At 55.2% G+C, this 45,888-nt stretch carries 41 protein-coding genes (1 of these 41 only partly in view); 20 read left to right on the top strand and 21 right to left on the bottom strand.

Going from position 1 to position 45,888, the window contains the following annotated elements:
• The first annotated feature begins 186 nt into the window (after window positions 1-186).
• The 3 genes from BUA44_RS09025 to BUA44_RS09015 are packed head-to-tail and all read left to right on the top strand — an operon-like array spanning window position 187 to window position 2,599.
• A complete protein-coding gene (locus BUA44_RS09025) occupies window positions 187-894 on the top strand; it encodes a fibrobacter succinogenes major paralogous domain-containing protein (RefSeq protein WP_083579552.1) in 708 nt (235 codons plus the stop codon).
• Window positions 895-927: 33 nt separating this feature from the next.
• Entirely contained in the window at window positions 928-1,626 is a 699-nt protein-coding gene (locus tag BUA44_RS09020; RefSeq protein ID WP_072811026.1) for a hypothetical protein, read from the top strand.
• 16 nt (window positions 1,627-1,642) lie between these two features.
• Window positions 1,643-2,599, top strand: coding sequence for an ABC transporter ATP-binding protein (locus tag BUA44_RS09015; RefSeq protein WP_255370505.1), 957 nt, complete (start codon window positions 1,643-1,645; stop codon window positions 2,597-2,599).
• 72 nt (window positions 2,600-2,671) lie between these two features.
• Here the strand turns inward: BUA44_RS09015 and BUA44_RS09010 are convergent, their stop codons facing one another.
• Together BUA44_RS09010 and BUA44_RS09005 are read right to left on the bottom strand one after the other, a co-directional pair.
• Entirely contained in the window at window positions 2,672-4,573 is a 1,902-nt protein-coding gene (locus BUA44_RS09010; protein ID WP_072811023.1) for a BamA/TamA family outer membrane protein, read from the bottom strand.
• Window positions 4,570-8,484, bottom strand: coding sequence for a hypothetical protein (locus tag BUA44_RS09005; protein WP_143151929.1), 3,915 nt, complete (start codon window positions 8,482-8,484; stop codon window positions 4,570-4,572). The genes BUA44_RS09010 and BUA44_RS09005 overlap by 4 nt, the downstream gene beginning before the upstream one ends.
• A gap of 322 nt (window positions 8,485-8,806) precedes the next feature.
• Between BUA44_RS09005 and BUA44_RS09000 the strand changes: the two genes are divergently transcribed.
• From BUA44_RS09000 to BUA44_RS08975, 6 genes are all read left to right on the top strand, one after another.
• Entirely contained in the window at window positions 8,807-10,228 is a 1,422-nt protein-coding gene (locus BUA44_RS09000; protein ID WP_072811018.1) for a hypothetical protein, read from the top strand.
• Between the two features lie 121 nt (window positions 10,229-10,349).
• Window positions 10,350-12,377 (top strand): peptidyl-prolyl cis-trans isomerase, encoded by a 2,028-nt coding sequence (locus BUA44_RS08995; protein WP_072811017.1) that lies wholly within the window; start codon window positions 10,350-10,352, stop codon window positions 12,375-12,377.
• 144 nt (window positions 12,378-12,521) lie between these two features.
• Window positions 12,522-12,974 carry a nucleoside-diphosphate kinase gene (ndk, locus tag BUA44_RS08990; RefSeq protein ID WP_072811014.1) on the top strand — a complete coding sequence of 151 codons (453 nt, stop codon included), beginning with the start codon at window positions 12,522-12,524 and terminating at the stop codon, window positions 12,972-12,974.
• A gap of 36 nt (window positions 12,975-13,010) precedes the next feature.
• On the top strand, window positions 13,011-13,853 hold the full coding sequence (locus BUA44_RS08985) for a succinate dehydrogenase cytochrome b subunit (protein WP_072811011.1): 843 nt from the start codon (window positions 13,011-13,013) through the stop codon (window positions 13,851-13,853).
• Window positions 13,854-13,870: 17 nt separating this feature from the next.
• Window positions 13,871-15,784: a fumarate reductase/succinate dehydrogenase flavoprotein subunit gene (locus BUA44_RS08980; RefSeq protein WP_072811009.1), complete on the top strand. Its 1,914-nt coding sequence runs from the start codon at window positions 13,871-13,873 to the stop codon at window positions 15,782-15,784.
• On the top strand, window positions 15,784-16,560 hold the full coding sequence (locus tag BUA44_RS08975; RefSeq protein WP_072811006.1) for a succinate dehydrogenase/fumarate reductase iron-sulfur subunit: 777 nt from the start codon (window positions 15,784-15,786) through the stop codon (window positions 16,558-16,560). Before BUA44_RS08980 ends, BUA44_RS08975 begins: the two co-directional genes overlap by 1 nt.
• A gap of 195 nt (window positions 16,561-16,755) precedes the next feature.
• Here the strand turns inward: BUA44_RS08975 and BUA44_RS08970 are convergent, their stop codons facing one another.
• On the bottom strand, window positions 16,756-16,974 hold the full coding sequence (locus BUA44_RS08970; RefSeq protein ID WP_072811069.1) for a hypothetical protein: 219 nt from the start codon (window positions 16,972-16,974) through the stop codon (window positions 16,756-16,758).
• Between the two features lie 196 nt (window positions 16,975-17,170).
• Here BUA44_RS08970 and BUA44_RS08965 point away from each other — a divergent pair, with 196 nt between their 5' ends.
• From BUA44_RS08965 to BUA44_RS08955, 3 genes are read left to right on the top strand one after another with little or no spacing between them, the layout of a single operon-like run.
• Window positions 17,171-17,962 (top strand): amino acid ABC transporter substrate-binding protein, encoded by a 792-nt coding sequence (locus BUA44_RS08965; RefSeq protein WP_072811067.1) that lies wholly within the window; start codon window positions 17,171-17,173, stop codon window positions 17,960-17,962.
• Window positions 17,963-17,980: 18 nt separating this feature from the next.
• Window positions 17,981-18,640, top strand: coding sequence for an amino acid ABC transporter permease (locus tag BUA44_RS08960; protein ID WP_072811003.1), 660 nt, complete (start codon window positions 17,981-17,983; stop codon window positions 18,638-18,640).
• Between the two features lie 8 nt (window positions 18,641-18,648).
• The gene (locus tag BUA44_RS08955) at window positions 18,649-19,443 is read left to right on the top strand and encodes an amino acid ABC transporter ATP-binding protein (protein ID WP_072811000.1); all 795 of its coding nucleotides are present in this window, start codon (window positions 18,649-18,651) and stop codon (window positions 19,441-19,443) included.
• Between the two features lie 31 nt (window positions 19,444-19,474).
• Here BUA44_RS08955 and BUA44_RS08950 read toward each other — a convergent pair whose 3' ends face one another.
• Complete coding sequence (locus BUA44_RS08950; RefSeq protein WP_072810998.1) at window positions 19,475-19,921, bottom strand: hypothetical protein; 447 nt, start codon at window positions 19,919-19,921, stop codon at window positions 19,475-19,477.
• Between the two features lie 95 nt (window positions 19,922-20,016).
• Here BUA44_RS08950 and BUA44_RS08945 point away from each other — a divergent pair, with 95 nt between their 5' ends.
• On the top strand, window positions 20,017-20,730 hold the full coding sequence (locus BUA44_RS08945; protein ID WP_072810995.1) for a porin family protein: 714 nt from the start codon (window positions 20,017-20,019) through the stop codon (window positions 20,728-20,730).
• 23 nt (window positions 20,731-20,753) lie between these two features.
• Here BUA44_RS08945 and BUA44_RS08940 read toward each other — a convergent pair whose 3' ends face one another.
• Genes BUA44_RS08940 through BUA44_RS08915 form a run of 6 tightly spaced genes read right to left on the bottom strand, consistent with a single transcriptional unit; the run spans window position 20,754 to window position 27,498 of the window.
• A complete protein-coding gene (locus BUA44_RS08940; RefSeq protein ID WP_072810993.1) occupies window positions 20,754-21,584 on the bottom strand; it encodes a hypothetical protein in 831 nt (276 codons plus the stop codon).
• Window positions 21,585-21,600: 16 nt separating this feature from the next.
• Entirely contained in the window at window positions 21,601-22,572 is a 972-nt protein-coding gene (gene floA, locus BUA44_RS08935; protein WP_072810990.1) for a flotillin-like protein FloA, read from the bottom strand.
• Window positions 22,573-22,615: 43 nt separating this feature from the next.
• Window positions 22,616-24,274, bottom strand: coding sequence for an NfeD family protein (locus tag BUA44_RS08930; protein WP_255370503.1), 1,659 nt, complete (start codon window positions 24,272-24,274; stop codon window positions 22,616-22,618).
• Between the two features lie 43 nt (window positions 24,275-24,317).
• On the bottom strand, window positions 24,318-25,358 hold the full coding sequence (mqnE, locus tag BUA44_RS08925) for an aminofutalosine synthase MqnE (protein WP_072810987.1): 1,041 nt from the start codon (window positions 25,356-25,358) through the stop codon (window positions 24,318-24,320).
• Window positions 25,359-25,395: 37 nt separating this feature from the next.
• Window positions 25,396-26,085 carry an SIR2 family NAD-dependent protein deacylase gene (locus BUA44_RS08920; protein ID WP_072810985.1) on the bottom strand — a complete coding sequence of 230 codons (690 nt, stop codon included), beginning with the start codon at window positions 26,083-26,085 and terminating at the stop codon, window positions 25,396-25,398.
• A gap of 39 nt (window positions 26,086-26,124) precedes the next feature.
• Window positions 26,125-27,498 carry a M20/M25/M40 family metallo-hydrolase gene (locus BUA44_RS08915; protein ID WP_072810983.1) on the bottom strand — a complete coding sequence of 458 codons (1,374 nt, stop codon included), beginning with the start codon at window positions 27,496-27,498 and terminating at the stop codon, window positions 26,125-26,127.
• Window positions 27,499-27,532: 34 nt separating this feature from the next.
• On the opposite strand from BUA44_RS08915, the gene BUA44_RS08910 reads away from it, so the two are divergent.
• Genes BUA44_RS08910 through BUA44_RS08900 form a run of 3 tightly spaced genes read left to right on the top strand, consistent with a single transcriptional unit; the run spans window position 27,533 to window position 30,089 of the window.
• A complete protein-coding gene (locus tag BUA44_RS08910) occupies window positions 27,533-28,726 on the top strand; it encodes a beta/alpha barrel domain-containing protein (protein WP_072810982.1) in 1,194 nt (397 codons plus the stop codon).
• Window positions 28,727-28,735: 9 nt separating this feature from the next.
• A complete protein-coding gene (locus BUA44_RS08905; protein ID WP_072810980.1) occupies window positions 28,736-29,308 on the top strand; it encodes a hypothetical protein in 573 nt (190 codons plus the stop codon).
• Between the two features lie 34 nt (window positions 29,309-29,342).
• A complete protein-coding gene (locus tag BUA44_RS08900) occupies window positions 29,343-30,089 on the top strand; it encodes a redoxin domain-containing protein (RefSeq protein ID WP_255370502.1) in 747 nt (248 codons plus the stop codon).
• A 118-nt stretch (window positions 30,090-30,207) separates the two neighbouring features.
• On the opposite strand, the gene BUA44_RS08895 is transcribed toward BUA44_RS08900, so the two are convergent.
• On the bottom strand, window positions 30,208-30,570 hold the full coding sequence (locus BUA44_RS08895; RefSeq protein ID WP_072810972.1) for a lipoprotein: 363 nt from the start codon (window positions 30,568-30,570) through the stop codon (window positions 30,208-30,210).
• 110 nt (window positions 30,571-30,680) lie between these two features.
• Between BUA44_RS08895 and BUA44_RS08890 the strand changes: the two genes are divergently transcribed.
• Window positions 30,681-31,142, top strand: a complete 462-nt coding sequence (locus BUA44_RS08890) for a hypothetical protein (RefSeq protein WP_143151928.1) — start codon at window positions 30,681-30,683, stop codon at window positions 31,140-31,142.
• 129 nt (window positions 31,143-31,271) lie between these two features.
• On the opposite strand, the gene BUA44_RS08885 is transcribed toward BUA44_RS08890, so the two are convergent.
• The 10 genes from BUA44_RS08885 to BUA44_RS08835 form a co-directional block, all read right to left on the bottom strand.
• Entirely contained in the window at window positions 31,272-32,537 is a 1,266-nt protein-coding gene (locus BUA44_RS08885; protein ID WP_072810964.1) for a formylglycine-generating enzyme family protein, read from the bottom strand.
• Between the two features lie 28 nt (window positions 32,538-32,565).
• Window positions 32,566-33,399: a diadenylate cyclase CdaA gene (gene cdaA, locus BUA44_RS08880; protein WP_072810962.1), complete on the bottom strand. Its 834-nt coding sequence runs from the start codon at window positions 33,397-33,399 to the stop codon at window positions 32,566-32,568.
• Window positions 33,386-34,297, bottom strand: coding sequence for a dihydropteroate synthase (gene folP / locus BUA44_RS08875; RefSeq protein WP_072810959.1), 912 nt, complete (start codon window positions 34,295-34,297; stop codon window positions 33,386-33,388). Before folP ends, cdaA begins: the two co-directional genes overlap by 14 nt.
• Entirely contained in the window at window positions 34,298-36,466 is a 2,169-nt protein-coding gene (gene ftsH / locus BUA44_RS08870) for an ATP-dependent zinc metalloprotease FtsH (RefSeq protein ID WP_083579549.1), read from the bottom strand.
• A gap of 17 nt (window positions 36,467-36,483) precedes the next feature.
• Complete coding sequence (gene tilS, locus BUA44_RS08865; protein ID WP_072810957.1) at window positions 36,484-37,629, bottom strand: tRNA lysidine(34) synthetase TilS; 1,146 nt, start codon at window positions 37,627-37,629, stop codon at window positions 36,484-36,486.
• A complete protein-coding gene (locus tag BUA44_RS08860; protein ID WP_143151927.1) occupies window positions 37,626-38,870 on the bottom strand; it encodes a hypothetical protein in 1,245 nt (414 codons plus the stop codon). The genes tilS and BUA44_RS08860 overlap by 4 nt, the downstream gene beginning before the upstream one ends.
• Before the next feature lie 142 nt (window positions 38,871-39,012).
• Window positions 39,013-40,326 (bottom strand): hypothetical protein, encoded by a 1,314-nt coding sequence (locus BUA44_RS08850; RefSeq protein WP_143151926.1) that lies wholly within the window; start codon window positions 40,324-40,326, stop codon window positions 39,013-39,015.
• The gene (locus BUA44_RS08845) at window positions 40,323-41,183 is read right to left on the bottom strand and encodes a hypothetical protein (RefSeq protein WP_143151925.1); all 861 of its coding nucleotides are present in this window, start codon (window positions 41,181-41,183) and stop codon (window positions 40,323-40,325) included. Before BUA44_RS08845 ends, BUA44_RS08850 begins: the two co-directional genes overlap by 4 nt.
• Before the next feature lie 21 nt (window positions 41,184-41,204).
• On the bottom strand, window positions 41,205-42,458 hold the full coding sequence (locus BUA44_RS08840; RefSeq protein WP_072810946.1) for a hypothetical protein: 1,254 nt from the start codon (window positions 42,456-42,458) through the stop codon (window positions 41,205-41,207).
• On the bottom strand, window positions 42,458-43,744 hold the full coding sequence (locus BUA44_RS08835; protein WP_143151924.1) for a tetratricopeptide repeat protein: 1,287 nt from the start codon (window positions 43,742-43,744) through the stop codon (window positions 42,458-42,460). The genes BUA44_RS08840 and BUA44_RS08835 overlap by 1 nt, the downstream gene beginning before the upstream one ends.
• 156 nt (window positions 43,745-43,900) lie before the next feature.
• Here BUA44_RS08835 and BUA44_RS08830 point away from each other — a divergent pair, with 156 nt between their 5' ends.
• The 3 genes from BUA44_RS08830 to BUA44_RS08820 all read left to right on the top strand — a co-directional run.
• Window positions 43,901-44,653, top strand: coding sequence for a YkgJ family cysteine cluster protein (locus BUA44_RS08830; RefSeq protein ID WP_072810941.1), 753 nt, complete (start codon window positions 43,901-43,903; stop codon window positions 44,651-44,653).
• Window positions 44,650-45,462 carry a hypothetical protein gene (locus BUA44_RS08825; protein ID WP_255370501.1) on the top strand — a complete coding sequence of 271 codons (813 nt, stop codon included), beginning with the start codon at window positions 44,650-44,652 and terminating at the stop codon, window positions 45,460-45,462. The genes BUA44_RS08830 and BUA44_RS08825 overlap by 4 nt, the downstream gene beginning before the upstream one ends.
• A gap of 291 nt (window positions 45,463-45,753) precedes the next feature.
• A protein-coding gene (locus tag BUA44_RS08820) for a peptide chain release factor 3 (protein WP_072810939.1) crosses the window boundary here: on the top strand, window positions 45,754-45,888 show its 5' portion. Its footprint extends 1,431 nt past the window's final position; 135 of the gene's 1,566 nt are visible here — the first part of the coding sequence; its start codon is at window positions 45,754-45,756; its stop codon lies beyond the right edge, outside the window.

Here is a 45,888-nt window from a genome sequence, read left to right as displayed (position 1 = left end):
AAAAGCAAATTTTTCCCATAAAAGAAAAATTTGCTACAACGCCTTATAAATCAAAGGGTTACGAGAAATTTAGGTACCCAAATGTCATATAGGCCCTTTTTTGACCAAATAGGCTAAAGTAAATCGGCCCTCGGTTCAAAGCCGGGGGCTTTTTCTTATATTATCAAGTAAATCATAGGAGGAAATATGCGTTCCCTTTGGCTTGGAATTCTTGTTGGCACGATGATGCTTGTCGCCTGCGGTGATGATGACAGCGATTTCGCGACCCGGTCTTCGGACGATTCGTCTTCTTCCCGTGCCAAATCCAGCAGTTCTACGAAGTCTTCGGATTCTGTCGTCGGTTGTAAGACCGAAACGGAAGACAATTGCGAATATAGCGAGTTGGCTGACGACCGCGACGGCCAGATTTACAAGACCGTTAAAATTGGCGACCAGACATGGATGGCGGAGAACCTCAACTATGAAACGGACTCTAGTTTCTGCTACAAGGACTCTGACGAGTATTGCGAAAAGTATGGTCGACTATACACATGGGATGCTGTGGTTGATGTTTGCCCCGACGGCTGGCATTTGCCTAGCAAGGCCGAATGGGAAATGTTGTTCGATGCTGTTGGTGGACGAGCGACCGCAGGCAAAATGCTCAAGTCCACATCCGGTGGCAAAGGCACGGATGCATTCGGGTTCTCGGCGCTCCCTGCTGGCTACAGGGTTAAAGGTGGGGGATATCTCTACGCGGGCGCCCACACGTTCTTCCGGAGTTCTACTGTGAGTTCTACTGAAATCAATAACGGTCCGTACAGCGCGTTCTTGGACTTCAACGCCGACTATGCTGCGGGTATGTCCAGCGACGATTACAACAACTACGGGTTCTCGGTCCGTTGCGTTAAGGACTAGTTTACTATCTTTACCGCATAAACAAGAGGTTTTATGCAGTCCTGGACTGAAATCAAGAAGATCGAGAACCCGACCGAAGAACAGCAACTCGAGGCGGTGAAACTCAACTGGTACGCCATCAGCCTTATCGAGAACCCGACTGTTGCCGCGCAGAAGGCGGCGTTTGCACAGAACGTGCAGGCGATTCTCTACATCAAGAACGGCCTTTGCGAAGATTTGAAGGTAGCGCTCAACGCCCTTGACGAGCCCGCTCTCCTTGCCGCGGTGAACGGCGACCCGAACATTCTGAAGTTCGTGACGAACCCCGACCTGCTCAAGGCCGCGGTGCGTAGCGATTGGAAAATCGTGAAGAAGATTGACAACGCGGGCGAAGACCTGTGGGCCGAGGCGGTACGCGCGAGTGCCGATGCCGTAAAGGCCGTGCCGTTCATGGGCGAAAAGATCCAGGCGGCGCTCGTGGAACGCGACTGGCATGCCCTGCAAGATATCGTGCGCCCCTCTGCCGCCATCGTGATTGCCGCGGTGAAGCAGGACTACCATGCTTTTGAGTTCGTGAGCATCAAGGACCGTACAGAGCCGGTGCAGCTTGCCGCCGTGCGTACGGACTGGCGTTGCATCCAGTACCTGCAGCGTGCATCCGAGAAGGTGCAGATGGAGGCGGTGCGCCAGACGAAGGACGCTTTCGCGCTCATCAAGAACCCGGCCGAGGCGGTCAAGGAATTCTGCAAGTAGTTTTGCGGGGCGCGCGATGGAAAACCCGCTGGTAAAAGTCGAGAACGTCTCGTTCCGCTACCCGAAATCGGGCGTGGACGCGCTTTCGGGCGTGTCGCTCGAAATCCCGCGGGGGAGTTTCTTTGCGCTGCTGGGCCCGAACGGGGCGGGGAAGACTACGCTGTTGCGCCTTCTGTGCGGGCGTTTCGCGAAATTCTCCGGAACGATTGAACTTGCTGGCGACGTGCGCGTGTCTAATACGCATTCTGGCGCGAAGGGGGCTGCAGGTTCGGGCTCGCGAGGTTCGTTCCTCGACCCGCTCGCCTGCGGTATACTGCTCGAGAATCCGGGCGTATACCCGAAACTTTCGATAAACGAGTACGTGGACTATTTCGTGGGGTTCTATGCGGCCCGCATTCCCGGGTGGAATGAGCAGGCGGCCCGCGAACGCATTGCCCGCATTGCGAAGAGCCTGGAACTCCCGCCACTCGATACCCGCATGGGCAAGCTTTCGCTCGGGAACCGCCAGAAGGTGCAGTTGCTGCGCGCGATGGCTCCTGCGCCGCGTCTTTTGATTCTGGACGAGCCGGTGGCGAATCTTGACCCGATGTCGCGCGAGACGGTGTGGAAACTCATTGCGGATTGGCGCAGGCAGGAAGGCGGTACGGCCATCGTGTGCTCGCATATTCTAGCCGAGATGGAAGAGGAGGCGACTGACTTCGCGATTATCGACCGCGGGCACGTCTTGAAGAGCGGGCGGGTCGCCGACATCGCGAGCGAAACCGCGACGTTCCGGGTGGAAGTCCGCGGTAATGCACCCGCGGGCAATTTATCCGCTGGCAAAACGCCCGTGGGCAATACTCCTGCGGACAATTCACCCGCCTTTCCGACTCCCGAAAAAATTCGCGATATTCTCGCCGCCGCCGGAATCGAAGCCGACGTGAACCGTGCCGGCACGGGACTTTCTTCTCTTTATAAAAAGACTGTCAGATAATGTGTAATGTGAAATGTGTAATTAGTAATTACTCATCTCACATCCCACATTCCACATTGCGGCTTTGCCGCATTAGAACGTCTGCGACAAGTCGAACGCAAACCTGCCCCAGGCAAAGCCTTCGGGGCTCCAGTCGCTCAGGTTCTTCTTGAATGCGTAATCCAGGCGGAATGTGAGGAACTGCCAGCGGTAACGCAGCCCGAGGCCGAGCGCTTCTTTCGCAGTTTCTTTGTACAAGTCGCGTTCGTTGTCCATCACGCGGGTCCAGTCGTAGAACTGTACAATCTGCCAGTGCCTCCAGCCCTTCCAGGGGAGCGTCCAGCGGATTTCTTCGTTTATGCGCAGGTACATCGGGGTAAGTCCCGTGTTGATGACCGTGTCAATGACCTCGTTGCCATCGTCGTCGGTACTGGTCGTGTAGCTCTCGTAACTCGCGAAGATGCTGCGGAATCGGTACCCGCGCACAGAACGTGAACCGCCCTGGTAAAACACGCGCGCATCGTCTTCAAGTGCCTTCTCGAAGAACTTGCCCACGCTCCCGCTCAGCGCTCCGTAGAATGTCCAGAACAGCGGGTGGTAGAGATTCACGGTTGCCTCGCCGTAGGTGTATGGGTTGCCTATCATGGTGAGTTTTTCGAGGTTTGCGTTCAGGTTTGTGCCCGCGCCTACGGTCGGGGCCACGCGCACGCCCTTCGTGGGGTTGAAGTAGTCGTCGGTGTAGTCGAAGGTGAGCGCTATTTCGCCCTTCACCTTGTACATGTCGGCTCCGTTCTTGCTCACGAAACGCGTATCGAGCGTCCCGCGGAATCGGATGTGGTCGGTAATGCCGAAAGTCAGGTCGCCGCGGTTAATGATTTCGTAACGCTCTTCGACGCTATCGGGGTAGGCCGGCGGGGCGGTCTTTTCGTGGTTGAAACTCAGACGGTCTTCAAGGCGGATTGCCGTGGGGATAAACGTGAAAGATGTTCCGAAGAGTAGCGGGTTTGCGTAGCCGAGTGAAATTTCCTGTTTGTTCTCTGCCAGCTGGAACGAGGTGGAAAATTCGTTGAACTTACCGAAGAAGTTTTTGTGCTTTGCATACGCGATGGCGCCGAACCCGTACATTTCTTCGTAGAACAGGCCGTAGCGCGCTTCGCCGGGTACGCGCTCGGTCACGTTCAGGTGAATGTCCGATAGCCCGTCTGTCCTCAGGGAGTCGGTAAGTTTAATTTGTGTGAATAACTGCGTAGAAAGTAATTTTGACTTGAATGTGTTGAACTGATTACCGTCAATGATTTCGCCTTGCGGGATTTTCCATAGCGACGATAGCCATGCGGTATCGGAAAGCCCCGCCTCTTGTTCTTTCTTGGACTTGTCGAGGTTTTTCTGTGCGGTACTCACCATGTTTCCCATGATGACCATTGCACCCGGGTTCACGATAATCTCGACCATGATGACTTTTTGCGTTGTGTCTATGAGTTCGCCCGGCAACACGTAGGTGTGCAGGTAGCCCGCCTTGCGGTAGGTCTGCTGGATAAACTGGATGTCTTCGGCGATGTCGTCTTGCGAAAAAATCCTTTCCTTGTCGTTCGTGCGGAGCTTGCTCATGTCAATATCGATCTTGGACGAATCGGGCACGATGATGCTTGTCCCGCCGAACCGGTAACGTTCGCCTTCGCGCAGCGAGATGACGTAAACGCGCTTGCGTTTGTTCTCGGAATCAACTTCACGCCTGATTTCCATTTTCATGCTGAGGCTGAAGAACCCTTGCGAATAGTAGAGCGCGCGAATGTTTTCGGTGGCAAGGCCCATCATAAAGTCTTGCTTTGTGGTATCAAGGTTCCCGAATTCGTCGGGAACTTCGAGTTGCTCGTTCAACTGGAAATTCGAAAACACAACGTTTCCGTCGAATTGCACCTTCCAGGGGTTCTTCTCCGTATCTTCGGCAAAGACGAATGCGATTGCAAAAAGCAGGAAGCAGATTAGTTTTTTCATTTTTGTGCCTCCTTCTCCTCGCTATCCTTGAGCGATGCGTTGGAGGATATCGTTTCGCAGTAGCCCAGGCCTAGCAGGCACGCGTTCCAGAATCGGTAACCGTAGTTGAGGCCGACGTTCTTTTCGAGTCGGTTCTCGTTAGAACTTGCTCCCGTGTTGGTGAGATACTGCTTCGAATTGAGCTGCCCGTTCAGGTAGAGCGACGGGTTGAGGTGGTTCTTGTGCGAGAACGACTTGTCCTGGAATACGGGGAGCGTGTAGGTCACGCCGAATTGCAGGGCCTGGTCATATGTCGGGTTTTCGCTCTGGTCCTGCGTGTAACCGAAGATGAACTTCATGTTCTTCACCCAGCGGTCGAGTGAAATCGGTATCTTGAAGTAGCTTGAATCCTTGTCGCTTGTGGTGTTGTTGCTGAACAGCATCACCTTCATGTCGATATCGCCGATATACTCGCCGCCGAGCGTCTTGTTGGCCGTGGTAGAAATCATCTTGCCGATAGCCTTGCCGGCAATCTTGTTCCAGTCGGTCGATTCGTCGTTGTTGTCGGCGATGCACCCGAGGATGATGTTGTAGTAGGTGGCTGCTGCGCTCGATTCAGTACCGCAGTTGCTCGTAGGCGTGGGCTGCGGGTTCGTAATCGTTCCCGTGATGTCGAAGTTGATGGGGCAGGTCTCGTTTTCCTTTTCGCCGGTGTCGTCGCAGTAGGGGAGTTCCTGCGCACTCGATACTTCGAGTACGCCGTGTTGCCACGGAACGTCCATCCACGAGATGCTGAAGGAGTTCAGTTCGAATTCGTAAAGGTCCTGCACGCCGATAAAGCCCGCATTGGAATTCGTTACGTCGCCACGCAGGAGCGGCCTGTTGGTGTTGCCGAGCACCCAGAAGTCAAACGTGAAGGGGAATGTCGCGAACGGAGTCACGATGGCGATGGAATCTCTCTGCGAGTCGTTCACGTGAACCATCAGGTTGATGGGGCTTGCGGTAGAAATCTTTGCTTCCTGCGCTTCGGTGGTACGCAACCTGGTGATGAAGTTGTTGAACATCGTGAGGATGCGGTTGAGCGAATTCGGCGTTATCTGGAACTCGAGCGCCTTGTAGTAGATCATCTTGTCGACGATGAGTTTGCCCGAAATGGATTTGTTCTGGAGTCGGTCGCCGGTGGAACGCGGTATAGTAAAGTCAAGGTTGCTCTGGGCCTGTATCTCGCCTTCGCCGAATGTTTCGTCGAAGAAGTTGTACTGGATGTAGGGGAGGCTCACCGATACCACCAGCTCGTTGTCGTTGTCTTCGAGCGAGCCCGAGACATCCTTCACCATTATGGAATGCTGCCCGGACTTGAGGCTGAACTGGTCGGAACTGATGTTGAAGCGTTCAAGCTTCATGCTGTCGAGGCTGTATGCCGCGGTAACGTTGATGGTTTCGCCTTCGTTGTTGCGGGTCGAAAATTCGGTAATTTCGGCAATCCCGTTTTCGAGGTGCCCCCTCACGCGGAACGGGACAAGCCTGCTCATCTTGGGAGGCTGGTAGAACGTGGAATCCGAGGTAATCTCTGCGGTTATGCCCTTGATACCTTCCTTGAGCTTTGCGGAAACGTCTATCTGCAGGTCGGTGCGCTTGATTTCTGTTGTGGTGCCCGGGATAAACCATGCGCCCGATACATTCGCCTTGCCCGTGAATGTGTACAGCGAGTCTATGATGCCCTCGACGGCGACGTCGCCGCCGTTGTCGGTGCTGTGGCTTACGCTCACGTGGCGCTTGTTGCTGAACACGTTGTCGACGATAACCTGCGAGGAACCCGCCCATCCGCCGTTGCCGATGTTCACGTACGAATTGAGTTCTACCTTGTCGCCCTCGGCGAAAAGGTTCACCTTGTCTACCTTGAGTATGGTGTGTGCAATCTTCTTGAATTCAAGCTGCGTGAAGTCGATGTTGCCGAGCAGGCCCTTGCCTTCTTCGTACGCGATGTCGCCGCTCATGAATCCGTTGGCAAGAGTCGTGTCGTTGAGCGGTTCCAGTAGCACCGGAATACTGAAGTCCTTTGCCGACGCCCACGCGTGAATCACCTGTATGGGCAGGAACGCTGTTGGCTTGAATTCCGGGTTGGAGTCGTTCGGAAGGATAAACGCCGCTTCTGCTTCCACCATGTTCTTGTCTTGCATGGCCTGGAACCTGTCGATGAAGATGGAGTCCCCGCTCTGCCTTGCTTTCACGTGTGCGCGGATTTCGAACGGGTCGTAGTTTCCTTCGGCAAACACGTCAATCGAGCCCACGTTGTCGGTGAAGTTTTGCCGCCAGTGTCCGGATACGGTGCCGTAGATGTCGTTGCTTATCTTTAGCTTTGCGAACGGGATGGTGTTGATGTCCACGCTGTCGGCCTGCACCTCGATGGTGATGGAGTCGGTCCACGCGATGTACGCGTAGGCATGCCCGCCTTCGCGCTGCGTCACGTCCCAGGAGGTGTGCGGGTCTTCGTGATTCCACATCACGTCGCCGAAGAAGTCAAACGTTTCCTTTTCGCCGTAGATGATGCCGTTGCTGAACTGGATGCCGTTCCTGTTGAGGTCGAGCTCCACTTCGAGCGAATCGGCCTTCATCTGGTAGGCGAAGTCCACGTTCGGGATTTTCGCCTTCGCGTGTAGCACCCCGTTCTGGAAGTTGCCGTCGATGGTAAAGCGGTTGCGGAGCGTGAGGTTTCCGAAGTTCCAGTCCAGCGCCCAAGGTTCGTACGGCGAGAAGTCTCCCTCGAACGTGACGAGCAGTTTGTCGCCCAGGTTAACGACCGCGTCGATTGTGGAACCCTGGCGCGTTTCGATGCTCACGTCTATGCGGTCGCCTTCCTTGTGCGCGGAATGGATTTTCATGTCGAGCGGCATCATGTGCGGGCCGAATATGGAACTCATGTACTCGACGTACCCGCTAATATCGCCGTCGAGATTCTTGTCCATGTCGCCCTCGAGCATAATGTGCCCGCCCTCGTCGTTGTACAGGTCTACGTGCACGTGGTAGCGCTCGTCGTCGCCCTTCAGGTTTATCTTCGCGTTGCTTGCCATCAGGGGCCAGAACTCGCCGACCCTCGTCTGCAGGTTCAGGTTGTACTTGGGTTTGCGCGTCTTCGGGTCGAAGCTCACGTCGCCGTTCACCTTGATTGCCCCGATGGTCGGTACCGCGGGCGGAATTTCCACGGGTATCCAGTCCTCGGGCTTCTTCACTTCCATGTCCACGTGGGTCTTGACTGCCGCCATGTTGTTCTTCGGCGCCTTCACGTCGAGCTTTATGGCATCCTTGCCGGCCTTGACCTTGCCCTTCACGGCCACGTTCTCGCCTGCGAAATCCGCGCGGATATCGATGCTCGCCGTTTCTGCAAGGTAGTCGCCCTGGATGCTGTCGAGCTTTATGCTTGCCGCCTGCATACCCTCGCTCTTGATGGAGAGGTCCGTTGCCTGCCAGTGCTTTGCGTCTTCGCTCCCTTCGTTTATATCCACGGAAATCTTCCCGACGCTCGCCTCTACGGGCAGGTAGAACTTGGCCCTTTCCGGGAAGGCGATTTCCCCTATCGGGTCCTTTTTCTTGTCGGTGCCGTTTGTGTCGGGGCTCGTCTTGATGCTTGCGGCAAATTCGCCGAGCGAAACTTTGCCTCCCTTGCCTTCGCCCAGGATGGTAATGTCGAGGTTAAAGTCCTTTACGGTGTAGACGTTGTCGCCCTGCTTTACGGTCACGGAATCCCAGGAATGGGTGAGCGGGCCCCCGAGCGTGTACCCGTGGGGGGTGACTTCCACGTCGCCGTAGGTGTGCGGGTTCGACAAGTAGGTAATTACGGCAATACGCGTAAACCAGGCGCCCAGGGCAAGAACGCCAACAACGACCGTCACAATGGCGGCGGTCAAAGCAAATGTCGAAGTACCTATCTTCAACGTGCATAATTATAGAAAACATATTATATGTCGCGGTCCGGAATATGCCAGAAATGGGTGCATAACTCGTTGATGCTCAAAGAGTTGCGTGTACAAGGAGGATTTTGGGTGCCTCTGGGTGTGTGGTTTTTGGTGCGTTCTTTCACCTATGACATACAAATTATGCGATGGATATCACATATTTTCGTTAACAAATATTACAAAACGGTTGTTTAAAAATTACGGAAAGATTTAAGTAAGTATTTTGTAGTCGGATTTTTTGGCCTGATTGCTAAGTTATGCGCCGTCCAAAACATTTTCTCCTATCCAGGGAAGGAAACTCATGAGGCTCGACAAGGCGAAATCGACCGTATGCCTGTTGGCCATCGCAACGCTGAATACTTTGTCCGTTGCGGGCGGCCTGAACACCAACACCAACCAGTCCGTGCTTTTCCAGCGCAGCGTGGCCCGCGACGCGAGCACCGACGTGGATGCCCCGTACGCGAACCCCTCGGGTACGGCGTTTATGGAAGACGGCCTGTACATTTCGGCAAACAACCAGACGTTCTGGCAGAGCCGCGAGACGACTGTCGAGAAGTCCCCGATATTCAAGGACGGCACGAACTTCAAGGGCAAGGCGTTCGTGCCTTCGCTTCCGAGCGTGCTGGTGACCTGGCACCACGGCAACTTTGCGCTTTCGGGCCACATGGGCGTTATTGGCGGTGGCGGCAGAGTGAACTTCGATGACGGTATCCCGAGCTTCTACGCACTTACTTACGCCCCGCTCAAGCAGATGGAGGCGGCACTCGCCGAGAAGGGGCTTATGACCACGAACAGCTCCATCGATGTTTCGCTCGAGGCGAGCTCGTACATCTTTGGCGCGACTCTCGGTGCCGCCTACGAGTTCAACAAGATGTTCTCGGTGTATGCGGGTGCACGCTTCAACTATGCGATGAACAGCTACGACGGCTCGGTCGCAAACCTCCGGCTGAATTCCGTTATCCCGGGCGTTAATCCCGAGGGCAAGATGGTGGAGGCGTCCACGCTTGCAGAAACATTCGCGACACTTGCGGAAAGCGCCAAGACTCAAGAAGAAAAGGTGCAGTACGCGACGCTCGCGGGCACGTTCGAGACTCTTGACGACAAGATGACGATGGACTTGGAACTGGACCAGACGGGCTTTGGCATTACCCCGATTGTCGGTCTCGGTTTTAAGTACAAACGACTTACTTTGGGTGCAAAGTTCGAGTACAACACCTCCATCGAGATGGAAAACGACACCAAGAAGAACGATACCCCGCTCGAACAGTTTAATGACGGCAAAAAAGACCACAACGACATTCCTTCGTTCCTTGCAATCGGTATAAACTATTCCCTGCTCGATAACCTGCGCCTTGCCTTCGGGTACCACCACTGGTTTGACAGCAAGGCCGATTTCAGCGGCGATCTCGAGGACTACGTGGACGATACGAACGAGTTCCTCTACGGTGTGGAAGTGGACTTCCTTACGCGCTTCACCATAAGCGGTGGTGTGCAGGTGACCCGCTTCGGCATCAAGGATGGCTACATCAGTGACATGAACATCAATATTTCCTCGACGAGTTTCGGGTTCGGGCTTGCCTACCGCATTACGGACTGGATGCGCATGAACCTGAGCTACTTCCACACGCTCTACCAGGATTACGACGAGCAGGTGGAATACGGGATAGACGTGTACAACCGCGACAGCCGTGGTTTTGGCGTGGGTCTCGATTTCAGGATTTAACGTAAAAATTCCTTTGTGAATGCTCTCGGGCCGCCCTTCGGGGTGGCCTTTTCTGTTCGGCGTGGGTCTGATTTTTATGAATTGTTTATATTTACGGGGACAAAATATCCAAGAGGATTTGATGAATAGAAAGATTCTTGTTCTGGGTGCCCTTTGTGGCCTTGCCCTTGTAGGGTGCAACGGTTTCGGTTCTGGTGAGGGCAAGTTTGCCCAGGTAGATAACGAGACCGTCTATAATACAGATATTGATTTTGCGGTAATGACTTCCGCTACCGGGCGTGCCGATTACGACAACATTGTAAAGGGCGTGCTCACGAGGTCTGCCGTTGTTTCTAAGGCCCTGCAGGAATACCCCGAACTCGGGAAAAACTGGGAATCCTATTCCAAGAACATGGATGACCGCCTGCTCACGCTCGTGTACCAGCGCTTCTATTCCATGGAAAAGCTCACGTATTCCGATGCCGACCTGAAGGCGTTCTTCGATGCGCATAAGGCCGATTTTGCCGATTCTACGGGCAAGGTCGAGTTTATCGATGTGCGCGGGAAGGTGGCCGATCGCCTGCTGCTCGAACGCGAGGCCGAAAAGCTCAAGGAATCGGGTGGCGACACCGCGGCGTTTATCGGCGGCTTCAAGCAGGAGATGGTGCGCAATACCATCAAGACGGTGAAGGAGAAGTTCCCGGTTAAGGTCGAGAAGATTGTGCCGCCCGACCCGCAGGGCTACTACGAGAAGCACAAGGAAGAATTCAAGACTGCACCTGCATTTGAAGTCTATCACGTGCAGATGGAAGATTCCGCCGCGCTTGCCAAGCTGTTCAAGAAGCCCGTGGACCTCGAGAAGTTCAAGGCGATTGCCGCAAAGAAGAGCCTAAACAAGGAAACCGCCGCAAATGGCGGCTACGTGGGCGTGGTGAAGGAAGGCTACGCCCTCCCGTACGGGATTGGGATTATCAACGGCCTTGCCGAAGCGTTTACGGGCAAGCCCGAAGGTACGCTGTCGCCGGTGCTGGGTTCGACCCGCACTCCCGGCCGTCATGTGTTCTATCTTGTTCGTGAAATTCCGCCGGAGGTCAAGCCCTACGACCGCGCGAAGGCTGACGTGGAAAACCACATGCTGGGGGCGGGATACCTGGAGCTCCCTCCGGATTACGTGCTTATCTCGAAGAACGGCGCCCCGCTTGTTACCGAGAAGCAAATCCTGCAGATATTCGAAGAAGAACCCGGCATGCCGAAGACGAACAATATGCGCGAACGTATTATCCGTAGCCTTGCGGAATGCGCGTCCTTTGCCGACGAGGCTCGTGCGATTGGCCTGGATTCCTCCTGGGAATACCGCGCGCTGGTGCGCCAGACCCGCGACAACTACATCATTTCGCACTACGACGAGATGGCGCAGGCCAAGAACGCTTTGCCCGAGGATTCCCTCAAGGCGTATTTCGAAAAGAACGGCAACCCGGTGCGCCCGAGGCTATCGTACGAGGAATCGAAGACCGACCTGGTTGACTACATCCGCTTCCCCGAGAACGTGCTGAAGCGCGACTACTACTTCAACTACGTCATCAATGCGAAGCGCACGATGGACGAAACCCGCAAGCAGGTGTTCTCGAACCGCATCGGCGTGCTCCGCAAGGCGCGCAAGGAACGCGTAGAGGCCGAAATCTGGGCCAACGCGAAGGTGAAGGTGTTCAAGGAAGGCGTTTCGGTCGAGCAGCCTGCCGCCGGTGCTGCTGCCATGCAGGCTACGGCCGATTCCCTCTACAAGGCCCGCAGTTACGAAGCCGCCGTCGAGCAGTGGAAGAAGGTCCGCGACTTCTATCCCGATAACGACACGCTGTTTGCGAAGGCTACGCTCCAGATTGCCCAGATTCAGTCCGAGGCGGAACAGTATTCCTTCTCCGAGGCGGAATACAACGTGTTCTACAAGATGTGGCCCGATAGCCCGGATGCCGAGAAGGCCATGTTCAGCCGCGGGTTCATCTTGAACGAGAACTTGCACAAGGATACGCTCGCCCTGCAGGTCCTGGAGGAATTCCAGGCCAAGTACCCCAACAGCGAAATGGGGAAGGACGTGAACTGGCTTATCGAGAACATCAAGTCCGGCGGAAAACTCGCCGAAGACCTGATGAAGAAGATTGAATCTGAGGAGTAAATTCTGAATTCAGAATTCGGAATTCGGAATTCGGAGTGAATTACTTCGGCTGCGTCCGCAATGACGTTTATAATTCTGAAATCTGAATTCCGAAATCCGAATTATATCTATATTTCCCACATCTTAAAACAAAAGGTACCTACTATGGAAATGACATTTGCAATGATCAAGCCCAACGCCGTCAAGTCCGGCCTCATTGGGCGCATTATCGACCGTTACATCGCTGCAGGCCTCTCCGTCTGCGCCGTGAAGATGCACCAGATGACCTCTGCCGATGCTCGCGGTTTCTACGCCGAACACGTGGAAAAGCCGTTCTTCCCGGAACTCGAAGCCTACATGACCAAGGGCCCGTCCGTGATGCTCGCCCTCGGCGGCGAAAATGCCATTGCCAAGGTTCGCGCTATCAACGGTGCAACCAATCCGGCCAAGGCGGAACCCGGTACCCTCCGCTACGATTTTGCCCCTTCCATGACCGAAAACGTCGTGCACAGCTCCGACAGTCCTGAATCCGCCAAGCGCGAACTGGACTTCTGGTTCAAGGAAGACGAACGCTACGCTTACGAAATGCCGAACCTCAAGGCTTGCTGCGTCCTCTAAGTTTAAAACAAAAACCCCTCAAGGAGACACAACTCAATGCAATGGATCATCAAGTATCTTACCTCCTCCATCGGTAAGAAGCAGATCATGGGATGCACGGGTGCGGCACTCGCCCTGTTCATCTTCGGCCACATGTGTGGTAACTTCCAACTCCTGAACTTTGACCAGGCTTCGGCCCAGGCGTCTTACAATGCCTACACCGAGTTCCTGACCGGGTTCAATCCGCTCCACTTCCCGATTAAGATGATCTATCTCGTCGAACTCGGCCTGGTGGCTTGCTTCGCTCTCCATATCTTCCTCGCGGTTACGCTGAAGATCGAGAACAAGAAGGCTCGCGGTGGAATCGACTACGAAGTCAACGCTCGCAAGGGCAAGAAGACTTTCGCGACCTTCACCATGATCTGGTCCGGCCTCTTCATCCTCGGCTTCCTCATCCAGCACCTCATGATGCTCAAGTTCGGCGAACACTACCTGTACCTGAACGACAAGGGCGAAATCGTCCGCGACATGTGGCTCACCACTATCGACATGTTCGCCAACCCCTTCTGGGCTGTGTTCTACGTGATCAGCATGTTCGTTATCGGCATGCACCTGTTCCACGCCATTTCTTCTGCGTTCCAGACCATGGGTATCGCACACCAGAAGTGGACCCCGATTATCGATGTCTGCGGCATCATCTACAGTGTTGTCGTTGCTGCCGGTTTCGGTATCACCGCTATCGCCGCCTTCTACCTCGCTAACCAGCCCGAAACGGAAGCCCTGCGCACCAAGTCTCATGAACTCCAGCAGCAGTATGAACAGCAGAAGGCCAAGGAAGCCGCCAAGACTTCTTTCGTGATTCCTTCTGTCGGCACCGTCGAAGTTTCTTTTAACGCTTAATTTTAAGGAGCCCACTAATGATTCTTGATTCTAAAATCCCCGGTGGTTCCATCGAAGAAAAGTGGACCAAGCACAAGTTCGAACTCAAGCTCGTGAACCCCGCCAACAAGCGTAAGTTCACGGTGATCGTGGTTGGTACTGGCCTTGCCGGTGCTTCTGCCGCTGCATCCCTCGCCGAACTTGGTTACAACGTAAAGTCTTTCTGCATCCAGGATAGCCCCCGTCGCGCACACTCCATTGCTGCCCAGGGTGGTATCAACGCTGCCAAGAACTACAAGAACGACGGCGACTCCGTTTACCGTCTGTTCTACGATACCGTGAAGGGCGGTGACTTCCGCGCTCGCGAAGCCAACGTGCACCGCTTGGCCGAAAACTCGAACCTCATCATCGACCAGTGCGTCGCCCAGGGTGTTCCGTTCGGTCGTGAATACGGCGGCCTCCTCGACAACCGCTCCTTCGGCGGTACGCAGGTTTCCCGTACGTTCTACGCCCGCGGTCAGACGGGTCAGCAGCTCTTGCTCGGTGCCTACCAGGCTCTCATGCGCCAGGTTGCCGCCGGTAAGGTGGAGATGTTCCCCCGCCGCGAAATGATGGACCTCGTCGTGATCGACGGCAAGGCTCGCGGTATCATCGTCCGTAACCTTATCACTGGCGAACTCGAAAGCCACGTGGGTGACGCTGTGTGCCTCTGCACCGGTGGTTACGGTAACGTCTACTACCTTTCTACCAACGCCCAGGGTTCCAACGTGACGGCTGCTTTCCGTGCCTACAAGCGCGGCGCCCTGTTCGCTAACCCCTGCTACACGCAGATTCACCCGACTTGCATTCCTCGCCACGGCGACCTGCAGTCGAAGCTCACCTTGATGAGCGAATCTCTCCGTAACGACGGCCGTATTTGGGTTCCGCGCAAGGCGGGCGACACCCGCAGCCCGGACCAGATCCCTGAAGAAGACCGTTACTACTACCTCGAAGAAAAGTACCCGAGCTTCGGTAACCTCGTTCCGCGTGACGTGGCTTCCCGTAACGCCAAGCAGGTTTGCGACGCAGGTCTCGGCGTGGGTTCCACCAAGCAGGCCGTGTACCTCGACTTCGCCGACGCTATCCAGCGTATGGGCGTTGCAGGCGTGTCTGCCAAGTACGGCAACCTCTTCCAGATGTACGAAAAGATTACCGACGAAGACCCGTACAAGGTCCCGATGCGTATCTTCCCGGCCATCCACTACACCATGGGCGGCCTCTGGGTGGACTACGATCTGATGTCCACGATTCCGGGCTGCTTCGTTCTCGGTGAAGCCAACTTCTCCGACCACGGTGCAAACCGCCTCGGCGCTTCTGCTCTTATGCAGGGCCTCTCCGACGGTTACTTCGTCATTCCGTTCACCATCGGCGGTTACTTCGCGGGCACCAAGCTCGAGAAGGTTTCCGAATCCGATGCCGCGTTCGAAGACTGCAAGAAGCAGACCGAAGAACGCATCCACAAGCTCCTCTCCATCAAGGGTCACCGCACGGTCAACGATATCCATCGTGAACTCGGTAATATCATGTGGGAATACGTGGGCATGGCCCGTAACGAAGCCGGCCTGAAGACCGCCCTCGAGAAGATTCCGGCCCTCCGTGCCGAATTCTGGGAAAACGTCAACGTGCTCGGCTCCGAAGGTTCCTTCAACCAGAACCTCGAACGTGCCGGCCGCGTGGCAGACTTCCTCGAATTCGCCGAAGTCCTCACTCTCGACGCCCTGCACCGCAAGGAATCTTGCGGCGGCCACTTCCGCGAAGAAAGCCAGACTCCGGAAGGCGAAGCCAAGCGCGACGACGAGAACTTCTGCTACGTGGGTGCCTGGGAATACAAGGGCGACGGTGTCGCACCGGAACTTTCCAAGGAACCTCTTACCTTTGATAACGTCCACCTCGCTACTAGGAGCTACAAATAATGAGCGGACTGAATTTGACTTTGAAGATTTGGCGTCAGAAGGATGCCAAGACCAAGGGACAGTTCGAAACTGTCAAGATCAACGATGTTTCTCCGGACATGTCCTTCTTGGAAATGCTCGACATCGTGAACGAAGAACAGATGAAGCAGGGCAAGGAAGGCTTCGCCTTCGACCACGACTGCCGCGAAGGTATCTGTGGTATGTGCTCCCTCGTCATCAACGGTATGCCGCACGGCCCTGACCATGCGACCACCACTTGCCAGCTTCACATGCGCAAGTTCAAGGATGGCGACACCATCGTGATCGAACCGTGGCGCGCCGCCGCATTCCCGGTTATCCGTGACTGCGCCGTGGACCGTACCGCATTCGACCGCATCATCGCTGCCGGCGGTTTCGTTTCCGTCAACACCGGTGCCGCTCCTGAAGCATCCACGATTCCGGTTCCCAAGGCTGATGCCGACCGCGCCTTCGACGCTGCCGCCTGTATCGGTTGCGGTGCCTGCGTGGCCGCCTGTAAGAACGCATCCGCAATGCTCTTCGTATCTGCCAAGGTTTCTCACCTCAGCTTCTTGCCGCAGGGCAAGGTCGAGGCGAAGAAGCGCGTGCTCGCCATGGTCGCCCAGATGGACAAGGAAGGCTTCGGCAACTGCACGAACCTTTACGAATGCCAGGCCGCCTGCCCGAAGGGTATCACCGTGGATTACATCGCCAAGATGAACCGCGAATACCTCGGCGCAACCGTGACCTACGCCGAAAAGGTGTACGGAAAGGATTAAGAGGTGTGAGGTATGAGGTCGGTCGCTTCGCTCCCTTTGAGGTGTGGGGCTTCAGGCCTTTGAGCATGTCATCCTGAGCGAAGAGGCGTAGCCTCGGAGTCGAAGGATCCAGACCAACATTATAAAAAGGACCGCAGCGATGCGGCCCTTTTTGCGTAGTATAACGATTCTGCTTATTGCTGTTGAGAACAATTCTCATACTGCTTTATAGGGAGTTCGCAAGTGTTCGCATAAGACAGCTTCGTTCTTTTTATTGTCCCATTTGCCGGAATCCCAAAGATCGTCCATGTCTTTTTCAACCCTCTTGGCAAAGACATCCATCAGGGCAACACGAATTTCTTCCAAAGACTCAGAATCCTTGGCGAAAGAGAACATCTTTAGAAGATGTAGCTGTGTCGGGTTCAGAACTTCCATATAAACCTCCCTCATAATATACATTATTCAAAATTGATATGCCAACCCAATTCGCCTTGAAACTCCTGTTTTGGTGAAAAAAAATAAAAAGCGAATCATTCAGGCGTTAAATAAAAGGGCTGCTTGATTATCCGTATTCACTAGAATGCGGCCCTTTTTCTATATTTCTCTTGTAAATCAAAAAGAGGACTTCAAGATGAAAAAGCTTTTAGCGATGTTTGCGGCGGTTGCATGTGCCGCGGTTCTTTCTGCCTGCAACGACCAGAAGGCGGAATCCAAGACTCAGGCCGATGAATCCCTGAACAAGGTGAAGGCGGCGGGCGTGTTTGTGCTCGGCCTCGACGATTCTTTTCCGCCGATGGGTTTCCGCGACAAGGACAACAACATCGTGGGTTTCGATATTGACCTCGCCACCGAAGTTTGTGCGCGCCTGGGCGTGAAGCTCAAGACGCAGCCGATTTCTTGGGACGCGAAGGAACAGGAACTGAACACCGGCAAGATTGACTGCATCTGGAACGGCATGAGCGTGGACAGTGCCCGCGCGAAGGCGATGAACCTGAGCGATCCGTATCTCAAGAACCGCATGATTTTCACGGTGAAGGACAAGGCTCTTGCAAATCTCGCTGCCCTCGCCGGCAAGAAGATTGCCGTGCAGAACGGCTCTACCGCCCAGAAGCTCCTGGATGCCTCCGAAGCGGGCAAGGCCGCCAAGGAAATCGTTCCGTTTGACGACAACCAGACGGCGCTCATGGATTTGGACAAGGGCGGCGTGGATGCTGTGTTCCTGGACGAAATCGTGGCCAAGTACTGGATTGTGACGAATGGGAAGGACTACACGGTGCTCGAGGAAGGCCTCTCCGACGAAGTCTATGCCGTGGGTTTCCGCAAGAAGGACCAGGCCCTGCGTGATGCCGTGAATTCTACCTTGGCCGCCATGAAGGCCGACGGCAAGTTCGACGAAATCTCTGCCAAGTGGTTCGGCAAGTAACGGCCGGCGCGCGGTTCCATGTCTGACCTGAGCAATTTGCTTCCTATCCTTTGGGGCGGCTTCTGCACGACGCTCGCCATTTTCGGGTTTACGCTCCTGTTCTCGATTCCGCTGGGCCTGCTCATTGCGGTCCTCAAGATGAGCAAGTGGCGCGTGGTGCGTTACCCGGTGTCGTTCTACATCTCGGTGATGCGCGGCACTCCGCTACTCCTCCAGATTGTGGCGATTTATTTCGGCTCCTACTACCTGAGCGAATATGCGGGCGTGGATTTTTCCTTTGACCGCTTCCCGGCGGTGATTGTGGCGTTTTCGATAAACTATGCGGCGTACTTTGCCGAGATTTTCCGCGGGGGCATCCAGTCCATACCCAAGGGGCAGTACGAGGCGGCCTACATGCTGGGCATGACCCGCACGCAGACGTTCTTCCGCATCATCCTCCCGCAGGTGGTAAAGCGCGTGGTGCCCGCGAGCGCCAACGAAGTCATCACGCTGGTGAAGGACACTTCCCTTGCGCAGGTGATTGCGGTGACGGAACTTTTTGCGTTGGCCAAGAAACAGCAGGCCGCCTATGCGAGCATTTACCCGCTGTTCGTGGCGGGTGTATTCTACTATGTGGCGAACCTTTTGCTGAGCGTGCTTTTCGCCTACGTGGAACGCAAGCTCAATTACTATAAGTGAGGCGTGGAATGGAAAACGTGAATGAATCTGCGCCAATCCTCAAGGTAGAACACGTCAAGAAGTCCTTTGGCGACTTGCATGTGCTCAAGGATATCTCGTTTGACTTGAAGGCGGGCGAGGTACTCTCGATTATCGGGCCCAGCGGTTCCGGCAAGAGTACGCTGTTGCGTTGCCTTACACAACTCGAAACGGTTGACGGCGGCCTGGTGCAGGTCGACGGCAAGGACATGGTGGTGCCGAATGATTCGGCGAAGGGCCCGGCAGTCAAGTATGCGCCGGCGAAAACGCTCCGCGATATTCGACTTTCTACGGGGCTCGTGTTCCAGAACTTCAACTTGTTCCCGCACTTGACGGTGCTTCAGAATATCTGCCTCGCTCCGGTGCGCGTGCTGGGGGACGAACGCAAGGATGCCCGCGCTATGGGGCGGTTCCTGCTCAAGCGTATGGGCCTCGAGGGCAAGGAAAACTCTTATCCCTGTGAACTCAGCGGTGGCCAGCAGCAGCGCGTGTCCATTGCCCGCGCTCTCGCGATGAACCCGAAGATTCTTTTCTTTGACGAACCCACCTCTGCGCTGGACCCGGAACTGACCGGCGAAGTGCTCAAGATTATCAAGAAACTTGCCGAAGACAAGATGACCATGGTCATCGTGACCCACGAGATGGCTTTTGCCCGCGATGTGGCTGACAAGGTCATCTTCATGGACGGTGGGATCATCGTGGAGCAGGGAACCCCCGACCACGTGTTCCGCAAATCGGGCAACGAGCGCCTGGCTCAGTTCCTGAGCAGATTCACGAAGGCTTGATTTTTTGCACCGTCAGGTGCCCACGCGAATTTTACTTAGGAATAAGGACTCTGCCGTCTGAACAGTAAAGGGATGTGAATGAACCTTCCATATAGAGGTGGTTCATGTCGCAGGTCTCGGTAATCTCGCTGATTTTCTGGCGCACCTCGTTCCAGGCTTCTATGGTGGCATCTTCGCGCTTGCCCAGGTTGTCCTGCAGGTCCTTTGCGATTAGTGCCTGTTCTACGATTTGCTTTTCGCAGTCGGTATAGCCTTCGTTCGTGAATTTCTCTGTGTCGAATACCGGGTCGCAGTCGTCGGAATAGTCATAGGGGTCTTCACCGCCGTATGCGCAGGCGATGGTCTGTATGGCAATGGAAGAAAGGAGCAGCTGCGCCCAGTACTTGCGGATAAACCTGAACGGATTGCCGCTTCTTGCGCCATTCCCCCAGAATATGGAACACGCGAAAACGCTGATTTTCCTGAGTAGCTTTCTCATGACACTTTCCTCGATCTCTATGGGAAAAATACAATAAATACAGAAAAAAAGATGAGTCTTATCGAAAATAGTTTATATTTAAAGCAGGAGAAGATATGAAAGCCGTTCGAATTTGCATTTTTGCGCTGCTGTTTGCATCATTCGCCTTCGCAGAAGGTGCTGCTCAAGACAAATCGCATTATTTGGGCGGGCGTTTTGCCTTCGGGATTGACTATGTGTGGGATAACGCTCCGGTAAGAGGCACGTTCGGCTTGGCAAAAGACGGTGTCGGGGAGGCTGCGTTGGGTAATTTTGGGGGAATGGAAATTGCAATCGGCGCTTCGTACATGTATCGGCTGAACGGCTTTGTCGGGTTTGTAGGCGAGGCGGAATTTAGTATGGCCTGGTTCCGGCTGGACGAAGATGTTTATGGCATCCCGCCCGAAGACCCCTATGGTGACCAGATGAATTTCGGGTTGTATGTGTATAGATTTGCATTCCCGGTCTTGGTTCGGGTCGTACCGATATCAAAGTTCTATCTTGAGGCTGGCACCCAGTTTAACCTGAATGTTGATGGTGATATCGCTTCAATCGAAGATGATGGTGATGAATCCTTTGACTTCGACGTGGAGCCGTTCGGCTGGTCTCTTGTTGTCGGTGGTGGATTTAATATCGGCTGGGATTGTTTCCTTGGAATGCGCTTTGTCATGGACATGACCCGCATCGAAAAGGAGGGAATTGTCGAAATGACAAAGGGGGCCGCTTACCGAGAAGCGTCCCCCATGAAACTATGGAGCCTACAATTTAGTTTTACGGGCTATTTCCTGTAGGCGTCACCAGGCGTTTGCCGTGGTTACCTGTACTGTGTGCTCCAGCGGCGCTTGAAGCGCGGCTCGTCCAGCACCTTCGCCCAGATGAATCCCTTGCGCACGTCGGCAAGGCTCCTTGTGGAAACGAGCGGGGCACGGCGCGGCTTCGGAGCGGTTCCGTCTTCTGTGTCGCTTGAGGTTTCCGTGGCGGTAAATGCAGCGGCACTTTCCCTTGCAGATTTTGCACGGCCTTCAAGGCTGTTCAGCTTGCGCTGGCGTTCCAGTTCCTGTTGGCGCGCCTGTTCCGTTTCGGCGTCTGCGGCAGAATCCTGCAATCTGGTGGGTTCTTCCGCATTTTGCTGCGGCGTCACGTGCCTTTCGTGCGAAAGCAGGTTGTCCAGTTCGTCCATGTCGTGCACGAGCACGTCGTGTTCGCCGTCTTCCATGTCGCGCCCGATGATGCGGTATTTCTGCAGGTCGTTTAACGCAGAGATTGCATCGCCTTCGCTCAGGTTGAATTCTTCCATCAGGAATTCTGCATCGACAACGTCCATTTCGATGACCGCTTCTGCAATATCGCGGAATGTCACCGGCATGTTCGGGTCGCGATGCCTTTGCACGGGGGGAGTGGGCGGTTCGATATTGCCCTGTGCGGCTTCCCGCTGGGCATTCTCGAACTGCTGGATAAGATCCTGCAGGGAACGCGGGGGCTGAACTTGCTGCTCCTGCGCTTCTTCCTCAGAATCTTCCGCATATTCGTTATCGTAATCGCTGGGTCTGGAGGGCGGCAGTTGCTTCTGCTCCCTGGCCTTCTTGACCTTGTTCTCGATAATCGCGATGACGGCTGCGATGGCTAGGAATATTAGGGTTTCCATATTGCCCTACGGTTGCTTACTTGGCCTCGGGAGCGTTGCCGATTTCCTTCCTCATCTGGGTGTCGGCTTCGATGTTCTTCAGGTTGTAGTAGTCCATCACGCCGAGCTTGCCGTCGCGGAGTGCGGTTGCCATGGCCATCGGGATTTGGGCTTCGGCTTCCACGAGTTTCGCCTTCATTTCCATCACCTTGGCCTTCATTTCCTGTTCGGCGGCGAAAGCCATGGCGCGGCGTTCTTCTGCCTTTGCCTGTGCAATCTTCTTGTCGGCTTCGGCACGGTCAGTTTCGAGGATAGCGCCGATGTTCTGGCCCACGTCCACGTCGGCGATGTCGATGGAGAGAATTTCGAATGCGGTTCCGGCATCGAGGCCAGAGGCGAGCACCTTCTTGGAAATCATGTTCGGGTTCTCAAGCACTTCCTTGTGGCTTACCGCAGAACCGATGGAAGACACGATGCCTTCGCCAACGCGGGCGATAACCGTTTCTTCGCCGGCACCACCGACGAGCTTCTGGATGCTGGCGCGCACGGTAATACGGGTAATGGCGTGCAGCTGGATACCGTCGAGGGCAACGGCGGAAACCTTCGGGGTCGTGATGACCTTCGGGTTCACGGACATCTGCACGGCTTCGAGCACGTTACGGCCGGCGAGGTCGATGGCTGCGGCTTCCTTGAAGTCGAGCTTGATGTTTGCCTTGTTGGCGGCAATCAGGGCCTGAATCACGCGGAGCACGTTACCGCGGCTAAGGTAGTGGGCTTCGAGCAGGTTCGTATCGACCGGGAGGCCGGCCTTGCAGCTGAGGATTCGGGCTTCAACAATCACCTGCGGGGGCACCTTACGCAGACGCATACCGATGAGCTGGAAAATGCTCACGTTCGCCCTGGAGAACAAGGCCTGGAGCCAGAGGCTGAAGAACTTGCCGATAAAGGCGAGGAGGATGATGACGGCAATCGCCGCGATGATGATTCCAACGATAAGGAGTGTATCCATTGTTTGTCTCCGGTGTTATTTTTTTCAAATTCTACTAAAATTTTTAGGCGTTCTCGTCCAGAACGACCCAGATATGGCCTTCCTGCACGGATTCGACCTTCACGCGGGTGTTCGCCTCGATGATTTCGCCGTGGGTCTGCACGTCAAAGAGCTTGGTGCTGCCGTCGGGCATGGTAAAGCTGGCTTGGCCCACGGGGCGCAGGAACGTCTTTGCTGTACCGATGTCGCCCACATGCACTTCCTGCACGGATTCCGTGGGGGAGGCGGCGGTTTCCAGGTCCGTCTTGAGCATGGGCGTCCAGCCTTCAGGCAAAAGCGGAATCAGGTACTTGCTCGCGGCAATCGGGAACACGAGCGCGACGCCCGCACAGCACAGCATGTAGAGCAATCCCAGTAGCCATGGGGTCGCATCGAACGTCGTCTCGACAGCGTCGGGGACGTATTCCGGAAGTTCTGCGGGCGAGAACGACATCGCAAGCGCAATTATCATGCAGATGATGCCGCCGATGCCGAACAGGAATGTTCCGGGCATCACGAATATTTCCACAAGGAAGAGGATTACACCCGCGACGAGCAGGATGGCTGGTATGTAGCCGTCGAGCTGCGGGGCGAACTGCCCGAGGAATACGATGCCGATGAGGATGATGCCGATGATACCGAAGAGCCCGAAGCCCGGGGTCTTGAATTCGATGTAGAGCGCACCGAATCCGATGATGAGCAATATGCCCGAAATGGCGGCGATGGCGGCGGCGATGTCTTCGCCGAGCGTGGTCTCGACTTCACTGGCCTTCTCGATGGCAAGCGTCGTCTCGAATTCGTTACGGTCCTTGAACGTGCCCTTCGAAAATCCGAGTTCCTCGGCTTCCTTGTCAGTCATGGTCAGGAGTTCGCCCTTCTTTACGAGAATCTTCGGGGCGCCCCAGAACTTCTTGTCGGCGCTGTCGAGGACAGCGTATTTCTGGCCTTCGATGATGAGCGTTGTGTCGCGTTCCGTCTTCTTGCCCTTGTCGAGCTTGGCGGTGAGTTCAAGCACTTCGAGTTCCGGAGTTACGAATGCGGAACTCAGCAGTTCGGGGTAGCCGTTGCGCTGGGCGAGGTTCCTGAACTTTGCGCGGAGCGGGGACTGTATTTTTTCGCCGACGATTTGCGGGGTGCCGTCGCCGCCCTGCACAATGGGCGCGCAGTCACCGATGGTCGTGGCTTCGAGCATGTAGAGCTTTTTGCAGGCGAGAGCGATGAGGCTGCCCGCGCTGATGGCCTTCTTCTTCACGAGGGCGATGGTCTCGGGACCCTTGACCGCCATGATGGTATCGACCAGGTCGAAGGCGGCATCGAGCCTGCCGCCGAAGGTATTGATTTCGAATACGATGTAGTCCGGGTTTTCCTTGAGGGCGTCGGCGATGGCGCGTGCGCAGAAATCGTACATGGAGGGTTCCACGTCGCCTTCGAGCTTAATCCAGACGGCGCGCTTCTTATTGGCTGTCATTCTGGAGGGAGCAGAGCGACCGATAGAATCCACGGCACCGGAAACGTCGGTTGCTGCGGTTTTGTTGGCGTCGACTGTCGTGACGGCGGAGTCGCCTGTGGCGGTAAGGTCGTTGAGCTTGTCGAAACGACTGACGGAGGAATCCTGCGCTGTGTTGGCGAAGGAGAATGCAACAAACAGCAGGAGTGCGGATAAAATTCTAGATAACATCTTCATGTCCATAATGTATAAAAAAGAATTGCCAAAAGAACAATTCTCGTTAGGAGAATCGTTCGTACAATGCATCGCGCTCGACCGGGGTAAGGCCTTCGCCTGCAATAAGCGACTTCATGCGCTCGGGGCTCATGCCCACGGGGACGGTGGCTCCGGCGGCGTGCGTGATTTTTTCCTCGATAATCGTGCCGTCCAGGTCGGAGGCTCCGGCGTGTAGCGCTTTCATCGCGGTCTCTATGCCCATCTGTATCCAGTAGGCCTTGATATGCGGGAAGTTGTCCAAAAAGAGCCTTGCGACGGCGACCGTGCGCAAAATGTCTTCTTCGCTTGTGATGTTCGGGACAATCTTGTGCAGCGCATTGTGTTCCGGGTGATACACGAGCGGGATGAACGCGAAGAATCCGGGTGCTTCGTCCTGCAGGTCGCGCAGCATGCGCATGTGGGCGATGCGGTCCTCGGGCTTCTCAATGTGCCCAAACAGCATGGTGGCATTTGTCGGGATGCCAATCCTGTGTGCGGCGCGGTGCACGTCGAGCCATTCCTCGCCGGTTTCCTTGCCGGGGCAAATCTGGTCGCGCACGCTCTGCACGAGTATTTCCGCGCCTCCGCCGGGGAGGGCATCCAGGCCCGCTTCCTTGAGCGTGGTCATGATTTGCAGGGGCGTCTGGCCCGAGATTTTCGCGAAGTGGCAAATCTCTACCGCGGTAAAAGCCTTCAGGTTCACTTTCGGGAATTCAACGCGCAGTTTGCGCAACATCTCGATGTAGTAATCGAAGGGATGGTCCGGGTGGAGCCCGCCTACGATGTGCAGTTCCCGCGCGCCTCCGGCAATCGCTTCTGCGGCCTTGTTCCGGATGGTGCCGTAGTCCCAGTCGTATGCGGTAGGGCTATCCTTCTTGATTTTCGAGAAGGCGCAGAACTTGCAGTGCAGTACGCACACGTTGGTGTAGTTGATCTGGCGGTTGTTTACCCAGTACACGGATTTCCCGTGCAGGCGTTCCTTCTCGGTGTTTGCGCGTGCGCAGAGTTCGTCGAGCTGCGCATTTAAAAACAGGTCTAAAGCTTCGGATTCGCTAAGTCGCGGCATTTTATACAAACTATTTATCGCGCGTTGGCCACACGTATTACTTAAACTCTTCGCACCACTTGGGTACGATTTCGGTTGCCTTGCCCTGCACGAATACGTCGGTATCCGGGTCGTGTGCGGGAATTTCGAGGTTAAGGCATGTCACTTTCGCGCCAAAACGCTTGGCAAAGTTCTTGAAACCGGCGGCGGGGTACACGACGCTGCTCGTGCCAATGTACACGAACTCGTCGCATTCACGCAGCGCGTCCTGGATCATTTCCATGTAGAGCGGGACTTCCTCGAAGAACACGATATCGGGGCGAGTACCTGCGCCGCAGAACGGGCACTTGGTCTCGAGCGTTTCTTCACCCTTGAACATGAATTCGTGGTCGGGGTGGTTCATGCAGCGGAGTTTCATCAGGTCGCCGTGCATGTGCAAAACGCGCTTGCTGCCCGCACGTTCGTGAAGGTCGTCTACGTTCTGGGTCACCAGCAGAAAACGGTCGCCCAGGCGCTTTTCGAGTTCGGCGAGGGCAATGTGGGCTGCGTTCGGCTTGTGTTCGGGGAGCCCCTTGCGCAAGAAGTTGTAGAAGTCCATGACGCGCTTCGGGTCACGACGCAAAGCGCCGGGCGTGCAGACGTCCTCGATATTCTCGTGTTCCCACATCCCGTCGTTTCCGCGGAAGGTGCGGAGTCCGGATTCTGCGCTAATTCCTGCGCCCGTCAGTACAACCAGTTTCTTTTCCATGTTTTTCAATATAGCAAATTCTAAAAAAATGGGGTCGCCCTATGCGAGCGACATAAAGAACAGCGTCTCGGCGACAATGCCTGCCTCGAAATCGGGCAGGTAAAGGCTCTCGTTCTCGCCGTGGGCCGCACATTCGGGGTCCTCGAGGCCGGTGAGCAGTATGGGAATGTCGCCGAAGGTCTTGCGGAAGAGTTCTGCACCCGGGATGCTTGCCCCGCAGCCGATGAACTTGGTATCGTTCTTGTAGGCTTGCGCCATTGCTTCGCTCATCTTCTTGAAGAAGGGGTGCTGCGTGTCGGTGACGAACGGGTTTGCTCCGTCCTCGATTTCGGCGGTAAATTCGAGCCCGTTCGGGACCTGAGCCTTCAAAAAGTCCATGAGCATTTGTGAACAGCGGTCCGCGTTCATGCCGGGCGCAAGCCTGATTCCGATGCGGGCGTAGGCGCAGTCCTGGAGCACGTTTCCCGCGCTCGATCGGTTGCCCGACTCCATCGCGGTCACTACGATGGATGGCCTGCGCCAGAGCGATTCGAGAATTTCCCCTTCGGGGACGGTGAGGCTTACTTTGTCCAAAACGCCGCTCTCGCTGCGGAACGTCTTTTCGCTGTAGCCGAGACTGCGGTACGATTCCAGTTCCTCGGGCGTAGGCGGTACGAGGCCGTCCTCGAAATGCGGGATGGCGATGTTCCCGCGCTCGTCGGTCAGCGATGCTATCATGCGGCAGAGTGCCTGCGCGGGGTCGGGAATCGGGCCTGACCAGCTGCCGGAATGGAGCGGCGTCTTGGTGCTGCGGAGGGTGATGTTCACCGCGCTCATCCCGCGGAGTGTCGTTGTGATGGAGGGTGTCCCCTTCGCGAAGTTCCCGAGGTCGGCCACAATCACCGCGTCGCACTTCAGGAGTTTCGCGTGCTCGCGCAATATTTCTGCGAAGCCCGCGCTTCCGGATTCTTCTTCGCCCTCGATAATGAACTTGAGGTTCGGTCCCTTGTCGCCGAGCATTTCGCGTACCTGCTTGAATGCCGCAAGGTGCGTGATTATGCCCGCCTTGTCGTCGGCGGTGCCGCGCCCGTAGATGCGGTCGCCGCGAATCTCGGGCTCGAACGGAGCGCTGTTCCACAGCGCCTCACGCATGGTGGGTTGCACGTCGTGGTGCGCGTAGAGTAAAACCGTGGGTTTGTCGGGGCTCGTGAGGCTCTCCGCATATACGGTCGCCCTCCCGCTTGGCGGCAGCAAGAACTGCACATTCTTGAGCCCCGCCTCCTCGAACATCGCCTTTACGGCTTCCGCGCTCTGTTGCACGAATTTTTGGTCAAAGTTGTCAAAACTGATGGATGGAATGCGCACAAGGCGCTTGAGGGCCTCGATATAGCCGTCGAAATTTGCATGAGTAGTCTTTTCTACGTTCAAAAGCACTTTTGTTACCTCTTTTTTTTGTAATTTAAATAATATGGCGAATGATTGCATCAACCACGAATATTATTTGCGTTTTAGCGACAAGGTTCTTGCGCTTATCCGTAAGATTTTCCACAAGTCTCCGGAGTTCAGGCACGACTCGTTCAAGCACGTCGCACGTTTTGCTCCGTTTATCCCCTTCATGGGAGGCCGCCCAGATCTTTCAAAGCCGCTCCGTCGTGTAATTACGTTTTCGGACCGCAGCAATTCGCTTTACCTCGGGTGCCCTATCATCCTGGCCGCCGGTGCGAACAAGACGGCAGAACGCATCCGCGACTATGCGAACGTGGGCTTTGGCGGCATTACGGTCGGTACTGCCACTCGCCATTTCCGCGAGGGCAACACCCATAGGCCGCGCATTGGCTTTTTGGAAGAAGACCGCGCTATCCACAACAGCATGGGCCTCAACAACGAGGGTGTCGAGGTTATCGCACGCCGCGTAGATGCACAGCTTGTGAAGGCGCACAAGGCCGGACTCTGCGTGGGCATTTCCGTTGCGGAGACTCCGGGCCTTTCGGACCCTGAAGAAAAACTGAAGGATATCGTCGAGAGTTTCACGATTGCCTACCGTGCGGCGGACTACATCGAGATTAACGTGAGTTGCCCCAATACGGGCGAGTCGCGCGTCGACTTGGACATGAGTTTCTCGGAACGCATCTTTATCGAAATCATGAACGTGCGGAATTCCCAGACGCTCAGGAAGGCGGTGTACGCGAAGCTTAGCCCCGACCTTTCGGAACGTCACCTGATTTCCATCATGGATATGCTTGTCCGGACCGGCGTGAACGGTGTGGTCGTTGGCAATACTTACCCGACGGCGAAGATGAGAGAACTCCCGATGAACGCGAAGTACGAGGACTTGACCCCGCTCCGTGCCGATGGTGACTGCGGCGGTATGTCGGGCAGGCCCCTGTTCGATAACATGGTTTGGAACGTGAAGTACATCCGCGAGCATTACCCGCAGATGAGCGTTATTGCGTGCGGCGGCATTGACCACGGCTACAAGATTTACGACCTCATCAAGCTCGGTGTCGACGCGGTGCAGTGCTACTCCGTGGTGGCCTTCCGCTGGATGGCCGCACATGCCATGCGCAACGAACTTTACGATGCCTTGCTGAACGACGGCTACAAGTCGCTTGGCGAATACGATGACCGTAATCCCAAGAAGCCGATGGTCCGCTCTGTTTAGTTTGTCTGGATGATGTTCCGTTCTCTTACTTTGCTGGTGGTTCTGTTTGTCGCGGGCGCGTGCCTGGCCGATGACTTTATGGGGCTACCCATAGAGGACCGCGCAAAGAAGGATGAACGCCCGCTGCCCTCGTTCCTGTTTGGCGGGGGAGCGTCGCTCGACTACTACCTCAAGACATTCGATGGCTCGGTGGGTGTCGATGCCGAATACAGGCTGCACAAGAATCATTCTCTCGGAGTTTTCGGGACGGTTCCGTTTGCTGCCGAATTCCTGGAGGCGGGCATTGACTGGCACTGGTATTTTCTGGGCTCGCTCATGCGCTCCGGTCACGACGACTTCCTCAAGTTTGCGGTATCGGGCTTCTACCTCGATCACGAGGACGGCTCGCATTTTTCGCCGGTGGTGTCGTTCGGGTATGGCCGTGACATCCTCTTTTTTGAAAAGGGCTCGATTGCAGGGAGGCTTGAATTCTTTGGCAGCTACGTGATTGGCGAGCCTGTCGAGAAGGAAAACGAGCACTTGCCGATTGTGGAACCGGTAAGGTTCTTCCTTTACCTGAAATTTTCTGTACTGTTCTTTTAGAGGCTAGACTATGCGATTTATTTTATCTGCATTTATGCTGGTTTTGCTTGCTACGGTTCCCTCGTTTGCGGGTCCGTGGCTCGGGCTTATTTTCAAGAAGACTGAATTTGAGAACCACCTGGCACTCGACGTGAAGGGCGTGCATCCCGGTTCGGGCTGTATGGCCGCGGGCATTGTCGCGGGTGACAAGGTTATCGGCTTTGCGGGTAAGCCGCTTGCCGTCATGTCGCAGATAACCTCCGTCATTTCCGGTTCCAAGACGGGCGCTACCGTTGCGGTCGAAATCCTGCGCGACGGCAAGAAGAAAAAACTCAAGGTAAAGCTCACCGACCGCCCCGATGACATCAGCAGCCTCACGGGTTCTGCCATCGGGAGCAAGATGGCGGAATTCGGCAAGAACTTCTACCAGAATGCCGACAGGCGGAAAGATAAACCGAAGGCGACATTGCTCGATTTCTGGGCCACATGGTGCGGCCCCTGCAGGCAGACGCTCCCGATTCTCGAGAACCTCTACAACAAGCTCGGCAACCAGGGGCTGGAAGTTATCGGCCTTGCAGACGAAGCGCTCCCGACGCTCAACGCCTTCTACGAGAGGCAGCACCGCTCGCCGTACCCGCTCTACCGCGACGCAAAGAAAGAAATGTGGATGCGTTACGGGATTCGCGCCGTACCGACGCTCATGCTGCTCGATAGCGAGGGCTACATCAAGGGCGTGTGGAGCGGCGTGCCCAACGCGAAGGCGCTCGAACAGATTGTTGTCGAGACGATGAGCGGCAAGTAGGCCGCGCGCGATAAACGATAAACGACAAACGATAAGCAATAAACAACAAACAATAAAAAAACTGCAAACGAAAAAGCCGCTTTAAAGCGGCTTTAAACTTTTTGCGGGTAATCCGGAATTACTGGATTGCGGGCTTGGAGAGCGTCGCGAAGATCTTGTCGTATTCTTCTTTAGTGATGCGCTTGTAGCCGGTAGTGATGTCCGCGAACAGGTAGTATGCGGAATCGCCCTTCACCGTCATGGAGTAGTCCATATCAACGTTGTTCTTGCCGCGGAGAGCGCCATCTACGACCTTTGCGGTGAGGTCGCCGTAGATGTTGCGGATAATGAAGTCTTCGCCGTTCTCGGTAAGGACTTCAAAGATTGTGTTCGCGTCGCTCTGCCAGTAGCCGATATAGGATTCCGTACCGGTCTTTTGACCGCAGGCGGTGAACATCAGGGGGAGAATGGAAACGGTAATGAGGGCGAGAATCTTTTTCATGCCATTAAAATAGTATTTTTGTGTGCGGAAAAATGCAATTTTTTGTTAAACATTTGTATTTAATTGCGCCTATTCTTGCCATTGCGGCTGTGGTGGGCGGGTACTTCTTTTTGAATTCAAGAATACAGCCGGTCCAGCATGTCGAAATCAAGCACGAGGAAATCGTTTTTGATGCAGAAGAATACCTGCGCAGCCTGAAGGCGAAAAACAAGCCGTTCAACCAGCAGGGTGTGCACCTGCTTTTGCTTAAGAGAACCCGCCAGAAGGAGGGCGTGTATCTTGAAAGCCTGCTCCCTGCGATGGATAGCGCCGGAATCGAGGTGGTGCATTGCTTCCATAAGGTAATGGGCGATGACTACGTGCCCGTGATTACGAGCGGGAACGACTACCCGTACCATGCGAAGAACTCGAAGCACTACATGAATGCCGCGCTAGATTTTCGGATAGTTAACCTGCCGATGAACAGGCGCCGCGAGCTGGTCGAAATGGCCCAGTTGCGTCTGGGGTACCGCTTCCGCGTGCTGTGGGAAAAGGGCGAAGCCGAACACCTGCATGTAGAACTTTTAGAATAGTGTGGAATGTGGGATGTGGAATGAGAAATGACTTAAACGATACTTGATGCTTTAGCACCTTAGTAGAGTTATCCTCTACGAGAAAAATACACATTACACATTACACACTTCACACTGCGGCGCAGCCGCCTACTTGCAACATCTAAAGCCGACACTCGGGTACTGGTTCTGCGGATAGAAGCTGAACTTGCTGTCGGTGCACTTGCTTTCGTTGTTCGTGTTCCAGGCACCGCCTGCCACGAGGAACATGTTCGGGTGGTCCTTGCTCTTGGTCGAGGTCCATTCCCACAGGTTTCCGTTCATGTCGTACATGCCGAACCAGCTGCGGCACTGTTCCTTGCGCCCACTGCGTTTCATGGCCTTGGTGTTCGTGTTGCACTTGTTCTGCTTGTAGCCGTCACCGTACGAGAAACGCGTCTTGTCCTTGCCGCGGCATGCTGCCTGCCATTCGTCGATGCTGCAGAGGTGCTTGCCTGCCTGTTCGCACAGGCTTGCCGCCTGCTCCTGGCTCACCATGTCGCGCGGAGTGGCGTCGGCTTCGTTCGGGTATTCGTAAGCGTCCACGCAAACGGTCTTCCCGCCAACAGGCACGGGGTAGGCGTTCTTGCCGCACACGTTGTCCGATGCCATGTCGTATTTTGCTTCTTCCCACTTGGTGCGGTTCCCGACGGAATCTTCCGCAAAGTAGAATACGCTACCCGTCTTGTTGTATTCCACGGCCTTGCCCGCCTCTACGGGGTTCAGCGTGTCACCGATAGAAAGGAACGTCTTGCACTTGATTTCGTCGCACTTGACCTTCAACTTGATGGGGTTGTAGTAGCGGCCGCTCGGCGGTACGATTTCGGCGGAGGGCGGAGTCTGGTCTGCGGCGCGGATGCTGTCCTGCACGCGTTTCTTTTCGAGCGAATCGAGGCGTGCCTTCTCAACTTTTGCGAGGCTGTCGGCGACTGCCGCGAGCGAATCGTTGCGGGCCTTGTCGGCGGCTGCGACGCTGTCGCGAACGTGTTTGATGCTGTCACGCACGTGGCGCAGGCTATCCTTGTTTATTTCGGGCTTGAGCGAGGCGAGCGAATCGGCGACGCGCATGGAATCTGCGACTCTAGCACTGTCTGCAAGGCGTAAACTGTCGGCGATGCGTGCAGCTTCTGCATTCGCGAGACTGTCGGCCTTTGCCTGCTCGAGCCTGCGAAGGCTATCGAGAATGTGCTTCTGGCGCGCTTCCAGTTCTGTTTCCTGAGCCTTCTGCTGTGCTTCCTGCTTGATCTTGTCAAGCTGGCACTGCACAATGAAAAGGCAGACGAGCAGAAGGAACATGATGACCAGTACGGCGATGTTCTTCTTCTTTCTCTTGCTCGCGTTCTTGCTTTCTTGCGTATTTTCGTTGTTCTCGTTCATATTGCCGTAGTTCTAAAAAAGTTTATTGTTAGTTGTCTTCTACGTCGACCTTCTCCGGTACAACGACCTGTTCGCGGAAGAGTTCTGCCCAGTGGCGCTTGATTTCGGCTTCAAGTTCCTTGATGGAAAGCTTGCGGCGCAGGCTGTTGCGGTAGGCGATGGAAATGCCGCCAGTCTCTTCGGAAACGACAATCACCATGGCATCGCATTCTGCGGCGAGTGCCTTTGCGGCGCGGTGACGCATGCCGTAGCCCGCATCGCCTTCGGCGTTACCCGTGGGCATGGGGAGGATGCAGCCTGCGGCAACGATGCTGTGGCTGTTCAGGAGCACTGCGCCGTCGTGGAGGGCGGAATTTGGGAAGAACAGGGCCCTCAGCAGGCGAGAACTGATTCGGGCGTTCAGGATTTCACCGGTTTCTTCGTAGTTGCGCAGGCCCACGCGCTTTTCGAGCACGATGAGCGCACCCACATGATTCTTGGCGAGGTCCTGCACTGCAGACGTAATGGATTCGGTAACTTCGTCGAGACCGCTGGAATGGAAGAACAGTTGCCGTATGTCCGCGCGGCTTATGGTTTGGCCTATGCGGGTAAGGGCGCTTCGGATTTCGGGCTGGAAAAGAATCACTAGCGCGATGATGCCGATTCCGGTAAGGTTACTGAGAATCCACGAGATGCTCCGCAGTTCCCACCACTGCGCGATGAGCCAGGCGACAATCAGCAAAAGGCCACCCACGATCATCTGCACGGCGCGCGTGCCGCGGAACAGCAGGAACACGTAGTAAAGGAGAATGGAAATCAGGAGGACATCCAGGATGTCGGCCATTCTCACGTCGATGACGTCAAAAAGTTTAAACAGTACCATGGGTCTTCAGCGCCTCCAGGTAAAGTATAGATTCTTTTGTCTCGCGCACGTCGTGAACGCGGAGTACGGATGCACCCCCGAGGACTGCGATAATGCCCGCGGTGATGGTGGGGATGAGTCTGTCGCTCTTTTCGAGGCCCGCAATCTTCCCGATATAGGACTTTCGGGATGTGCCCACAAGGATGGGGTAGCCTTCCGCGAGGAATTCCTCGGTGGATTTCATCAGGTCGATATTGTCCTGTGCTGTCTTCCCGAATCCGATGCCGGGGTCGATGCAGATTCTGGACTTCTCGACGCCCGCCTTGATGAGGGCTTCCGCGCGCGATACCAGTTCTTCGCGCACTTCCGTGACCACGTTCGCATAGGGCTTGAAATCCTGCTGCATGTTCCCGAAGGTCCCGCGCATGTGGTTGAGTACCACGCTTGCGCCGGTACTTGCGACGACTCCCGCCATTTCGGGGTCCATCGCGCAGGCGCTGATGTCGTTTATGATGTGCGCACCGAGTTTCATGCATTCGCGCGCGACACGTGACTTTACGGTATCGACCGAGATGTAGAACTCGCGGGAACCCGGATTCTCCAGGTCGCCCGAAATGTTTGCAAGCTGGGCGAGCGCCTCCACTACGGGGCACACGCGGTCCATTTCTTCCTGCTCGCTTACGGGGGCGCTACCGAGCCTGCTGCTTTCGCCGCCGATATCGAGAATGTCCGCGCCCTGCTGCAGGAGCGATACCGCATGCTCGTATGCCGCCTCGGGCGAGTTGTGCTTGCCGCCGTCAAAGAAACTGTCCGGAGTCACGTTCACGATTCCCATCACGAGAGGCGCGGAACAGGGGATGACCTTGTTCCCGACTTTCCAGGGGAGGGCGCGACTTTGTTCCAGGACAGGCTTCAGCATCTACGAGTTTTCCTGTTCGTGCGGTTCGACTGTAGTTGAATGTGCTTCGCCGTCGCTCACTGACGGCGTAACGGTTGGTGAGCCTGCCGAACCACCGCCAGCGGGGGCGGGCTTGATTTCAGCAACGGGCGCATCGGCGACCGGGGCTACCGGCGGCTGCTTGCCCGGGTCGGGCGGGGGAGTCTCTTCGCGCTTCTTCTTTTCGGCCATCTCTTCGAGAGCCTGGTACTGGCGGCTCTTCTTGGTGCCGGTGAGCTTTTCGCCCGCCATGACCTTGTCGATTTCTTCGCGGTCGAGAACTTCGAACTCGAACAGCGCTTCGGCGAGGTCCACGAGTTTGTCCTTGTGTTCTTCGATGAGCTTGCGTGCGGCTGCATCCAGACGCTTGATGAGGCTGTTGACCGCGTTGTCGATCTTCTCGGCCATCATCTCGGACATTTCCTTCGGTTTGCTTATTTCGCGGCCCAGGAAGACTTCACCGTCGGTGCGGCTGTAGCATACCGGCCCGATTTCGTCGTCGAAGCCCCATTCCGTGACCATCTTGCGTGCAAGTTCGGTGGCGCGCTGGATGTCGTTGCTTGCACCCGTGCTCTGGTGGTTGAAGAATATGAGTTCTGCAAGGCGGCCCGACATCATAATCATGATGCGTTCTTCGGCGTACTCGCGGCTGTAGCTCACCTGGTCGCGTTCCGGGAGGCTCATCGTGACGCCGAGAGCGCGGCCGCGCGGGATAATCGTAATCTTGTGGAGCGGGTCGCTGTGCTTGCACAGGAGCGTCATGAGGGCGTGGCCCGCTTCGTGGTAGGCGGTGTGGCGCTTCTCTTCGTCGGTCATCAGGAGCGTGCGGCGCTCGGCACCCATGCTGAGCTTGTCGCGAGCTTCCTCGAAGTCGAGCATCGTTACCTTCTTGTTGTTGAACCGTGCGGCCAGGAGGGCCGCTTCGTTCACGAGGTTCTCGAGGTCGGCACCGGCGAGGCCCGGTGTTCCCTTCGCGATGGCACTCACGTCCACGTCCTTATCGAGCGGGACCATTCTCTTCTTCAGATGCACCTTCAGGATTTCTTCGCGTCCCTTGAGGTCGGGGAGTCCCACCACGATCTGGCGGTCGAAGCGTCCCGGACGGAGCAGCGCCTTGTCGAGCACGTCGGGGCGGTTTGTTGCCGCAATCAGGATGACGCCTTCGTTTGCAGCGAAGCCGTCCATCTCCACGAGAAGCTGGTTCAGAGTCTGTTCGCGTTCATCGTGCCCGCCACCGAGGCCTGCGCCACGCTGGCGACCCACTGCATCGATTTCGTCGATAAACAGGATGCACGGGGCGTTCTTCTTGCCGGTCTCGAACAGGTCGCGCACGCGGCTTGCGCCCACGCCCACGAACATTTCCACGAAGTCCGAACCCGACATGCTGAAGAACGGCACTCCCGCTTCGCCCGCGACTGCGCGTGCGAGGAGAGTCTTGCCGGTACCCGGAGGCCCGACGAGAAGTGCCCCCTTCGGGATTCGTCCACCGAGCGCATCGTATTTTTTCGGGTCCTTCAGGAACTCCACGAGTTCCTGCAAGTCCTGCTTGGCCTCGTCGCAACCCGCCACGTCGTTGAACGTGGTCTTCTTCTTCGGGTCGTTACCGATAATCTTTGCCTGGCTCTTGCCAAAGCTGAACGGGTTTTTGCCGCCACCGCCCATCTGGCGGCTCGTCATTATCCAGAAGAACGCAATGAGGATAATGACCGGGAGGAATGCCATGATGGTGTCTATCCACGTAGTCGATTCGTGGATGACCTTCACCTTCACGCCCTTGAACATTTCCCATGCGGTAATCTGCTCGTTAGAGATTTCGAGCATGTGGCTTGTGAAGTGGCGGGTGTCGCCTGCATTGTCGGAACGCGTAAAGCGCGCGATGGGGCTCTTGTTCTTGGCGGCTTCAGCAATCTCTTCGGGGGTAAGCTTGTAGGCTCCCTCGATGATGATGCCGTCGGGGGTCTTCTGGAGCGAAAGTTCGGTAATGACCTTGGTGGAGTCTCCCATCATGGCCAAAAATTCGGTGCGTGTCAGGTTCTGTTCCTTGTCCTGCCCGGTAAGCGGGAACATCACGAACAGCATGACAAGCATAATAAGAACGATGATAAAGTTCCGATTCTTGAACGGGGAGGCGGGCTTCTTGATTTGGCTCATTATAATCCTTTATATATTCACTCGCAAGATACAAATTTCTGGGCTTCTTCGGGGGTGCAAAACTCGCAAATCTTGATGGTATGGCCGATTTTGGCGACGGAACGCTTGCGGTATGCCGCCCGGTGCGGAATTTTGACGTGAGCGGGCTCTTTTGGGCCGTAGAAGAACCCGATGGGGAAGCGGAACCCTTGTTCTGCAACCCACAGGCGGAACATCTCCGAAAGGTCTGCATCTGCATGCTCCCGCAAGATCTTGTTGAGCTTTTTCTTGTCCAGCGTGATTGTGTGAGTGTCATCCTGAGCGAAGCGTAGCGGAGTCGAAGGATCTTGCTTAACCAAGATCGAGTCGAAAACTGCCTCGCCCTTGGCAATCACCTTCGCATAAGCCCTGTCTGCAAGCTCCGCAATCCGGCAAAGTTGTGCCTTTGCGCCGGGGCATTCCCGTTCCAGCAGGGGCAACAGATCGTGCCGTACCTTGTTGCGTGCGAATTTCACGTCGGCATTGCTCTCGTCTTCGCACCAGGTGAGGTTGTTCTCGCGGGCGTAGGCGAGCAGTTCCTTGCGAGTCACGTTCAGGAAAGGACGGTAGATGAATTTTGATTGATGATTGATGATGAGAAGTGAGGCCTGTTGCGTCACACCGCAGCGCGAAGCGCAAGTGTGTCCAATAGAGTCTAACGCCCGCAGCGGTTGGATTCCCCGCAATCCGGCGAGTGTTGTTCCGCGGCGGAGGCGCATGTACATCGTTTCGGCCTGGTCGCCCGCATGGTGCGCGGTTACGATGACGTCCTTATTGTCATCCCCGCGCAGGCGGGGATCTTCTGTCTCGTTGAATACTTCCACCAGCGCTTTGTACCTTGCATCCCGTGCTTTTTCTTCGAGCGAACCCTCGGCATTCTTTAGCTCAACTCCATCCAGTTTCTTCAAGAAAAACGGAACGTTGTGCTTGCGAGCGAAAGCCTCCACAAATGCGGCATCGCGGTCCGCCGTTCCTTCGCGTAGCCCGTGATGCACATGAGCAATCCCTAGCCATTCAATTCCAAGTGCATCGCGGTTCTCGATAAAATAATGAGCTAAGCAAATAGAATCCAAACCGCCCGAAACTGCAAGCAGCAGGCGCTTGAAACCATGACGGCGAATATTTTGCGTTAAATCAAGACTCAATCAAATAGACTCTCTAGGCAGGCGTTGAATTCTTTTTGGTTGCCTTTTGCGTAAGATGAAACATATCCATCGAAATCGTCAATTTGAAGATAGGGAAGATATTCTTCGGAACAGTACTTTATGGGATTTTGATTGCTTACTCCCGAGAAGGAGCATTTTTTATTGCCGGATGAAATGGTTATTTTTCCAGTAAAGTCTTCTCTGTTGGTAACGGACATGTTGATTTCTTCAATGGTGAACGAACCCTTGTCTTTTACCGTCACGACGACTTTGGCTCCAGATGAATCGATGGAGATTCCGTTTTCTGCATATTTCGTGGCACGTTGTGCGGCGCTCATTTCATCGTAAGGCCCGAGTTCTGTGTGCGAGATCTTTTCGATAAGTTCAAATACTTCGTAGTTATAATCGATGGGATACGTTAGGCTGTTATAAATGGTGTCTCTTGATATGAGATAGGAATATTTTTGAGTGCAGCTGGTATAGTCATCATTTAGGTTGTAATAGCAAAGGCTTTCCCATTCGCTTTCGAGGTTTGTATTCTTTCCGTAATAGGTCTCCTTTGCGCTGGGCTCTTCATAAGAACCCGCAAGGACTTTGTCTAAATCCACATGGTAAAGGGTGAGAGTGTCGTTGGCGATTTCGTAGAAATAGGCGTTATCAGAGGTATCTGCCTTTAAGGTGAATGTGCCATTTTTGTAAATGCATCTTGGCTGTGTTGTATAAAAATAGGGCTTGCCGTTTAGTTCACCGAATGTTGGAATTTGTTTTATGACAATCTTGTTGTCGCCGATATCAGAAATGCTTTGATTATATGAAGATGACGAAGGCGGCTCATTTTCTGTACTAGAGGAACTGGCTTCTTGAATGCTAGACGATGATACAGCCTTGTCGCTAGAGGAACTGGCTTCTTGAACGCTTGAAGAAGAATTCTGATTTTCCTTTTTTTCAGAAGACGAACTAACGATTTCCTCGTCCGAAGAGGATTCGATAGCAACTTCTTCTGAAGAAGATGAAAGTTCGTTGTCATTTGCCGACGATGAATTGTCGTCGCCACAGGCGACCATCAGCAGCGCGGAGAACAGAATGCAGTATGCTTTTTTCATGAAAAAATCCTTTGTATGTCCTAAAAATAATTTATATTTGCCCCTTAAGGAGGCCCCTATGGCTAAAAACAGAGCGAAAGCGGCGGGCAAGGTTGCCGATGCCGCAACAGAAAGCGCAAGAATGCGAGCGCTACGCATAGACGGCTCCCAGAACGGAGCCACGTTACGGACAAGGGTTGTCCGCGACAAGACAAAGTACTCGAGAACCCTTAAACACAAGAAGTCCCTCGCCGACGCGGGGGATTTTCCTTTTGCTGTTCAAGTCGTTTGGGGAAATGCCCTAGAATTCGTTGTCGTTTGAATCGTAGCAGGGGTATTGCTTTAGCCACTCTTCCAGTTCTTCGGGGGAATGCTGCAACTTGCATATACCCTTGAGATTTTTCGGAACCTTCACGTCTGCCGCCTTGAAAATAGCCCAGAATGCGGTAGAGCCGACGAGGTCGCCGATAAGGAACGCGTCGAAACTGTGGAGCAGCAAGCCGGACGCCCCGCCAAACAGCAGGCCTTCGAAAATCACGGTTGACCACGGGAATTTCAACACGGCCTCTTCGCAGTAGTCGATGTTGTCTATCGGGGTTGCGAAAATGGTGTTGTCTGTGTCTTTTCTGAGCCAAACTTCACGTTCGTATTCGTCGTAGCATATCCCGTTGGAATAGATGCTGTGCTCGATGGGCGAAAGCGGGTAAACCTTGGAGATGACCTTCGAGGTATCCAGGACACTGAACCAGCGGTTGGGTATCTTGTGCATGAGTCTTGAAGGTGACTTGTAGACGGAATCCATTGTCTTCACATTGTAGACGACGGTATCGGAAACAGAACCAATCTTTATGCCTTCGCTCTTTTCGTTATACGCTTCGGCTTGCGTTCTCATGTAGTCGTGAGGCGAGAAGAACGGCTTGCTGAAGCCCCAGACACTCAGGGTGAGCGCAAAGCGGTTGTTGTCGTTATCGATGTCGCGGCCGTAGCGGAATTCGAGCGAGAAAGCTGCTTTTTCGCCCTTGTATCGCCCGTAGAGACCTGCGCCCATTTCCTTGTAGAACTTGGGACGGGGCTTGTCAAAAGCGGGTGCGCCGCCGTCATTGTCGGTGGTGACCTTGTATATTTCGCGGCCGTTGCGCGATATGTGCTGCGTAAGGCCGAGTGCCCATTTCTGCGTTACGGGAATCTGCTCGATCGTCATCGCGCCGCCGGAATAGTGGCTCCAGAATCCGCGGTCTTCGTCCTTTATCATCGGGATGAACAGCGCATTCATGTTGCTCCACGCGTTAAACCCGAAGTAGGGAGAAACGAAACCTCCCTGCATGAAGGCGGTCAAGCTCTGCATGCCGAGCCCGAGCGTAAAATAGCCTCCGTTGAGGAATCGCGCGAAATGTCCGTCGACCCACCATTCCTCTTCGCTAATTTGGTGGTAACTGTCGATATCTTCTTTCCGGTTCTGCATATCGCCGCCATAGCCCGATGCGCCAACCATGTTGAGCGACTTTTCGCTCTTGTAGGTGTCCATGAAGGCTGCGGCCGGAGGCGGACGCATTATGGAACTGCAACCCGAAAGGAGCGAGACTACGGCAAGCAATGTGAGCAGTCGGTACATCATAGCATAATGCTCCATTGCAGTGCCCAGTACATCAGGCGCTGGTCATCAGTGCGAATGCCCGACTCGATTGTGAAGGAGTATGCCGCGTGTCCCTTGCCGTTTGTCTCCTTCAGCAGGGGGAGGCTCGTGTACCCGATAAAGTCAATCCCGTAATAGAACACCCAGTCCTGGATGTGGTACTGCTTGCCATCGGCGGTGCATTCGGACGCGCCGACAACGTCTGATTCGGAGTCGGAACAACCCGCACTCACGATGTGGAACTGTCGCAGGCCGCCGTGTAGGCCGAATCCGAGCCCGTGGAATTTCATGAACGTCATCGAACCCGCACCGAAATTGGCGGCTCCGGTAAACAGGTGCCTAGTCTTGTCGAAGTCGGTATCGCCGTCGCTATCCTTGCCGTAATACCGCCCGAAAGAAAGTTCGTAAGACGCGCCCACGTAGATGGGGCCAAACCATTGTACAACAGAAGGCGCAACGCCCGCTTCGATGGGGAGGGCGTAGTGGAAGTTCAGGAAAAATCCGCCCCCGAAGGTATGCCCGGACCAGTTTTCCGCCCCTTCGGGATTTGCCGTCGAGGGCCACGTGTAGCTCACGGGCGTTATATCCATGCGGAAATACGAACTGCCCGAAATGTCGTCGTCGACAAGTACCGGCGGGTCTGTATTCTGCACGGTCCTGCCGCTCACGTTGCAGGAGTCGCAACCGCCGAACGTGCTCGAGATGGAGAAAATCTTCGATGTTCCCGGAGCGATTTGCTTTGCGATTAGTGCCTGCGGGGTAAATAGCGGCGCCATTATCAGGTCGTCGGCAAAAACGCTTGCGGCAAGCAATAGCGCAATACGTATTGACCTAAGCACTCTCACGATGTAGCTCGGGGGTTAGAATCCGAGGCTAATCTGGCCCATGTAGATACGTTCTTCGTCCTGGCCGGTGTAGTAACCGAGTTCCTCTGCCCAGGTCGCGAATTCGAGGGTCACGACGCGCAACAGTTCGAGGCTCACGCCCGCAGAAGGGTAACCGCCCTTGAAACCGCCGGCAAGTCGCAGGCTCAGTGCGCGGAGCTCGTTGTTGTAGCCGGGCCAGGCAAGGAGCGTCTGTTCCACTTCCAGGCCGAAGTTCAGGTGTGATAGCGCCTTGTAGTTCTTGTCGGCGTTTATCGCATCTACGAAGTCGCAGGCGAAGTTGAACTTGCGGGCATAGGCCGTGTTCTTGTTGAAGAATCTCGGGCTGTAGTTGAAGCCCACGCTCAGGTTCGGGGTAATCTTGTCGCCGGCGAGTTCCTTGAAGTACACGTCGCGCAGCGATGCTCCCACGCGGAATTCACGTGTCAGCTGGTAGAGCACGCCGAAATCGAGACCGAAAGAAATCGAGCTGAAGTCAAAGATGTTGTGGGTTGCGTCGTCGTAGCGGTCTTCGAGGGTGTCCTGCAGGGAGCCGTAGTTGAGAATGTCAATCGTAATGACTTCCACCTTGTGGCGCTTTGCAGCCTTCGCGCCGATACCGACGGAGAACTTGTCTGTAAACCCGTAGGCGAAACCGCCTTGCACCACGCCGTCCACGTAGAACGTGTCAACGCCGAGGAAGGGGAGGATAAGGCCGCCGTCCAGGTACGGGGCAACACTACCGTCGACCCAGACTGCACCGCCGAACCCGTGGATGGCGAGTTCCGCGTCGAACTTGACCTTCATGGTGAGGTACTTGTGGTCGTAGGAGTTAATCTTGTGGATGAGCTCGGGGTGGCTAGAGAGCGTGTCCATGAGGAGCGTGTTCTGGGCTATGCCGGTTTCCGCTGCTGCATCGCTCACGTTCTGGTAGAGCTTCTGGAGGTCCTTCGCCACGTTGTAGGTGGAGAAGTAGGTCTCGAACGGGCCCGCGCCGCCGATGTTCAAGCGGGCATCACCGAGGAAGTTGCGCGGGTAGTAGCCCTGTTCGGGGCGCTTGTCGTAGTTACCGAGGCGGTTGATCTGGCTCAAGCCTGCGTAGTTATAATAGATGGCTTCCTTGTCGTCGACCACTGCCACGTGGGCGTTACCCATGGATTCGCCGCGGAGCGAATGGTGGGTCGGTGCTTTTGCGGCAAAGACCGCCGCTCCCAGTCCGAGGGAAAGAAGTGTTGCAATAACTCGTTTCATTACTTGTTCCTCCCTTCAAACCACTTGAGGAAGGCCTCCTCCGTATAATTGTTCCAGCATCCGCCGATGTTTTCCTTGCGCCACTGGAGAGGATACTGGATGTTGCTTACGTCGGTATCCTTTGCGGCGAGGGCCATGGCATGCTTGAGCTGGTCGCCCGATGCACTCCAGGTAAACCCGGTGACGAATGCGGCTATCCTATGGTCGCCCACGGCATCGCGGTCGTTGGAGCTCGGGTTGAAGAACGTCCTTTCGGCATCGTCGTTGGGGGTGCCGTTCCCGTCGATATCCACGTATTCGTAGCCTTCGCCGGTCTTGATGGATGCCACCTGGCCGGGCTTGTGGTGCAAGAAGTCCGTTTCGTAAACGAGAGCCTTGTTGGTGCGCATGTCTTCGTCAACCAGGCCGTCGCCGTCGTTGTCGAAGCCGTCCGTAATTTCTTCGTCGATGCAGCCGTCGCCGTCACTGTCAATCATGTCGCCGATGCTCGTGTAAGCAAGAATGGCGTCCTCGTTGCTCGTAACGGCTTCGCTTGCCGTGACCATGTAGCTAGCCATTGCCTCGGTAGCGACGGTAAGGCCGCTGTCGCTGAGGAGGGCCGCTTCGGGTACGTAAGAGCGGATGACCTCGGTCGCGATGGTCGGGTCGGCCTTGATGGCGCCGCCGATGTCGCCGAGGGTCTCGAACAGTTCAACAGACTTCTCGCCGACATCCTTCAGGGAGGCCCAGTCCACGTTGATTGACGTTCCGGAAACACTGAACAGCTTGGTCAGGTCCTGAGCGTTGCTCCTGAGCAAAAGGGCCGCCTTGGTGAGGTGGAGTACCGTGTAGCTGGCCGAGATGGTCTTGAACGTCACCTTGCCGTCGGTACGGCCCGTGGTATCCCTCTCGATAAACGGGATAAGGACCTTCATCACGGAATCGATACCGGACTTGTAGTGGTTGGCGGTGGAATCGTCCATGGTCATGAACGCACTTTGACCGTCCTTGCTGTTTGCGTACTTGAGCATTTCGAACACGTTCAGCTTCTGCTGGTTCAGGACGCTCTTTGCAAGTCCGTACCACGCCTCGGAGATGGTGGAGTCCACGGCAAGCGTGCGCTCGAAGTATTCCCTGGCGAGGGTGTACTCCGCATTGCGGAAATGGATGTAGCCTTCGTAGGTCAGTGCATCCGTGTCGGTCGAGTCGATGTTCGCCGATTCAGTCGGATTGAACAGGTTGCAGCCAACAATCCCTGTCGAGAGTGCGATGGCCGCGTACAGACAAAGTTTTTTAATACGTTTCATAGAGCGGTTCCCTAGGGAATTCAATAAGCAAAAAATAACTTTCTTTGTTCGAAAAAAAACGCGGGGGTGTCTTGGGGTGGCTTTTTTTGGTAGTAAATTCGCTTTTTTCGGTAAAAAATTGCCAAAAAGGGCTCATAGTAGATATATTTGTGCTCAATGGAACTTTGCAGAGACTATTTACCCACGCGCTCCTACAAGATCGCCGAGATGCGGATGGGCTCCCTTTTGGGCTCAGAAATCGACCGTCTCGACAAGGTCGCTGCAAAATTTGGCCGGACGTACGCCATCGGTCCAGACAACTTAAAAGACGAACTGCCGAACATTATCTCGTTTGCAGGGGAGTACCACAGGGCCTACGACCTTTACCTGAAGGCGGTTCTCCCGCAACAGGAAAAGCCTATCCAGTGCAGGCCCGCGTGCGGCAACTGCTGCCATCATTACCCCATGTCGGTAGAACCGTTTGAACTGATTTCGCTCTACACGGAACTGCGCGAACGCGAAGACTTTATTTCTGTAATGGAAATGTGTCAGTCTCGTTCCGACCTGTTTAATAGTTTGTTTGAAAATCGGCTTGAAACGATTGGTTCCGAGGACGATGCGGAAGACCACGCCCTGCACGATTATTTTGAACAGTGGCGCCCGTGCCCGTTTTCGGACAGGAAGGGCGACTGCGGCGTGTATGCTTCGCGCCCGGTTTCGTGCCGTATGTACTTTAGCCAGACGGACCCGTGCTATTGCACTCCGGAACACTTGCAGACGGAAAGGAACGAAAGCTACATCGTCTACTTGCCCGACAACATCGAACAGTCGCTGGTGGACCTCTCGGAACACTATGCGGGGCTGGAACTCCCGGAAAGCTATTTCGGGGGGCTCCTGTCCTTGAATGCGTATGAAGGAGTGCTCGGGTGATAGAAGAGAACGGACAGCTCGACCTGTTCGGGCAGATGGACTTGTTCGGGGCTCCCGCTCCGGATATCGCTCCTGCGCCGCCTATCCGCAAGTCGAAGTGCTCTGCGAACGGGCTCGTGCACTTCAAGTACAATTCACGTTTGAAAAGGAGCATCCGGTGCAAGGCGAACTTCCTGTTCGGCCACCCCGAGGTATTGCTCCCTTCGTACATGGAAACGCCTGAGTTTGCTGATGCGCGCGAGCTTGCCGCAGAATGGGCAGAGCATGCGATACGCCGCAAGACGCAGAAGAACAAGGCTATTATCAAGGATTTGGTGACGCGCTTCTGGGAAGCGGTGGACCAGGTGCTTGTAGACAAGGGGAAGGCTCCGCTCGAAAGTACGGGAAGGCTCCCGCCCATTAACCCCAGGGGGCGTTACTTCGACCTCAATCAGGTTCTGGAAGCGATAAACCATACGTATTTCGACGAGCTGCTCAAGTGTCGCATTACCTGGAGCAACCGTGTGGGGGGCCTCAGTTTCCATTCCCTGCGCAAGGACCCGATAACGGGCGAGGAGTTCCACCTGATTAGCATCAGCAGGGGCTACGATGCGGCGAACTGCCCGTTGTATGCAGTGGCGGGTGTGGTCTATCACGAATGCCTGCATATTGTTATCCCGGTGGAAGAAAAGAACGGGCGTCGCGTGGTTCACGGAAGAATTTTTAGGCAGCGCGAACGCCAGTACATATACTACGACGAGTGGATTCGCTGGCACAAGGAAGTGCTCCCGAAAAACATTCGCGCCATGCACCGGCACAAAGAGTTGTGACCGCTCGTTCGTCGTTTCGGGTGATAAAACCTCCGGTTTCTCACTCGCTCTCGCCACCGCTCCAGCTTAACGCATGGAGCTTGTGGCTCACAGGTGACCGCACGGGCTAAGTTCGGGTATTGAAACCTCCGGTTTGCCCGTGCTCTCGCCACCGCTCCAGCTTAACGCATGGAGCTTGTGGCTCACGGATGAGTAATGTGGGGTGTGTAATGTGTGATGATTAATTTCACACTTCACACTTCACACTTCACATTTTTTCTATCTTTGGCGGCGTAAAAAACGAGATTCTTTATGAACGCTGAAATCGAGAAACGCCGCACTTTCGCCATTGTAAGTCACCCTGACGCGGGTAAGACCACCATTACCGAGAAGTTCCTGTGGTACGGGAACGTCATCCGCGAGGCGGGCCACGTGCGCGCGAAGGCG

Source organism: Fibrobacter sp. UWR3, from assembly GCF_900143055.1.
Lineage (GTDB): Bacteria > Fibrobacterota > Fibrobacteria > Fibrobacterales > Fibrobacteraceae > Fibrobacter.
Note: the sequence above shows the minus strand (reverse complement) of the source record. Positions and strands in the feature narration are given on the sequence as shown.

What these genes read in the sequence shown, in the direction of transcription:
- BUA44_RS09025 (WP_083579552.1), top strand. Translation starts at nt 187, where the DNA reads ATGCGTTCCCTTTGGCTTGGAATTCTTGTTGGCACGATGATGCTTGTC.
- BUA44_RS09020 (WP_072811026.1), top strand. Translation starts at nt 928, where the DNA reads ATGCAGTCCTGGACTGAAATCAAGAAGATCGAGAACCCGACCGAAGAA.
- BUA44_RS09015 (WP_255370505.1), top strand. Translation starts at nt 1,643, where the DNA reads ATGGAAAACCCGCTGGTAAAAGTCGAGAACGTCTCGTTCCGCTACCCG.
- BUA44_RS09010 (WP_072811023.1), bottom strand. Translation starts at nt 4,573, where the DNA reads ATGAAAAAACTAATCTGCTTCCTGCTTTTTGCAATCGCATTCGTCTTT.
- BUA44_RS09000 (WP_072811018.1), top strand. Translation starts at nt 8,807, where the DNA reads ATGAGGCTCGACAAGGCGAAATCGACCGTATGCCTGTTGGCCATCGCA.
- BUA44_RS08995 (WP_072811017.1), top strand. Translation starts at nt 10,350, where the DNA reads ATGAATAGAAAGATTCTTGTTCTGGGTGCCCTTTGTGGCCTTGCCCTT.
- ndk (WP_072811014.1), top strand. Translation starts at nt 12,522, where the DNA reads ATGGAAATGACATTTGCAATGATCAAGCCCAACGCCGTCAAGTCCGGC.
- BUA44_RS08985 (WP_072811011.1), top strand. Translation starts at nt 13,011, where the DNA reads ATGCAATGGATCATCAAGTATCTTACCTCCTCCATCGGTAAGAAGCAG.
- BUA44_RS08980 (WP_072811009.1), top strand. Translation starts at nt 13,871, where the DNA reads ATGATTCTTGATTCTAAAATCCCCGGTGGTTCCATCGAAGAAAAGTGG.
- BUA44_RS08975 (WP_072811006.1), top strand. Translation starts at nt 15,784, where the DNA reads ATGAGCGGACTGAATTTGACTTTGAAGATTTGGCGTCAGAAGGATGCC.
- BUA44_RS08970 (WP_072811069.1), bottom strand. Translation starts at nt 16,974, where the DNA reads ATGGAAGTTCTGAACCCGACACAGCTACATCTTCTAAAGATGTTCTCT.
- BUA44_RS08965 (WP_072811067.1), top strand. Translation starts at nt 17,171, where the DNA reads ATGAAAAAGCTTTTAGCGATGTTTGCGGCGGTTGCATGTGCCGCGGTT.
- BUA44_RS08960 (WP_072811003.1), top strand. Translation starts at nt 17,981, where the DNA reads ATGTCTGACCTGAGCAATTTGCTTCCTATCCTTTGGGGCGGCTTCTGC.
- BUA44_RS08955 (WP_072811000.1), top strand. Translation starts at nt 18,649, where the DNA reads ATGGAAAACGTGAATGAATCTGCGCCAATCCTCAAGGTAGAACACGTC.
- BUA44_RS08950 (WP_072810998.1), bottom strand. Translation starts at nt 19,921, where the DNA reads ATGAGAAAGCTACTCAGGAAAATCAGCGTTTTCGCGTGTTCCATATTC.
- BUA44_RS08945 (WP_072810995.1), top strand. Translation starts at nt 20,017, where the DNA reads ATGAAAGCCGTTCGAATTTGCATTTTTGCGCTGCTGTTTGCATCATTC.
- BUA44_RS08940 (WP_072810993.1), bottom strand. Translation starts at nt 21,584, where the DNA reads ATGGAAACCCTAATATTCCTAGCCATCGCAGCCGTCATCGCGATTATC.
- floA (WP_072810990.1), bottom strand. Translation starts at nt 22,572, where the DNA reads ATGGATACACTCCTTATCGTTGGAATCATCATCGCGGCGATTGCCGTC.
- BUA44_RS08930 (WP_255370503.1), bottom strand. Translation starts at nt 24,274, where the DNA reads ATGAAGATGTTATCTAGAATTTTATCCGCACTCCTGCTGTTTGTTGCA.
- mqnE (WP_072810987.1), bottom strand. Translation starts at nt 25,358, where the DNA reads ATGCCGCGACTTAGCGAATCCGAAGCTTTAGACCTGTTTTTAAATGCG.
- BUA44_RS08920 (WP_072810985.1), bottom strand. Translation starts at nt 26,085, where the DNA reads ATGGAAAAGAAACTGGTTGTACTGACGGGCGCAGGAATTAGCGCAGAA.
- BUA44_RS08910 (WP_072810982.1), top strand. Translation starts at nt 27,533, where the DNA reads ATGGCGAATGATTGCATCAACCACGAATATTATTTGCGTTTTAGCGAC.
- BUA44_RS08905 (WP_072810980.1), top strand. Translation starts at nt 28,736, where the DNA reads ATGATGTTCCGTTCTCTTACTTTGCTGGTGGTTCTGTTTGTCGCGGGC.
- BUA44_RS08900 (WP_255370502.1), top strand. Translation starts at nt 29,343, where the DNA reads ATGCTGGTTTTGCTTGCTACGGTTCCCTCGTTTGCGGGTCCGTGGCTC.
- BUA44_RS08895 (WP_072810972.1), bottom strand. Translation starts at nt 30,570, where the DNA reads ATGAAAAAGATTCTCGCCCTCATTACCGTTTCCATTCTCCCCCTGATG.
- BUA44_RS08885 (WP_072810964.1), bottom strand. Translation starts at nt 32,537, where the DNA reads ATGAACGAGAACAACGAAAATACGCAAGAAAGCAAGAACGCGAGCAAG.
- cdaA (WP_072810962.1), bottom strand. Translation starts at nt 33,399, where the DNA reads ATGGTACTGTTTAAACTTTTTGACGTCATCGACGTGAGAATGGCCGAC.
- folP (WP_072810959.1), bottom strand. Translation starts at nt 34,297, where the DNA reads ATGCTGAAGCCTGTCCTGGAACAAAGTCGCGCCCTCCCCTGGAAAGTC.
- ftsH (WP_083579549.1), bottom strand. Translation starts at nt 36,466, where the DNA reads ATGAGCCAAATCAAGAAGCCCGCCTCCCCGTTCAAGAATCGGAACTTT.
- BUA44_RS08860 (WP_143151927.1), bottom strand. Translation starts at nt 38,870, where the DNA reads ATGCGTAGCGCTCGCATTCTTGCGCTTTCTGTTGCGGCATCGGCAACC.
- BUA44_RS08850 (WP_143151926.1), bottom strand. Translation starts at nt 40,326, where the DNA reads ATGATGTACCGACTGCTCACATTGCTTGCCGTAGTCTCGCTCCTTTCG.
- BUA44_RS08840 (WP_072810946.1), bottom strand. Translation starts at nt 42,458, where the DNA reads ATGAAACGAGTTATTGCAACACTTCTTTCCCTCGGACTGGGAGCGGCG.
- BUA44_RS08835 (WP_143151924.1), bottom strand. Translation starts at nt 43,744, where the DNA reads ATGAAACGTATTAAAAAACTTTGTCTGTACGCGGCCATCGCACTCTCG.
- BUA44_RS08830 (WP_072810941.1), top strand. Translation starts at nt 43,901, where the DNA reads ATGGAACTTTGCAGAGACTATTTACCCACGCGCTCCTACAAGATCGCC.